Source organism: Brevundimonas sp. (assembly GCF_016742135.1).
In the GTDB taxonomy this organism is placed as follows: Bacteria; Pseudomonadota; Alphaproteobacteria; order Caulobacterales; family Caulobacteraceae; genus Brevundimonas.
Window position 1 is genome coordinate 165,385 of the sequence record NZ_JACVCG010000001.1, and the last position, 56,981, is coordinate 222,365.

The following is a 56,981-nucleotide window of genomic DNA, read 5'->3' on the forward strand; positions in this document are numbered from 1 at the left end:
AGATCGTGCGCTCGGTCGTCAATCTGGGGCGCGACCTGTCGCTGGAGGTCGTGGCCGAGGGCGTCGAAAACGCCGAGCTGGCGGCCCTTCTGCTCCAGGACCACTGTCACTACGGCCAGGGCTTCGGCTATGCCCCGGCACTGCCTGCCCAGGAAGCCGAGGTCTATCTGAACGAATCCCTGTCGGACGGGGCCGCCCCGATCCGCGCCCGCTCGGCATGATCTAGGTTTTCCGGGCGCGCTTGCGATTGCGCCGCCGCAGCAGCCGGTCTGAAATCGCTTCGGCATGCTTGAGGGTGAAGGCGAGGGCGGCCGGGCTGCCCCGCCTGGCCCCCACGCTGTCGGCGACCACCGCCCCGCGTTCGCCAAGGGGCACGGGCGGGCCGACGGTGGTGTCGATCGCCGTCTGATGCTCGATTTCGGCGTTCAGCTCGGCCCCCATCAAAATGATCTGCACCGTCAGCCAGGTCCACATCAGGAAACCCATCATGGCCGCTAGGGGGCCATAGCTGTCGGTCCGCACGAAATTCTGCAGATACCAGCTGAACACCGCCGACAGACCCAGGCTGAGCGTGGCCGCGACAACGGCACCCGGGGTCAGCCAGCGCCAGTGGGCTCGCGCGCGGCAGGGTCCATGGCGATAGATGAGCGTCAGCGCCCCGATATAGAGGGCGTACAGCACAAGCCACCGAAAGGGAGCCAGGTGCTGCAGATCGTTCATCAGCCCAAGGGGCCCGAGCAGGATCGGCACCCCGACCACGAGGGCCGCCGACAGCAGCACGGCGCTCAACCCGGCGATGGTGAAGGCCATGCACAGAAGGTTGTATTGAAACACATTTCTGCGCTCAACCTCGTGATAGGCGATGTTGAGACCATAGAACAGCGTCTTGATGCCGTTGTTGGCGACCCACAATGACAGCGCCAGTGTCCCGATCAGCGTCAGGGTCAGGCGCGGTCGGGAGTCCTCGGCCAGCCTCTGCATCTCGCCGCCGATGAACCCCGCGACATTGGCGGGCAGGACCGAGTACAGAAACTGAAGCCGGGCCCAGGCGTCCTCCGGGTTGGCGAACAGGCCGTAGACCGTCACGAGCATGGCCAGGGTGGGGAACAGGGCCAGCAGAACGAAGAAGGTCACACCGCCGGACACGAACCCGACCCGGTCGCCGAAATAACTGGCCCCGGTTCGCCACAGGATGTCGGTCCAGCCCTTGCGGGGGATCTGATAGGGGTATTGCGCGATGCGCCCCCGCCCCGGTTCGCGGATCTCGTAGTCTTCCGGCGAGGGGGGCTCCGGTGCTGCCGGCTCGGGCCGATAGCGGCGCATATCGAGGCCGACCTTGTGCCCCTTGCGGTGCAACAGATGCGCCGCACCCGCTCCGGCGGCCAAACCCCCGAACAGGGCGGCTGCCAGCCCGACCAGGGGGCCGCCGAGGCCGGACGGTTTCGACGAGGGTGACGCCATGGACGCCTAACGGCCACGCTGGCGCGCCGTTCCGCTTGAATTTTCGGGCCGTGCCCCCCAATCAACGCCCATGTCCGACACACCCACCCTGCTCACGACCTGGAAGGCGGCCCAGAGCCGATTGAAGGCGGGCCGCATCGACAGTCCATCGATCGATTCGCGCCTGTTGCTGGAGGCTGCCTGTAATGTCAGCCGCCTCGACATTCTGACGGACCCCTACCGGGTCGTGACAACGGAACAAGCCGCCGCCTATGAGGCCATGATCGAGCGCCGGCTGAAGCGCGAGCCCGTCTCGCGCATCCTCGGCCGCAAGGGATTCTGGAAGATCATGCTCAGCGTGACACCCGATGTGCTGAGCCCGCGTCCGGACACCGAGACGCTGCTGGATGTGGGCCTTGCGGCCTTTGCCCCACATCAGGCGTTCCAGATCGCGGACCTCGGGACCGGCTCGGGTGCCATACTTCTGGCCTTCCTGGCGGAGCGTGCGGGGGCGACCGGCGTCGGCACCGATATTTCCAGCGAGGCGCTGGCGGTTGCCCGCGAGAATGCCGCCAGCCTCGGACTTGAAGGTCGCGCGGCCTTCCTCCGGACGGAGTGGGCGACCGGTTTCGAGGATCACAGTTTTGATCTGGTGGTGTCCAATCCCCCCTATATTCCGACCGCCGACATCGCCGGTCTCGACCCGGAGGTGCGCGACCATGATCCGCATCTTGCGCTGGACGGGGGACCGGACGGCCTTGAGGCCTACCGTCAGCTGGTGCCCGAGATCCGCCGCGTCATGAAGCCCGGAGGGATCTTCGCCGTTGAAATCGGCTGGGACCAGGGCGAGGCGGTCAAGGCCCTGTTCGTGGAGGGCGGGTTCGAGGATGTGAAGGTCGTGCTGGATCTGGCCAATCGCAGCCGCGTGGTGACCAATGGACCCGATCCCCGGCTCCAGGCCCCGGACAAATCCTTGCTGTCCTGACGGGGATGACCTAGCGGGTTCAAAAAGACCTCTTGGAATGCGGGGCAAGGCGCGCTAAGTCTTGCCCTGTTTCCCATCCATCGCATCTCCGTGCGCCCTTACGGGCCAACTGACAGGCGAATGGCACGCGCGACGACCCGATCCCTGACAGGGCTTGGGTGGACCGCTCGGGTGACAACGGCTCCGATGACATTGATGGCGGGATTATTCCCGAACCACGGACACGAAACAGAACCCGGCCTCGACAGTCCGCTGTGTCGGCCACCCTCCCGGAACGGTAGAGTCTATGAGAGATTTCAAGGGCATGAAGCGCCAGCGCGGCCGCAACAGGAAGCCCGGTGGCAACAACACCAACAGCGCCAACCCGAACCGCTCGTGGGACTCGCAGGGGCCGGAGAACATCAAGGTCCGGGGCAATGCCCAGACGGTCTATGAGCGCTATATGCAGCTGGCGCGCGATGCCGCCTCGGCCGGCGACCGCGTCCTGGCCGAGAACTATCTGCAGCACGCAGAACACTATTTCCGCGTCCTGAGGGCGCTGCAGCCGCAAAGGCCGGTGTCGGAAATCGCCCAGAGGGAACTGTCCAACCAGGGCTTTGATATCGATTTCGAGGACGAGAGCGGCGCCCAGGCGGCGGCCTTCCTCGCGGCCCAGCAGGCACAGCAGGCCCAGCAGAACAACCAGTCCAACGGTGGCAATCCGTCGGGGCCGCAACCGCAGGGGCAGCAGGCCCAGACGAATGACCGTGATCGTGACCGTGACAGGGATCGGGAACGGGATCGCGACCGGGACCGCGACGGCGGCAACGACGGCGAGCCCCGCAGCGAGGGCGAGGGGGGTAGCCGCCGCGAAACCCGTCGTGAACGCTGGGAACGCCGCAAGGATGAGCAACGCGGTCGCAGAGCCTCTCAGGACAGCGATTCTGACGTTTCCGAATCCCGGTCCGACGCTGACCAGCAGGGTTCGGGCGACATCCCGGTGGGCCCGACCGAAGACCCTGCGGAGACTGTGGCTCGCCCTGCGCGCAAGCCGCGTCGCCCGCGCGAGGATGCCCCCGTTCGCGACGCGTCCGACGCCGATGCCCTGCCGGGCTTTCTGACCCGTCCGACGCCGCGCGCCGCCGAAGCGCCGCCAGCTCCGGATTCGGAGGAGGCCGCGCCGCGCCGCCGGGCTCCCCGCAAGAAGGCTCCGGCCGAGACCGTCGACAGCGGCGAATAACCCCTCCGGTCTTGACCTCCGCCGCTCGCCCGGGCCCACTGGACCGGTCCTGACGAGAAGGAGATGCCATGTCGTATGCCCGCCACGTCCGCACGGTTGGACTGACCGCGCTTGCGGCGCTGACCCTGTCAGCCTGTGCGTCGGCGGGAGGGGGGTATGTCCCGCCGCCCCCGCCTCCCCCGCCGGATGGCTCCGGCCCGGTCCTGCGGGACTGGCGTGGCATCATCACCTCCTATGATCGTGACCGGTACGGCCGGGTCGATGCGGCTTGGCGCCTGGCGCTGGAGCAGGCCCGACGGCAGGGGGGATCGGGCGATCTCGGCGCGCTCGGTGCCCTGCTTGATCCGGACGCGGCCGTGGGTGGCGTCATCCCGCCCGAGGGCAGTTATCGCTGCCGGACGGTCAAGCTGGGCTCGCAGGGCGGAGAAGCGGGTCTTGGCTATGTGGTCTATGGCTGGTTCGACTGTCGGATCGAGCGCACCGCCGCGGGTCTCAAATTCTCCAAGCTGACAGGCTCGCAGCGGCCGTCCGGCCTGCTGTTCCCGGAAAACGACCGCGAAATGGTGATGCTGGGCTCCATGGCCCTTGGATCAGAGCCGCCGGCCAACTCCTATGGCCAGAATTCCGACCGGGACATGGTGGCGGTGCTGGAGCGGATCGGTACACGCCGCTGGCGCCTGGTGATCCCCTGGCCCCAGTATGAATCGAACCTCGACCTGATCGAACTGGTGCCGAACTGACCGGATCCGCTTGACCCGAGGGCCGCGTCCGCCCAGCCTCGGGGCCCATCAGTCGGAGGATCAGGACATGCGCGGTACAGGTTTCAGCATCATGGTGGTGGCGGCCATCGCCCTGGTTGGCGTGGCCCTGCTGATCGGAATGCCGACCTACAACGTCTATGCCAAGACCATGGCGGGCAAGGCGGCCTATGAGGAAGCGGTCCAGAACCGGCGCATCCGAGTGCTGGAGGCCCAGGCCCTGCTGGATGCCGCCGAACTGACGGCCCAGGCCGAGGTGGCGCGCGCACGGGGCACCAATGAGGCCAATCGCATCATGGCAGAAAGCCTAGGCGGTCCCGACAACTATCTCCGCTGGGCCTATATCAACATGCTTCAGGAAACCGCGGGCAGGGGCGACCGCCAGGTCATCTACCTGCCGACCGAGGCGGGTATCCCGATCCTGGAAGCGGGTCGTCGTCCGCCCGCCAACTGACCCGGAGCTTCGTCAGGCCGGTTCGACCGGGGCCCCGACCTCGTCCTCGACAATCCGTGCCACGGCCATGTCGGCCGTGACATTGCCAACGGTGCGGAAGATGTCGGGGATCACCTCGACCGCCAGCAACAGGGGCAGGATCTCCAGCGGCACGCCCATGGCGATGCAGATCGGCGCGATCGAGACAAAGAAGCTGATCTGGCCCGGCAGGCCGACCGAGCCGATGCTGACGAGTACCGCGGTCAGGCCGGCGGCTACCAGCTGACCGGCGGTCGGCTCGATCCCGAACAGGTGGGCGCAATAGATGACGACGCCCAGATTTGCGACCGGGCTGGTGATGCGGAAGACGGCCACAGCCAGAGGCAGCACCAGCCCGGCCGTGGGGCGTGACACGCCGAGGGCATCGACCGCGCGCTCGACCATGACCGGCAGACTGGCCAGCGACGACTGGGTCGAAAAGGCGACGACCTGGGCCGGGGCGGCAGCCCGTGCAAAGCCTGCCAGGCTGACCTTTCCGAACGCCACCACAAGCGGGTAGCAAAGCAGGGTGATGCCGATGGTGGCCAGCGATACGATGGCGACATAATGGGCCAGCGTTCCGGCGGCCCCGACGCCCGCCGTCAGGCCCACGCCCAGCGCCAGGGCGAAGACGCCGATGGGAGCTGCCATCAGCACCCAGCGCACGATGACGATCATGGTCTCGGCCACGGCTTCGAAGAAGGTCACCAGCGGCAGGCGCAACCGGTCGGGCAGGCGCGTGGCGGCAAAGCCGAAGAAGACGGCAAACACCACCAGCCCCAGAATGGCGTCCTCGGCGGCCGCCCGGATCGGATTGGCCGGGGCCAAGGTCTTGAGGAACTCCCCGAACGGGGCACCCGGTCCCACGCCTTCAGGGCTGGGCGGGGCCCCGGCAATCAGGCGGGCGCCGCCCTCGGGGTCGATCGGCCAGATGGCATGCAGCCCATAGGCCGCGCCGATGGCATAGACGGTCGCCGCGGCGATGAGGATGGCAAACACCATCAGCGCCCGTCCGGCCAGCAGGCCCGCCCGGCCCGGACCGTGGGCGGCCCCGGCGATGGAGGCGATGCCCGTGACCAGCAGCGAGAAGACCAGCGGCACGATGGTCATCCTCAGGGCGTTCAGCCACAGCTGACCCAGAGAGCCGATGAAGCTGGCCGTCTCGGCCCCGCCCGGCAGACCCCGTGACTGGGCGATGGCCCCGACAATCAAACCCAGTGCCAGCGCCGCCAGCACCTGGAGGCTCAGCGAGGGAAGAAAACGACGGCCCTGGGTGAGGGTCATGGGTTCGGCCTCTCAGTCTCGCCCCCGATGAGGCCGGTCGGACGATATAGGGATACCGGCGGCATTTCGCCAAGCGCCCGCGGAACGTCACGGCTGGGTCCGACCGCCGGAAGGAGCGGCTGTCGGGAGAAGATCGCTAAAGCGGCCCCCGGAAGATGAACCATGCGCCGCCTGCGATCAGGGCAAAGCCGATGAAATGGTTCACCGTCAGCTTTTCACCCAGCCATGTCACCGAGAAGACCGCGAACACCAGCAGGGTGATGACCTCCTGAATCGTCTTGAGCTCAGCGGCTGTATAGACCTGATAGCCGATGCGGTTGGCCGGCACGGCGAACCAGTATTCGAAGAAGGCGATGCCCCAGCTCAGGATCACCATCGCCCACAGGGGCTTGGTATCGAACTTGAGGTGACCGTACCAGGCAAAGGTCATGAAGACATTCGACACCACCAGCAGCAGGATGGGGGCCAGATGCGGAACGCTCATGTCGGCGGCTCAATCGAGGGATGATTCGGCCGCGAGGGCCGCCTGAATCCTTAGCGCCTGAACCGTCTCTCGCACATCGTGGACGCGGAGAATGGATGCCCCCCGCCGCGCGGCTTCCAGTGCCAGGGCGAGCGACCCGCCCAGCCGGTCCATCGGATCGGTCGCCGAGGGATCAATGGCCTGAATCATCCGCTTGCGACTGGCGCCAAACAGAACCGGGAAACCCGTGTCGATCAGGGCATCCAGCCGCCGGATCAGCGCCAGATTGTGCGCCAGTGTCTTGCCGAAGCCGATGCCGGGATCCAGCCAGATGCGCTCGCGCGGCACACCGGCGGCCATGGCAACCTCGGCTCGGTGAACGAGCGCGTCGCGGACCTCGGTCACCACGTCGCCATAGCGGGGATCGGCCTGCATGGTGCGGGGCTCGCCCTGCATGTGCATCAGCACGACGTCGCAACCGAGGTCGGCGGCAATGGCTGGACTGTCGGGCGAGGCGCCCAGCGCGCTCACGTCATTCCACATGATCGCCCCGGCCCCGACCGCCGCGCGGGCCACGACGGGCTTGAGCGTGTCGATGCTGATGGGGCCGTCCCATCGGGCGCGAAGGCCGACGATGACCGGCAGGACCCGTTCCAGTTCCTCTGCTGCGGCAACCGGTTCGGCGCCGGGGCGGGTGCTCTCCCCGCCGACATCCAGAATAGCCGCACCCTGGTCAACCAGGTGCATCCCGTGAGCGATGGCCGCCTCAACCGTGGCCAGTCGCCCGCCATCCGAGAAGCTGTCGGGCGTGACATTGACGATGCCCATGACGCGAGGGCCGGTCATACGCCCCCGCCGATCAGGCCGCTGAGGGCCTCAAGATAGGCGGCGAACGCCCGTCGCCCGTCCTTGGTGATCGTGACTTCGGTCAGCGGCTTGTTGTCTCGAAAGCTCTTGTCGATGGACACATAGCCCGCCTCGGCCAGCTTCTTCAGGTGGACCGACAGATTGCCCTGGGTCGCCTCCAGCGCGGTCTTCAGTTCGGTAAAGTCGGCCGTCTCGACATCGGCGAGATAGACCATGATCCCCAGCCGCATGCGACCGTGGATGACCTCGTCAATCTGTCCAAGACCGGCCAGACCCATGATGATTCAGGGCTCGACCGGCGCGGTGCGGGCGTCGCGGAACAGGATCCACCCGGGCAGGGCGAACAGCAGGAAGAGGGCGACCGTGCAGACGCAGAGATAGAGCACGGGTTCGCGCACCAGCACGCCCAGCGCGACCGCCGTAACCCAGCCGCCCAGCGCCGTAGCCAGCATCCAGCGTTTGCGCTTCAGCGTCCAGGCCATGAACCAGGCGGCGGCCTGCAGAGCGAAAACGATGGCGGCATAATACAGCCAGATGGCGAAATCCTGATCCCGGTAAGCGCCAACACCGAAGACGATGATCACCGCCAGATTGGCCATGCCGGTGGCGTTGAAGGCGGCGTTCAGGGTGCGGCTGGCCATCGGGCCGCGTCTGGTCCCCCCGGTGCTGCGGTCCTTGAGGATGACCCAGGTGAGCACCGACAGAAAGCTGACGCTGATGCCGACGACAAAGGCGAGGTTGGCGAGGTCTGGCCACCGGATCAGGCCGGTCGCCTGCCCGAGGTGAAACAGGCATTGCAGGCCATACAGCAGGCCCCCCGCCAGATAGCATATGGCCAGGGTCATCGGGGGGCGTCCGCCGCGTTCGATGATCGAACGCATGAAGGCGAGATCGTCCTCGGCGGAACGCAGTCGGGGCTTGGCGGGCATGGTCAGTCTCCGGAGCCGGCTCGTCCGTGGGTGGACGAGCCGGGGGGGCTTGGCAAGATGTTATTCGGCGAGTGCCGGGGCCGGTCGGGCCTGACGCTTCCAGGGGATGCGCCGCCCGTTCAGCCAGCCCCCGAGGAAGCTGTGACGCACCAGCAGTTCATAGGTGACCAGACAGATGGCCAGGACGCCCAGTGAAACGGCACCCAGCTTGATCCACCAGGCGATCGACCAGTCCTGGACCCAGACCTGGGCCAGCATCACCAGCGGCAGGTGAACGACGTAGACCCAGTAGGACGAGTCCGACAGGTAGCGGCGCACGCTCCCGGGTGCGGACAGAAACTTCAGGCAGAGGCCCATGGCCGCCAGTGCCGATGCATGGATCGCGATGGCGATGATGATGGCAGTGACGGCCTTTTCGACGGTCGGTTCCGCCATCGGGGTCAGGTTCGGGCCACCCGCCATCATATAGCCGGCGGTGCCACTCCCGACCGCGAGGAGCAGGAAGGCCGGTGACCAGCCGGCGATCCGCGCCAGCAGGTCGCGGCGGCGGTCCAGCAGGAAACCGAGCCCAAAGGTCGTGCCGAAGCCGACAAGGGCGGAGGGGTTGGGTACAAGGCCCTCATCGGGCGTGGGTACGGCGAAGAAGGCAATCCAGTCAGGATCGCTCCAGAAGGCGAAGGCCAGCGGCAGCGCGAGGAGCAAGGGAGTCCAGGGACCAATCAGGGCTCCGGTCAAGCGATCCGTCACCCGCGCCCAGCCGCCATTGCGGTCCAGCAGGGCAGGGGGTGCACGCAGGATGAGCACGGCGGCGTAAAAGATCAGCAAGACCCACAGGAACCACAGATGGGTGAGGGGAAAGTTGGTCCAGTCATATGTAGGCGGCGGTGGGGGCTCGGTACCGGGCGTGATCAGCCCGCTGGCATGGGCATTCCAGACCAGGGCGACGATGATCCCGGCCATGACCGGCACCCAGAAGACGACCAAGGGGCTTCCGATGCGGATGAGGCGGTCCTTCACAAACCCGAGCCATCCCTGGCGGCCGAGCAGCATGTGGGCGAACAGGCCGGCGATCAGGAAGAAGGCCGTCATGCGGAACAGGTGAATGGCAAAGAAGAGCCAGGCGGCCCCGATCGACGTGCTCACATCGTGCACAATCCAGGTCTGCGCCGGAAAGAAGGACAGGCTGGCGTGCAGCACAATGCCGAGCAGCAGCGCGAACCCGCGCAGGGCGTCCAGCCCATGCAGGCGCTGGTCGGCGGGGTGGGACGGGGTCAGGGACATGGGTCAGCCTCCAGTGAAAGTGGCTGAATCGCACAGACAAGTTTAAAATGCAAACAAGTTCATTCAAACGATACCCCCTCCGTTGGCGAAGGGGGTATGTCGAGGATCAGTTGGCTGCGGTAACGGGTTTGCGGCCCGGACGACGGCGGCGCTTCAGCTTCGCCACCGGAGGCGGCGAGCCTGCGCCACCCTGTTCGGTGGCCATGGGGTTGTACGACGATCGCTCGGGGCGGGGAGCGCGCTGGCCTTCGCCCTTGGGCCCGCCGCTGCGGCGGGAGTTGCCGCGCGGGCCGCCCCGGTTACGGCGGCCTTCACCCTCACCGTCCCGGGCCGGGCGACCCTCACGCTCGGGCAGGGTCGGCTTTTTGGCGACCCCGGCCGCGCTGATCGCGGCGTCGAGCGCGCCCAGTGCCTTGTCGTTGCGGCGGTCGATCGCCGGGATCTTCTGGCGGGTGACCTTTTCGATGTCCTTCAGCAGCTTCATCTCGTCACCGGCGACAAAGCTGATGGCGGTGCCGTCGGCGCCCGCGCGGGCCGTCCGGCCGATGCGGTGCACATAGGCTTCGGGCACATAGGGCAGCTCAAAGTTGACGACGTGCGAGACGCCGTCCACGTCGATACCGCGCGCGGCGATGTCGGTAGCCACCAGCACCCTCAGCTTGCCCTTCTTGAAGGCTTCGAGCGTGCGTTCGCGCTGGGGCTGGCTCTTGTTGCCATGGATGGCGCCGGCTTCGACACCGCCCGCTTCGAGATAGGCGGCCACCTTGTCCGCCCCGTGCTTGGTTTTGGTGAAGACCAGGCAGCGGGTATAGCCGGGGTCACTGAACATCTCGGTCAGCAGGGCGCGCTTGCGACCCTGTTCGATCCAGACGACCGATTGTTTGATGCGCTGCACGGTGGTGGCCTGCGGCGTCACCTGGACCCGCTTGGGATCCTTGAGCAGTTCAGCCGCCAGCTTGCCGATCTCCGACGGCATGGTCGCCGAGAAGAACAGGTTCTGGCGCTTGGCCGGAATGCGGCTGACGATCTGGCGGATCGGCTTGATGAAGCCGAGGTCCAGCATCTGGTCGGCCTCGTCCAGCACGAAGATTTCCGTTGCGCTCAGGTCGAGATTCTTCTGCTGGATATGGTCCAGCAGGCGGCCGGGCGCGGCCACCAGAATGTCCAGGCCCTGGCTGAGCGCGCGTTCCTGGCCCCCGTATTTCACGCCGCCGAAAATCACAGCAACGCGGAAGCCCAGATGCTTGCCATAGGTCTTGAAGCTCTCGGCGATCTGGGACGCCAGTTCGCGCGTCGGCGACAGCACCAGACAGCGGGTCGTGCGGGGCAGGGGGGCGACGCGGTTGGCCGCCAGCCGGTGCAGGATCGGCAGCGCGAAGGCCGCCGTCTTGCCGGTGCCCGTCTGGGCGATGCCCAGCAGGTCACGGCCGGTCATCACGTCAGGGATGGACTGGGCCTGGATCGGCGTGGGGGTGGTGTAGTTTTCAGAGGCCAGGGCCTGCAGCAGGGCGGGGTTCAACCCCATTTCGGCGAAGGTCTTCGGCAGGGTCTGGTTTTGAGTTGTTGCGTTCATGACGCGTGTATCTTTCGCATGCGGCGGGGGCTTCAGGCTTGCCACGCTCCGATAAAGGCCCAGGCCTTCCGGATCGCGCGACCACAGGGAAGCGCACCGCCAGTCCGGGCCGCGAGATTGCGAAACCGGGTGGAACGGGCGCTACCCCGCGTGTCCGGGCAGCGAATGAATCTTGAGGGCCGGCCGCTGCTACAGTCAGGTCTTCCAGTCTTCAGAAGACCCACACGCGCTGGAGCGCACCGGGGATCGCGATTGTGCGATGCAGCGCAAGTGGGCCTCCATTGCGGCCAAGTCAAGGCCGACCCTCGCTCTTTCCTGCGATCAGCCGCCGTTCAGGCGGGCGTAAACCGCCTCATAGCCGTCCCGTTCGGCAAAGCGCAGCGGTTTGACACGCTCCACCAGAATCTCACCGGCCGGGGTATTGCCCGAGCGGATCAGGTCCATGACTTCGGCGATATAGGCATCGAGCGGCATGGACGCGGGGTTCTCGGCATGGCCCGGCATCAGATCGGTAGCGACACCGGGCGGGGTCAGCTCCAGCACTTCGATGGCGGTATCCCTGAGCTGGCTGCGCAGGGCCTGGGTCCAGGAGTGTATGGCCGCCTTGGTGGCCGAATAGATCGGAGTCGCCGCCAGCGGCACAAAGGCCAGTCCCGACGACACGGTCATGATACTGGCCCGCGGCTGGCGCTTCAGGTGGCCGATCAGGCCGGCGGTCAGCCGGATCGGGCCGAGTAAATTGGTGTCGAGGGTGCGGTTGACGCGGTCGAGGTCCCAGGCGCCGGCGGTCAGGTCCTCGACCTCCATGATGCCGGCGTTGTGGATGATGGCATTGAGGGGCGGGTGGTCGCGGGTGACCTGCGCGGCAAAGGCGGCGATGGCGTCGGCATCGGTCATGTCCAGCACCGCCCAGTCCATGCCCGGGTTGGCCTCCGCGACCGAGCGCAGGGCGTGCTCGCGGCGTCCGGTGATGATGACCTTCGCCCCGTCGCGGTGCATGGCCTCGGCGAGGGCCCGGCCGATGCCGGCGCTGCCGCCGGTGATGAGAATGGTGTCGTTGGCGATATCCATGGGGGTCTCCTTTTCGCGACCTCCAAACTGGGCAATCCACGCACCTGTGGTAAGAAAGCACCGATAAGATTTGTACTTACCCGACGGAGAGTGATTGCCATGACGGCACCTGCGCCCGCCCGCATTAAGGACCCTGTCACCGACCTGCCCGCCGATCCGCGCGTCGAGGCCTTGGTCAAGGAGGTGATCGGCCGCGTGGCGGACAAGTGGACCCTGCTGATCCTCGAGGTCCTGGAAGAGCACGGTCCGACCCGTTTCACTCAGGTGGGGCGGCACGTCGGGGATATCAGCCAGAAGATGCTGACCCAGACCCTGCGCCAAATGGAACGCGACGGTCTGGTGACGCGCACGGTCCACCCGGTCATTCCGCCGCGTGTGGACTATGCCCTGACGGATCTGGGCCGGACGCTGGCCGAGGCCTTCTGCGGTGTCTGGGGCTGGGCCGAGGCCAATCTGGAGAACATCGAGGCGGCCCGCGCCGCATTCGACGCCAGAGCCCAGCGCTGATCCGCTGCGCCGCAAAATGTGCCTCGACTTACGCGGGGTCATCACGGAATGTTACAGGCGCCTGAGAACGTCGGAGACCTGCCCATGCCCGTCCGTGCCGATCTGACCATCGCGCCTGTCCTTGCGGCCTTCCTTGAGGACGAGGTCTTGCCGGGGCTGGGCATGGAGGGGGCCGGATTCTGGCAGGGCGTACGCGTCATTCTGAACTGGGCCGTCCCGGAGAACCGACACCTGCTGGCGATTCGCGATGACCTTCAGCGCCGCATCGACGCCTGGCATGTTGAACACAGGGGCCAGCCGTATGATGTGGCCGCCCAGCGTGACTTCCTGAGCAATATCGGCTGGCTGGTCGAGGCACCGGACCCCTTCACCATCGGCACCCACAATGTCGATGCCGAGATCGCCACCCGCGCCGGGCCGCAACTGGTGGTGCCGGTCCTGAACGCCCGCTTTGTGCTGAATGCCGCCAACGCCCGCTGGGGCAGTCTCTATGATGCCCTCTATGGTACGGACGCGCTCGGCGACCTGCCCCCACCGGGCGGCTATGACGGGGATCGGGGCGCCCGTGTCGTCGCACGGGCCAAGGCGTTTCTGGACGAGGCCCTGCCGCTGGTCGAAGGCTCTTGGTCCGACCTCAGCCACCCGCATCAGGGCATCGCCCTTCGGGACCCCCGCCAGTATGTGGGCCAGACCGCGCGCGGCCGCCTGTTCCGCCATAACGGCCTGCATATCGAGGTGGTGTTCGACCCGGACCACCCGATCGGACGCACCGACCCGGCGGGCATCGCCGATGTCGTGCTGGAATCGGCCCTGACCACCATCGTCGATCTGGAGGATTCGGTTGCCTGTGTGGATGCGGAGGACAAGGTTGCGGCCTACCGCAACTGGCTGGGCCTGATGAAGGGCGATCTGGCCGAGACCTTCGACAAGGGAGGCCGGTCGCAGACCCGCCGGCTCAATCCGGATATCAGCTATGTTACGCCCGATGGCACCGAGGGCGCCCTGCCGGGCCGGTCACTGCTGTTCGTGCGGAACGTCGGCCATCTGATGACGACGCCCGCTGTCCTGATGCCCGATGGATCGGAAGCGCCTGAGGGCATCCTGGATGCCATCCTCACCAGCCTGATCGGGCTCTACGATCTGCGCGGGCTGGGGGCGCATCGGAACAGCCGCGAGGGGTCCATCTACATCGTCAAACCGAAGATGCACGGTCCGGACGAATGCGCCTTCACCAACCGCCTGTTCGACGCGGTCGAGGACCTGCTGGGTCTGGAGCGCCATACGATCAAGGTCGGGGTGATGGACGAGGAACGCCGCACCTCCGCAAACCTGGCCGCATGCATCCACGCGGTGAAGGACCGGATCGTCTTCATCAACACGGGCTTCCTGGATCGCACCGGCGACGAGATTCACACCCTGATGCAAGCCGGGCCGGTGGTCCGCAAGGGCGAGATCAAGGCCAGCACCTGGATCGCCGCCTATGAACAGCGCAATGTCACCATCGGCCTGCAATGCGGCCTGTCAGGCCGGGCCCAGATCGGCAAGGGGATGTGGGCCGCGCCCGACCGCATGGCGCAGATGCTGGAGGAAAAGGCCGCCCATCCGAAGACCGGTGCCAACACCGCCTGGGTGCCGTCGCCGACGGCCGCGACCCTGCATGCGCTGCACTATCACCAGACCGACGTCTTCGCCGTCCGCGCGGCCTTGGGGGACGCTATCCCCCGTCCTATCGAGGACCTGCTGACCCCGCCGCTGGCCGAGGGCCGCAACTGGAGCGCCGAAGAGATTGAGCAGGAACTGGACAATAACGCCCAGGGCATCCTCGGCTACGTCGTCCGCTGGATCGATCAGGGGGTGGGGTGTTCGAAGGTGCCCGATATCCACGACATCGGCCTGATGGAGGATCGCGCGACGCTCAGGATCAGCAGCCAGCATATGGCCAACTGGCTGCTGCACGGCGTCTGCAATGCGGAGCAGGTGGACGCCGCCCTGCGCCGCATGGCGGCAAAGGTCGATGCCCAGAATGCGGGCGATCCCCTCTACCGCCCCATGGCACCGGCCTTCGACGACAGCCTCGCCTTTGCCGCAGCCCGCGCCCTGGTGTTCGAGGGCACCACCCAGCCCAACGGCTATACCGAGCCGCTGCTTCACCGCTTCCGCCAGCGGGCGAAGGCGGCGGCGGGGGCCTGACCGAAGACCCGCCGCAACCCTGTCAGAACCGTACGCTTGACAGCCGCCGGGCGCGGCACAATACTTAAGTCAATGCTACAGCATCAGGCGCAACCTCTTGACCTGGCGTTCCAGGCCCTGTCCGATCCCGGTCGGCGGGCCATGGTCGAACGCCTTGCGCGCGGTCCCGCCTCGGTCAGCGAGCTGGCCGCACCTCTGCCCATGACCCTGTCCGCTGTGGTCCAGCACCTGAAGGTTCTTCAGGACGCCGGCCTCGTGAAAAGCGAAAAGGTCGGGCGCGTGCGCACCTGCACGCTCGAGGTCGAAGCCATGACCCGCGTCGAGGCCTGGATCGCCGAGCACAAACGTTTCTGGGAACAGCGCTACGACCAGCTGGACGCCTATCTCGCCCAAACGTCTTCAGGGGAAAACCCATGAGCCTGACCCATGCGACCTTCACCATCGAGCGCGTTCTGAATGCCCCGCCCGAACGTGTATTTGCCGCCTATGCGACGCTGGAGGCCAAGATGGCCTGGTTCAAGGCCCCGGCGGAGATCGAGACCTTGCACCGCGATTTCGAATTCCGGGTCGGCGGATGCGAGCGGTTTCATGCCCGCTGGCCCAGCGGCCTGACCAGTGACTTTCAGGCCGTCTATCACGACATCGTCCCGAACGAGCGGATCATCCTCGTCTACGACCTGTTCCACAACGCGGACAAGCTCTCGGTCTCCCTCCAGACAATCGAGCTCCGGGCGGAGGGAGCTGGGACCCGCCTGCTGCACACGGAGCAGGGCGCCTATTTCTCGGGCGGCATCGAAGCGGCACAGGGCCGTGAGCACGGTACGGCCTGGCACGTCGATAACCTCGTCGCCGTGATCGAGGGGCGCGAGCCGAGGGCCTTCTCGTGAGCCTCGAACTCTTTGCGCACCCGTTCTCGTCCTACTGCCAGAAGGCGCTGATCGCCTTCTATGAGAACGATACCCCCTTCACACTGCGGATGGTTGAAGATCCGAAGGTGACCGAAGAGCTGGCCGCGCTCTGGCCGATGAAGCGCTTTCCGATCCTGCGGGACGGCGGTCGTGTCGTGCTCGAAACCTCGATCATCATCGAATACCTCCAGATCCACCATCCGGGTCCGGTAAAACTGATCCCTGACGACCTCGACCTCGCGCTCGAGGTGCGGATGCTGGACCGGGTCTTCGACAACTACGTCATGACGCCCCAGGGCAAATTCACCTTCAATGCCCTTCGCCCGGCAGAGGATCGCGATCCTTACGGCGTCGAGGAGGCGCGGAGGATGCTGGAGACCAGCTACGCCTGGCTGGACGCGCGTATGGCGGCCCGGACATGGGCGGTCGGGGACAGCTTCAGCCTGGCCGACTGTGCCGCCGCTCCGTCCCTATTCTACGCTGACTGGACCCACCCAATTCCTGACAGCCTGCGGCATCTCAAGGCTTACCGGGCGCGCCTGCTTGCCCGACCCTCCTTCGCACGCGCGCTCGAGGAAGCCCGCCCGTACCGACACTACTTCCCGCTCGGTGCCCCCGATCGGGATTAGGAAGTCTACAGCTCACTCCCCGTGCGCCACAGGCCGCGCGCGAGAGGTTCGATCATATACTGCAGCAGGGTCCGGCGGCGCAGGACGATGACCACCTCGACCGGTGAGCCCGAACGGATCGAGTCGGCACCCCGGCCCAGCTTGGCCAGCTCCTCAGGCGGGACGACGATCTCGGCGCGGAAATAGCGGGCGTTCGAGCCTTCCTCGGTGAAGCTGTCGGCCGAAAGCCGTTCGACCCGGCCACGCAGAACGGGCGGGTTCGACGTCCTCAGGCCCGGAAACTTCACCTCGGTCAGCAGGCCGACGCGCAGATTGTCGATGTCGTTCGGATTGATCCGGGCGACGATCACCTGCGAGGCATTGGATGGCACGATCTCCATCAGCGTCTGGCCGCCCTGGATGACGCCGCCGGGCGTGAAGATAGTCAGGCCGACGACCTGGCCCGATACCGGGGCCCGGACGCGGTTGCGCTCGATCTGGGCCCGTACTTCGGTCAGGCGGGGCTGGAGCTCGTTCAGTTGCACCTCGACCGCGCGCAGCTGTTCGGTGACGTCCTCGTCCATGTCGGTGCCGACGCCCGACATCTGCAGCCGGGCCTCGCCCATCGCCTCATTGGCGCGGGCGATCTCGGCACGCAGCGAACCGGCCTCGCCGTCCAGTGCCGCCGCCTGACGCTCCAGGGCCCTCACCCGGCTGATGGGGGCATAGCCCTGCTCGGCCAGACGGCGGACATCGGCCAGTTCGTCCTCGATCAATCGCTTCTGCTCGGCGTTGGCGGCCAGCTGGCGCTCATAGCCCGAGACCTGCTGCTGCAGCTGGCTGATGCGCTGGCCCAGAACGCCCCGCTCGGTCGAGCGCCCGGTCCGGCGGGCGATGAACTGTTGCCGCTGCAGGGCCATGGCCTCATCGGCCAGGGCCCGGTCTGCCTCCGCCATTTCGGCAAATTCGGGGGGCGGGGTGATCGCGCCCCGACCGTCCCGCTCGGCCTCCAGGCGGGCGCGCTGTGCCAGCAGGGCCACGACCTGTCCGGTCAGCCCCCGCTCGGTCGCGGCCAGTTCGCCCCCGGCGACCTCGATCAGGATCTGTCCGGCCTCGACCGTGTCGCCCTCGGCTACGTGCAGGGCGCTGACGACACCGCCGTCGCGATGCTGGACGGCCTGACGATTGCCCGAGACCGAGACCTGGCCACTGGCATAGGCACCCGCATCCAGCGGCGCGAATGCTGCCCAGCCGAGGAACAGCACGAAGAACAGGGCTATGATGGCACCGCCCACCAGCATCTCGCTGCGCGGAGAATCGTCCGGGCCCTCCGGCCCGGCGGCGACAGGCACCTCCGCGGGCGGGGCCGGTGCCGGGGCGGTGCGGCCCAGATCAGGGAAGTCCAGCTCGCTCATGCCGACTGGGCTCCGGGCGGCGGCACGACGGTGGGTTTCGCCCGTCCGGGGTTCAGCCGCATTATGACCTCGTCGCGCGGTCCCTCGATCTGGATCGCACCCTCGCGCAGCATCACCAGCCGGTCAGCCACGCCCAGCACTCCGGCCCTGTGGGCCACCATCAGCACCGAAGCTCCGCGCGCCGTCGCCCCCTTGATGGCCTGGGTCAGGGCCGCTTCGCCCTCCTGATCCAGATTGGCGTTCGGCTCGTCCAGCACCAGCAGAACCGGATCACGGTAGAGCGCCCGGGCCAGGGCGACGCGTTGCGACTGGCCCACCGACAGGCCCGCCCCGTTGTGGCCCAGGACGGTGTCATAGCCGTGCGGCAGGCGCAGGATCATCTCGTGGACGCCCGCTGCCTTGGCCGCGGCCACCGCCTCGCGGTCGATCTGTTCGGAGCCTATGCCGAGGGCGGAGCGGAACCGCGAAATATTGTCCTTCACCGACCCTGCGAACAGGCCCGGGACCTGGGGCAGATAGCCGATGTACTCGGCCAGGGTGTCCCCTTCGCGCGCCTCATAGTCGGCCCCGTCCAGTCGCACCGATCCCGAGGTCGGCGGAATGGCTCCGGCGACCACCCGGGCCAGGGTCGTCTTGCCGGATCCGCTGGGTCCGATCACGCCCAGCACCTGTCCCGGCTCAAGCGCCAGGGTAATGCCGCGCAGTTGCGGCGCTTCGCTGCCCGGCAGGCGGACGGTGACCTGCTCGAGCTCCAGCCGTCCCTCGGGTGTCGGCAAGGCGGTCGTGACCCGATCGACCCGTGCGGTCGAGGCAAACAGGTCGATCAGCGCCTTCCAGGATGCCTTGGCCTGCACCAGGGTGGGCCAGGCGCCGACCATCTGTTCGATGGGCTGTACCGCCCGCGTCAGGAGGACCGACGCCGCGATGATGGACCCGGCCGAAATATGCCCCTGGACCGTCAGCAATGCCGCCAGCCCCAGGGAGGCCGACTGCAGCATCAGCCGCAGGAATTTGATGATGCCGGTATAGCGTCCACCGGTGAACTGGGCCTCGACCTGCCGCGCGGTGGCGACCTGCCGCTGCTGCACCTGAAAGGCAATGCCGGCCTGCCGCATGCCGAGGGCGCGCACCACTTCCGACTGCCCGGCCATGCTCTCCTGGGCGGCATAGGCGACCTGGGAATCCTTCATCGCCTGGTTCAGGCGTGGGCGGCTGTCGCGCTCGTTCAACACCGCCAGGATCAGCAGGATGATGGACCCGACCAGCGTCAGCGCGCCCAGGGCCGGGTGCAACAGAAAGCAGCAGCCGATGTAGATCGGCGTCCAGGGTGCGTCGAACAGCGACAGCACCCCCTGACCCGACACGGCCGTGCGCACATGGTCGAACTCGCGCAGCACCTGGCTGCCGGGCGACTGAACCTGCAGGTCGACGACGCGTCCCAGCAGGCGCCCGACCAGCAGCCGGTCCAGCCTCAGGCCCGCCCGTACCAGCAGCCGCGTCCGCAGCCAGTCCAGCAGCGCCAGGGTGGCAAGGGCAAAGACGGCGATGGTACTGACCAGCAACAGGGTCTGCAGGCCCCCAGTCGGCACCACCCGATCATAGACCTGCAGCATGTAGATGGTCGGCGTCAGATACAGCAGGTTCACCAGCGCACTGAAGATCGCCGCCCAGACCAGGTGAGGGCGACAGGCCTTGACCGCATCAGCCAGCGGCTCGGTCCCGGGTTTGCGGGGGATCAGGTCGTTGAACACGCGAAACTCAAGGGTTCGGCCGACGTTCGACCGGTGAAGGCCTTAGTCTAGCCACTGAACGGTGACCGAGATAGGGCTCAGGGGGCGTATTGACGTCCCAAGACCGGAGAGCCTGAAGCGATGCACGGAATTCGACCGGGACTTTGCGGGCTGATCGCCCTTACACTGGCGGCCGGTGCCTGCACGGCCGCCGATACCGACGCAGCGGCCCCTTCAGGAAACACAGCCATGTCCAACGTCCCCTCCTCTGCCGCTCAGGACCCCGGCCCGCTGGGTCCGGACACCGTCAACGGGTTCTGGGCGCTCCAGGCCTCGGACCGTCCCGATCAGACGGGCTGTCGCATTGCCCTGCAGAAGATCGGACAGGACGGCGTGTACGGCGTCTATCTGGAAGGATGCGAAGGCACGATTCTGGCTCGTGCCACGGGATGGCGTGTCATGGATGACGCCGTTGCCCTGCTGGACGCCGGCGGCGAGCCGATCCTGCGCTTCCGCCGCGCCGGACCGGACCTTCTGGAAGCCAACACGGGGGGCGTCACCTATCGTCTTGAGCCCGCCGCCATGATGTGACGGTCGGGGCTAGTGCAGCCCCTCGCCGTGCTGGGTGACGTCCAGCCCCTCGATCTCCTGCTCGCGCGTGACTTTCAGACCCGTGGTGAACTTGCAGATCATCAGCACGACTGCGGTACCAATCGCGCTCCAGGCGATCACGGCCAGCAGACCCAGCGCCTGGTTGAGGATCGAAGCGCCCTCCGCCGCCGGATTGATCGCCGCGCTGGCGAGGACGCCGGTCAGCAGGGCGCCGACGATTCCGCCCATGCCGTGCACGCCGAATGCATCCAGGCTGTCGTCGTATTTCAGGGCGCGCTTCAACCAGACCGCGCCGAAATAGCAGGCCGGTCCCGAGATGGCGCCGATCAGGAAGGCGCCCTTCGGATCGACCAGGCCCGCCGCCGGTGTCACGCCCACCAGACCTCCGACGATGCCGGACAGCAGACCCAGAAGGGTGGGCTTTTTGTGGTCGATCCACTCCACAGCCATCCAGCCCAGCGCCGCAGCCGCCGCCGCCAGAATGGTATTCAGCGCGGCCACGGCGGCGATGCCGTCCGCCGCCCAGGCCGATCCGGCGTTGAAACCCAGCCAGCCTACGAACAGCAGCCCGGTCCCGATCGCCGTCAGCGACAGATTGTGCGGCGCCATATTGTCCCGCCCAAACCCGTGGCGAGGTCCCAGCACCAGGGCGCAGACCAGACCGGCCACGCCCGCATTGACGTGCACCACGGCCCCCCCGGCGAAATCCAGCACGCCCATGTTGCCCAGATAGCCGCCGCCCCAGACCTGGTGACAGATCGGGGCGTAGACGATCAGGTGCCACAGGCCGAAGAACAGCAGGGACGCCGAAAACTTCATCCGCTCTGCAAAGGCCCCGGCGATCAGTGCTGGCGTGATGATGGCGAAAGTCAGCTGGTAGGCGACCCAAAGGAACTCGGGCAGGGCGGGGGACACGCTGTGGGCCGTCGCGATCCCGACGCCATTCAGAAAGGCGGCGTCCAGCCCGCCGACCAGCCCATTGATCGCGTCTGGCCCTTGTCCGAACGACAGGCTGTATCCCGCGACGAACCACAGCACCGTCACGATCGCCAGCGCCGCCGTCGACTGGGCCACCGTCGCCAGCAGGTTCTTGCGACGCACCATCCCGCCATAGAACAGCGCCAGCCCCGGCAGGGTCATCAGCAGGACCAGGGCTGTCGAGGTCAGGATCCAGCCGGTGGCGGCGGAGTCGATCTGAAGGGCGGCCTGGTGGGCCAGAAGCGGGGAGGGGGTCATGGCAGGATCCGGGAGCTCAGGGAGGAGGCATAGAGGCCGTTTCGACTGAACCCGACCCCCGGAACCGGATAGGAGCCTATTGCGGCGCAATAGGCAATTTCTTTCGTGTGCGGTGCAATATACGAGTGATCGTGCGTTTCGAGAGCGAGTACCTGCGCCACACGCATATTCCAACCTGCATCCTTCGCGACCGCGCAAGCGACTGCGAAACCTTACGGATTCGCAATGTTGCCGCCCTTTGCGAGGCGGCGGTCACGGTTTAGGACTTCGCGGGAAAGCCTCTGTCTGGGGGCTGAACACAGGGGTGTATTCATGAAACCGTCCACGCTTCGCCGCTATCTTATCGCCGGGGTCTGCCTTCCCGCGATCCTCGCGACCGCCGCCCAGGCCCAGTCCACCGACCTGCGGCCCGACCCGCACGCCGTGGTGCCCGTCTCCGCGGCAGAGGCGGGCGCGGTGCTTCAGGATTCCGCCCTGCCGGCGCTTCCCGATGTCGACATTCCCTTCACCCGCTTCGTGCTGGACAACGGCCTGACCCTGATCGTGCACGAGGACCGCAAGGCCCCGATCGTTGCGGTCAACATCTGGTACCATGTCGGTTCGAAGAACGAGCCCCTGGGCCGGTCCGGCTTTGCTCACCTGTTCGAGCACCTGATGTTCAACGGCTCCGAGAATTTCAACTCGGACTTCTTCAAGGCCACCGAACTGCTGGGGGCCACAGACCAGAACGGCACCACCAACAAGGACCGCACCAACTACTTCCAGAACGTGCCCACCAGCGGCCTCGACGCCATGCTGTGGCTGGAAAGTGACCGCATGGGCCACCTGCTGGGAGCCGTTGATCAGGCCCGCCTCGATGAACAGCGCGGCGTCGTCCAGAACGAGAAGCGCCAGGGCGAGAACCAGCCCTATGGCCGGGTGTGGAACGCCATCACCTTCGCCACCTACCCCGCCGACCACCCCTATGGCCACACCGTCATCGGCGAGATGGCCGATCTGGAAGCCGCGTCGCTTGAGGACGTGCAGGACTGGTTCCGCAGCTACTACGGCCCGGCCAATGCCGTGATCGTGCTGGCGGGCGACATCAGCCCCGAGGAGGCCCTGGCCAAGGTCCAGCACTATTTCGGCGACATCCCGCCGGGACCCCCGGTCACCCAGCCGGCCCGCATGATCGCCCGCATGCAAGGCGAGCAGCGCGAGGTCATGTATGACCGCGTCGGTCAGCCGCGTCTCTACAAGGTCTGGAACGTGCCGCCGGCCGGCGAAGCCGACACCGACCACCTCGGGCTGCTGGCCCAGGTCCTGACCTCGGGCCGCAACTCGCGCCTCTACAAGCGGCTGGTGTTCGACGACCAGATCGCCACCAATGTCGGGGCCTTTGTCGCCGAAGGCGAGATCGGCAGCCAGTTCATCATTGTGGCCACGGCCAAGCCCGGCCAGAACCTGACCGAGATCGAAGCCATCATCGACGAGGAAGTGGCCCGCCTGCTGGCCAATGGGCCGACCGCCATTGAGCTGGAACGGGCCCGCACCTCGACCGGCTCGGGCTACGTCCGGGGTCTGGAACGCATCGGCGGTTTCGGGGGCAAGTCCGACCTGCTGGCTGCGGGAGAGGTCTATCACGACAACCCCGGCGCCTGGCGGGTCAGTTATCAGCGCGTGCTGGACGCGCGCCCGGCGGATCTGGTCGCTGCGGGTCGTGAATGGCTGATGGACGGCTCCTATTCGCTGGAGGTTCGGCCCTTCCCCGACTATGCGGCCGCCCCGACCGGCGCGGATCGGTCCCAAATGCCGGCCGTGAGCGAAATGCCCATGGCCAGCTTCCCCGACTTCGAACGGGCCACCCTGTCGAATGGCCTGCAGGTCATTCTGGCACCGCGTTCGGGCGTTCCGACCGTTAGCATGAACATGATCGTCAATGCCGGAGCGGCCGCCGAGTCGGCGGACAAGAACGGTCTGGCGGTCCTGACCCCCGCGGTCATGACCAATGGCACGGAGACCCTGAACGCGCTCGAGATCAGCGACCGCCAGCAGTTGCTGGGCGCGACCCTCGGAGCCGGATCGACGACCGACTACACCACGGTCAGCATGACTGCGATCGAGTCCCGTCTCGGGCCGTCGCTGGCCCTGTTCGCGGATGTGATCATGAACCCGGCCTTCCGTCCGGAAGACTTCCAGCGCGCCCAGACCCAGCAGGTCTCGGGCATCCAGCAGTCGAACCGTAACCCCGGCGCGATCGCCAACCGCGTGCTGGCCGATGCGCTCTACGGCGACGAAAGCCCCTATGGCCGGTCGAACTCCGGCACCGAGGCGACGGTTCAGGCCCTGACCCCGGCCGACGCCCGGGCCTTCCACGACACCTGGTTCCGTCCCGACAACGCCACCCTGGTGGTGGTCGGCGACACGAGCATGGCCGAGCTGGTTCCCCAGCTGGAGCGGGCCTTTGCGAACTGGAACCCGCCGGCCACGGCCCTGCCCCAACGGGCGGGTGTCGGCACCCCGCCTTCGTACAGCCAGCCCCAGGTGCTGATCGTGGACCGCCCCGGTCCGCAGTCGATCATCATGGCCGGCCGCCTGATCGCGCCGCTGGACCCGACGACCGAGCCCAACATCACCGCCCTCAACACGGCGCTGGGCGGAGCCTTCACCAGCCGCATCAACATGAACCTGCGGGAGGACAAGGGCTGGTCCTATGGAGCCGGTTCGGGCATCCGCACCACGCCGGGCGAGCGCCTGTTCCTGGTCTCGACCGGCGTCCAGGCTGACCGTACGGCCGACAGTCTTGTCGAGATCAACAACGAACTGTCGGGGATCGTCGGGGGCCGCCCGGTCACCGACGCCGAACTGGGACCGCACAAGGCCAACCTGATCCAGGGTATGGCCGGCGACTGGGAGACCAATGCCTCGGTGGCCGGTGACCTGGTTCAGATGGTCGTCTATGGCCTGCCGGACGACTATTACGACCAACGCACCGCCGGCCTGGCGGCGACCACCTCGGCCTCGGTCTCTGCGGCGGCCCGGGATGTGCTGGGCGACGGCCCGACCGTCTGGGTCATCGTCGGCGACCGGGCCTCGATCGAGCCCGGGATCCGCGCTCTGGGTCTGGGCGAGGTCCGCGTGGTCGACATCAACGGCAACCCGGTCGAATAGACCTGCGACCAGGTGAAGACTTCAGGGGGCGGCGTCCATCGGGCGCCGCCCTTTGTCATGGCGCCTCCCTCCGCCTAGAAGGGGCCGTCACGCCCGAGGAGTTCCCATGACCGCGCCGCTCAACCTCTGCCACTGGATCAACGGCAAGCGGGTCGAGGCGGACCGGCCGTCGGTGCGCACCAATCCCTCGGACACGAATGAGGTGGTGGCCCATCTGCCGCAGGCGGGCCCGGCCGAGGTGGAGGCCGCCGTCAGCGCGGCCCGCGACGCCTTCGACGGCTGGTCGGGCGCCTCGCCCGAGGTGCGGGCCGACATTCTGGAGCGCACCGCCGCCCTGCTGCTGGAGCGCCGCGAGACCCTGGGTCGGCTGCTGTCCCGCGAGGAGGGCAAGACCTTGGCCGAGGGCATCGGCGAAGTGGCCCGCGCCGGTCGGGTGTTCCGCTATTTCGCCGGCGAGGCCCTGCGCCTGCACGGTCAGACCCTGGCCTCGGTCCGGCCCGGGGTCGAGGCCGGGACGCGGCGCGAGGCGGTCGGTGTGTTCGGCCTGATCACGCCGTGGAACTTCCCCATCGCCATTCCGGCGTGGAAGGCGGCCCCGGCGCTGGCCTTCGGCAATACGGTGGTGATGAAGCCGGCCGGACCGACCCCCGCCATGGCCGAGGCGCTGGCGGCCGTCCTGCATGAGGCGGGCCTGCCCGACGGAGTCTTCAACCTGGTCATCGGACGCGGCGATGTCGGCCAGGCCATGGTGGACCACAAGGGGATCGACGGCATCTGCTTCACCGGTTCCCAGTCGGTGGGCGAGGGGGTGGCCCTGGGCTGCGCCCGGCGTCAGGCCCGGGTGCAGATGGAGATGGGCGGCAAGAACCCGCTGGTGATCCTGAACGACGCCGATCTGGACCGGGCGGTTGAGGTGGCGCTGGACGGCGCCTTCATGTCCACCGGACAGCGGTGCACGGCCTCGTCTCGCCTGATCGTCGAGGACGGCATCCACGACCGCTTCGTCGCGGCGCTGGCCGAGCGGGTCGCGGCCCTCAGGGTCGGCCATGCGCTGGACCCCGATACGAAAATCGGCCCGGCGGTGACCGAGGCCCAGCGGCAGGGCGACGAACGCTATGTCGGGATCGCCACGGCCGAGGGCGGGCGGATCGTGGCGGGCGGTGGCCGGCCCCAGGTTTCGACGCCGGGCTGGTACGTCCAGCCCACCCTGATCGCCGATACCACGCCCGGGATGCGGATCAATCAGGAGGAGGTGTTTGGCCCGGTCGCCTCGGTGATCCGCGTCGCCGACTTCGAGGCGGCGCTCGTGGTCGCCAACGGCACCGAGTTCGGCCTGTCCGCCGGGGTGGTGACGCAAAGCCTGAAGTCCGCCCGGGAGTTCCAGCGCCGCGCCCGGGCGGGCATGGTCATGGTCAATCTGGCCACCGCCGGCGTCGACTATCACCTGCCGTTCGGCGGCACGAAGAAGTCCAGCTACGGCCCCCGCGAACAGGGCTTTGCCGCCCAGGAATTCTACACCCAGGTCAAGACGACCTATACGTGGGTGTAGGGGCTCCATCCGCATATTGACCGTCTGAATGGTCTGGATGGTCTGAAATCCATTCCTCCCCCATCGGGGGAGGGGGACCATCCGAAGGATGGTGGAGGGGGCCAAGGTCTTCAGGCACACGGACCCTTCACGCACATTGCAGCTCTGCCCCCACCACCCCGGCGCTACGCTCGGCTCACGCTTGCGCCCCCGTCCGTGGGTGCGGCGGGCTGGAGGGCAGGCGGAGCGCCGGGCCTTCGCCCGGAGTGAATAGAGTTTACCGTTTCGACGAAGACAGACGCTCCGCGCGGGTGGTTTTCCGGGAGCTTGCGTCGGGTGGCGGTGTTATCGCCTTACCGCAGCGCCCCCGGCGGGCGGGGGTGTCCTGCGACACCTCCCGGGCGATCGAGTATCCCCCTCGACCCAGTGTTGACGGCGGGCCTTGCGCCCGGCTGCCGAAGCCTCCCTGAGACCCGGAAGCCGGACAGCGCCGCCTTCAACCCCACTCCGTCCGCTCCCGCCGCCACAAGGTCGCAGGCCTTACGAGCCCTCCGCGCGACAGGACGCGAGGAGTGTTGCACAGCTCGCGACCTGGTCGGGCAGAACGGTGCGAGACACGGAAGGGGCGTTGAAAGGACTGGGGAATTGCGGGGCAGGCTTCATAGCTGGATCCGCCAGCTCAGCATTCCTTCTCCCCTTGCGGGAGAAGGTGGGCCGCGAGAGCGGCTCGGATGAGGGGTCTCTCAGAGAGTTGACGGGGAGTCCGCTTCAACCTGCACGATGACGGCCGATGACAGCTCGACCCCTCATCCCCCCCTTCTCAGGGGGCACCTTCTCCCCAAAGGGGAGAAGGATCACGATACGGTCTGCCCGAACCGATCACCAGACCGAGTCGGAGGGTAGGGGGCGGGTACAAGGGCGCTGCCACCAAAGAAAAAGGGCCGGCGATTGCGCGCCGGCCCTCATAGGCTTGGGGAGGAAACCGCCTAGAAGCGGGTGGTGAGGCTGATCGAGCCGCTGGTGCCCAGGTCATAGGCATTGGCCGTGATGCGGTTGCCCAGTTCCTGGTACTCCAGGTATTCGGTGTCCAGCAGGTTACGGACCTCGATGCCCAGGCCCATGTCGCGTCCGCCCCACAGGAAGTCCTTGCGGTAGACGAAGTCCAGCATGACGCCGGGCTTCTGGATCAGGTCGGGCTCTCCCGGGCGACCGCGGGCCGAGCTGCGCTCCGACACCCAGGTTACGAGCACCGTCGCCTGCGACCGGGCCGCATCGTCTTCCCAGCCGAGCTGCAGATTGGCCAGATGTTCCGACTGTCCCTGCATGCGGCTGCCGTCGATGATGTAGTCCGAGGCCGGACGGGGCGCGCCCGAAGCCGAGAGCGGGAAGACCACATCGTCGGGCCCCACCTTCACCTCGGAGTCGGTGAAGGTGTAGTTGGCCTGGACCAGCCAGCGCTTGTTGGCCACGAAATCCCAGCTGTGGTCCGGCATTTCCCAGTACTTCCTGGCGTCGATCTCGAAGCCCATCAGGGTCGCCTTCGGCGCGTTGAGGTAGGTCTGCTGGAGCAGGTTGCCCTGTTCATTGATCGAGGATTCGATCGGGTTTTCGATGTCCTTGTAGAAGACGCCGCCGGTCACATACTGGCCCCGGGCGAAATACCACTCGACACGGGCGTCGAAGTTCAGCAGCTCGGTATCCACCAGATAGGGGTTGCCGAAGAACAGGCGATCGTTGTCCGGGTCCTGATACTGTTGCGGGGCCAGTTCGCGGAACTGGGGCCGGCCGATGGTCCTGGACGCGCCCAGACGCAGCTGCAGGTCCTCGGCGAAGTTCCAGGTCAGGGTCGCCGACGGCAGCCAGTAGGTGTTCTCCAGCTGGGTCGGCTGGAACACCAGGGCCCCGCCGAACAGGTCGCGCGGGGTGACGAACTGGGTGGCGTCCTCATAGCGGACGCCGGTCGAAACGCTGACCAGCGGAATGATCTCGGCCTCGACCTGGAGGTAGGCCGCCCGGGTTTCCAGACCGGCTTCATAGGCGGCGGCACCGCCCGAGGGCGTGATCTCCTGAAGCTCCAGCAGAGCCGGGCCCAGGTTGAAGTCCGAGAACAGATAGTCGACGCGGCTGTCCTGCACGTCCAGCGGCAGGCCGTTGGGCGCATAGAAGCGGAAATCCCGACGCTGGGCGTCACGGGTGTTGTCGCTCCAGGCGATGCCCCCGCGCACGGTCAGGTCGCGATAATCCGACAGGGCCGTGGTCCAGGCGAAGTCGGCCCCCCCGCTGACGATCTCGTCCTCCAGCTCCGAGAAGCTGGTCGAGTTGCGCTGGGCCTCGGTGTCGTGGCGATAGACGCCGTCCGGATCCAGTCGATAGCGGATGACCTTTTCATAGGGAGCGTCGCGCTCGGTCAGGGCGTAGGCCCCGCGCCAGCTCAACTCCAGATCACCGCCCATCAGCCAGTGGGTGCCGGCCAGCTGGCTGGTGAACAGGGTGCGCTCGAACCATTCCGTATAGTCGTCGCGTACCTCGCCCGTGCCCGGGGCGTCGAAGTCCACACCTTCCCGCGAGCGGGCTTCCTTGGTGACGTTGCGGACGTAGAGGTTGGTCCACTTCAGATGGTGGTCCTCGTTGCCGAGGCTGAGACCGCCCAGGAAGTTCAGGCCGATGTCGTTTTCGGTCGAGACATAGTCATAGCTGGTCTGGACAACCATTTGGTCGATGTCGAGGCGTCCGGCCTGTTGCAGGCCGGTTCGCGTACGCCAGCTGTTGTCATAGCCGGCGACGAAGACCAGGCCCAGTTCCAGACCCGCGCCGATGTCCCACGACCGACCCCCGGCGATGTCGAGACCGAAGTTGGGCTGCATATAGTCCTGGGTCTGCAGCAGGTTCAGCGGGGCATTGACGAAATCGCGACCGATCGCCTGGATCTCGGCCGAGGTGAAGTTGGCACCCGTGGCGACACGGTTGCCGGTGGCCAGCGCGCGGGCCAGCAGGCCGGGCACGTCGCGCGTGCCGTCGTCAAAGCCGGTGAAATCGGTGCGCGAGCCGAAGTAGATCAGGCCCTCGCGACCGGTCGTCTCGGTGTTGGCACCGATGCTGGTCGAGACGGTCAGGAAGGCCTCGCGCGGGGCGGTGATGGTCCGCAGGTCAATGACCCCGCCCCCGAACTCGCCCGGATAGTTGGCCGAATAGGTCTTCTGGACCGTCACGCCGTCCAGGACGGACGACGGGAACAGGTCCAGCGGCACCACGCGCTGCAGCGGCTCGGGGCTGGGCAGGGGGGAGCCGTTCAGCAGGGCCGAGGAATAACGCTCGCCCAGGCCGCGCACATAGATGAAGCGGCCTTCGACGATCGACAGGCCGGTCACCCGGGTGAGGGCGGCGGCGGCATTGTCATCGCCCGTGCGCTGCAGGTCTTCGCGCGTCACGAAGGCGGCGACCTCGGAGGTTTCGCGCAGGGGCTCGGGGATATAGCGGCCCAGGACGACGATCTCGTCGACCTGGGTTTCGGTTTGCGGGACGGGGTCCTGCTGCTGGGCCATGGCCACGCCGGGCGCGATCAGCGCCGTGCTGGCGAGCAACAGGCCGCTCAATGTCAGGGAAAGCGTCTTCATGATCAGCGCCTCGAATGGGAAATATCGGGAAACGACGAATCGGGGCGGCGACGCCATGGCCGCCGCCCCGACAGGCGCAGGTGTCAGCAGGTCGAGCCGGCCGCGATGCCGCAGGACCAGCCGGCGTACCAGGTGTCGCTCGAGTCACGGACAGCACCGATGTAGGTGGTGTTCACGAAGAACGGATCCAGACCGGCGACCGGGGTCGCGGGACGGGCGGCCTCATTGGCCCCATTGATCACGCCGTTGAGCGTCGAGGCACCCGAGGCGTTGTTGGCACCGGTGCTGAAGATGTTGGCCGTGGCCGTGTCCTGGTTGCCGTCCACGCGATACAGGGTGCCGCAGGACATGAAGACCGAGTTGAAGGTCGGCCCGTTGGTCACGGTCGCGGCATCGTCGATGTCGAAGCAGGTGCCCGAGGGCTTGGCGATGACCGAGTTGTACAGCTGCAGGGCGTGACCGGTGTTCAGCAGGACGGCGTCGCCGCCGCCGCCGTCGGTGCGGCCGATGACGGTCGCGTTCGAGACGATCGGTCGGGTGAACAGGGCCTGGTTGCCGGCCGAGCTCGATTCGAAGCCACGGTCACCGCGGGTCGGAGCCTGACGCACGATCAGGAACTGGACATTGCCGCGATAGCCGGTGTCGGTGTCGAAGCTGTCGTCGTCGTTTCCGGTCAGGATCACATACTTCATGTTGACCGTGCCGCCGAAAGGCTCGATGCCGTCGTCCGAGCTGTTGTGCACCTGGATGTATTCGAGGGTGGTGCCGTTGCCGACGCCGGCCAGGGTGATGCCGTTCAGCTCATTGCCCGGCAGGATCTGGAAGCCAGAGTGCATCAGGCGGAAGTAGCGCAGGCGGCCCGAGTTATCGGCGATGGTGTTGCCGCCGTAGAAGGCGTTCGTGCCTTCGACCTGGGCCTCGCAGGCGATGTTCGGCGGGGTGACGCCGGCCGGGCAGGCCGAGATGGGCGCACGGCCCAGGATGACCAGACCGCCCCATTGGCCGATCGAATCGACCCCGGTGTTGCCTTCGACCGACTGGCGGCTGGTGAAGATGACCGGGCTGGTCGCGGTGCCCTCGGCGAAGATCTGCGAGCCGCGGTTGACGACGATGTAGTCGAGGCCGCCCGAACCGAAGATGGTCACGCCCGGCTCGACCGTCAGAATGCCCTGCTGGGCGCCGGGGGTCGGGGCCGAGGGGTTGGCGCCGCGGTCCTGACCGACGTCGGTGCGGCCCGAAACCGAATAGATGGTGCCGGCGCGCTGGGCGACAACCAGATTGCCGAGGATCAGGCTGGGCAGCTGGCAGTTACGCAGGGTGGTGCCACCGGCCGCCGTGATGGTGCCGACGTTGGAGAAGCCGGTCGGGCAGTCCGCCGCCGCGCCGCCGGTGCCCCCGGTGCCGCCGCCGCCGGTGCCGCCACCGCCACCACCGCCGAAGTCACCTTCGCCCGGCGAGGCCACTTCGGCCGAACCACAGGAAGCCAGGGCCAGGGCGGCCGCGCTGGCGAGCAGGATCTTGGAAAGACGCATTGGGAAACCCCTCGAATGAATGTTCGGGTTACCCGCACCCCGGTCTGACGCACCCGGCAACCCCGGGACCAGTCGTCTAGGCGGTGTTTGCAATGTTAAGATGACGCAAATGTTATTCGTTGTGACGAATATTCAGATATCTGACAAATATAGTCAGTCCAGCAAATTATAATTCAAGTATAGGATTTATTTCATCTAATCCGAAGACGGACCAATCGTCACATTCAGGGACTGGTTGCCACGCCGTACGCTCAGGGTCGCTGGCGCGCCGCTGCCGACCGCCTGGCCCAGCTCCCACAGGCGTTCGTCCCGGGTCAGGGGCTCGCCGTCGACCGCGGTGATGACGTCACCCTCGCGCAGGCCGGCGGCCGACAGGGCGGGGATTTGCGCGCCCCGCCGCCAGACATAGCCCTCGACCTGGCCGCCGCTGGAAAGTGGCCGAAGCCCGGCGACAAGGGGATCGGCTTCGGGGGCCACGAGTCCCATCTCGGCGGCAGCGGTGGCGGCATCTCCGGACAGGCCGACGGTCGCACCCCCCGGAGGCGGAGGCGGTGCCGGTATGGAGATATCAGCGAACTCAAGGCGTATGGAACGGCCCGATCGGATCAGCAGCACATGGTCACGACCGACCGAGGCCAGCACCAGATCCGGCCCGACTGTGTCGCCGATGCCATAGGCCGCCTGGGTGCCGTCCGGGCCCTGCAGAATGGCCGTGCCCGACGCGCCCGTGCGGGTGCCGAACAGCAGCCAGCCCTCGGCGGTCAGGTCCAGCACGGCGGGAGCCTGACCCTGACGGAAGAAGGGGTCGAATCGGGCGAAGACGGCGGGGTCGCCGAGCGGTCGTACTGTATGAGGCGCACCGGGAGGCGCGCCGGTCGTCAGGAAGGCGGAGGCGCCGCCGCCGATCACAACGGCGGCAAGGCCCAGCCCCAGGGCGATCTCGACCCCGCGCCGGATCGGCAGGGCGTCTGGCAGGGGCGGGACGGTCCGGCGCATGTCCGGCCTCTAGCCGCCGGATGTGACAGGCTGCCGACATTCAGGCGCAGTCAGGACGACAGATCGAGGATCTGACCGGCCAGCGGCGGCAGGTGTCCGGCCCGGGCCTCGCCGCCGTTGACGCCTGTGATGATCTGTCCCGCAGCCGGGGCTACCCGGTCCAGTGCGGTCTCGCCGAGATTGAAGGCGCAGATCAGGTTCTGGCCGCCGTCGTCGCGACGGAACACCAGCCGGGGACCGGTCGCCTCCAGCACCGTCATCCGGCCGAGGCGCAGGGCCGGCCACTCGCGGCGCAGGGCGATCAGGCGACGGGTCAGGGCCAGCATGGACCCGGCGTCCGCCTCCTGAACCGTCACCGCCCGGCTGAGGTGCTGCGGGTCCATCGGCAGCCAGGGCTCGACCTCCGAGAAGCCGCCGAACGGAGCATCCGGCGTCCAGGGCATGGGGGTGCGGGCGCCGTCCCGGCCCAGCGTCAGGGGCCAGTTGGCGATGGCTTCGGGATCGACCAGCCGCTCGAACGGCACATCGCCCTGGGGCAGGCCCAACTCCTCGCCCTGATAGACGAAGACATTGCCGCGCAAGATCATCAGCAACAGCATGGCCAGCCGTGCGACCGCGTCCGGATCACGCCCCCCGGCCCACCGGCTGGCGACGCGCGGCGTGTCGTGGTTGGAAAAGGTCCAGCACGGCCAGCCCTCGCCCTCGGCCCCGGGCCAGCGGGCCGCAGTTTCGGCGACCAGCCCGGGCGTCAGGGCCCGCGCATACAGATAGTTGAAGCCATAGGCGCTGTGCAGGCGGTCACGGCCCCGGGTGAAGGCGTGCATCTCGGCCTCGGCCCCGGCCCCCACCACCTCGGCCACGAAGAACCGGTCGCCATAGGTCTCGGCAAGCGCGCGCAGCCGCTCGAGGAAGGCCGGGATCTCGGGCTGGGACTGGTTGTGCAGATGCAGCTGGAAATCGAACGGTCGGGTGCGCGGGCCGGGCCGGGGGTCGGGCGGATTGTCGGTCAGGGCCTCGTCGTGGATGGCGAAATTGATGGCATCCAGCCGGAAACCGTCCACGCCCCGGTCCAGCCAGAAGCGGGCGACGTCCAGCAGGGCCTCCTGCACCTCGGGATGGCGCACATTCAGCTGCGGCTGGCTGGCGAGGAAGTTGTGCATGTAATACTGGCCGCGCCGGGCATCCCAGGTCCAGGCTGCCCCGCCGAACACCGACTGCCAGTTGTTGGGGGGGGAGCCGTCCGGCTTCGCGTCAGCCCAGACGTACCAGTCGGCCCGGGCGTTGGTGCGGTCCTGACGGCTGGCGCGGAACCAGTCATGGGCGTCCGAGGTGTGGGCATAGACCTGGTCGATGATCAGCTTCAGCCCGCGCGCATGGACCTCGGCGACCAGTATGTCGAAGTCATCCAGCGTGCCGAACAGCGGATCGATGGCGCAGTAGTCCGAGACGTCATAGCCGAAGTCCTTCATCGGCGAGGCGAACACAGGCGACAGCCAGATGCCGTCGACGCCCAGGTCCGCAATATGATCCAGCCGCCGGATCAGACCCTGCAGGTCCCCGACGCCGTCGCCGTCGCTGTCCTGAAAGCTGCGCGGATAAACCTGGTACAGAACCGCGCCACGCCACCATTCCATTCCCGGTCTCCTGAAGATGAGCCCGACCATCGACCGAATTCCGGCGACGGGCAATCTGGAACACCCGAGGCCTTTTCGTGCGCCTGACAAACGGGCAGGGTCGGGGGATGACCGCCCTGCTGCCCCGCCTTCGCTTACTTGCCCTGGCCCTCATTCTGGTCGGGCTGGTCCCCGCCCTGCCGGCCCAGGCGGCCGTGACGGTCACCTTCTATGGGCATGAGGGCAATCGGGTCCAGAACGGCTGGCTGCTGTTTCCCCATGCCTTTGTGCATCTGCACGGGACGCTGGAGAGCAATGGCCTGCCGGTCGACTATGCCGTGGGATTCACCGCCCGCTCGCCGGGGCCCCAGCTGTTGCTGTTCAGCGACCGGGGGATATTGAACCGGCCCGAGCCCGCCTATATCGCCGACGGCATCGCCTATCTCAGCGTCGTCATCAGCGATGAGACCTATGAGGCCATCCGCAGCCGATTCGACTATTGGGCCAGCGCCGAGGGCGGCACCTATAATCTGAACAATCGCAACTGCATCGCCTTTGTCGGCGATATCGCGACCGTGGTGGGGCTTGCGACGCCCAGCGTCCGAACCCTCAGCCCCAACGGATTTCTGAAGGATATGGTCCGGATGAACCCGCCGGGGTCGCTGGCGGGCATCCAGCATCATGCCGGGCTGGGCTGATCCCCCTGGGTCATGTCCGGGGGCCGCGTTCCGGCCAATTCCTCGGCGGCGGTCATCAGGTGATAGAGGCTGCTGGCCGGGGCCGGCTCGTCGATAAAGGCACCGTCGGCGGTCAGCCGGTCATGGAACAGTCCGGGCCGGTCGGTGCGCAGATAGGGCATCAGACCGGCGACCGCCGCCTCGATCCGGCCTTCGGCGTGGCTGCGTTCGTCGGCCGAGGTCGGCCGGTCCCGGCGTTGGACCCAGGCCTTGATCCGCTCGGTCTGGGGCCACAGGCGGGCGGCCGTATCGGTGGGTTCGAGGTCAGGGCCGAGTCCGCCGAAGGCCACGCCGCGCGCGGCATCGACACCCTTCGTCTCGCCCAGGTCCACCAGTCGTCGACCGGCCGCCACGGCCCCGGCATGATCGCGCATATGACCCCAGCGGGTCAGCAGCCAGCCCCATTCAAACTGATGCCCGGGCTCGATCTGGGGCTCGGCCCCGTGCGGCAGGGCCCGCCAGTCGCCGTCGTAGTATTCGCGGACCGCACCCGTCCCGGGATCGACGAACCGGTCCAGCGCCAGTCGGGCGATCCGGTCGGCCATGTCGCGCCAGGGCCCCCCGTCTTGCGTCGGCAGGGCCGTGGCCCAGGCGAGCGCCGCTTCCAGCAGGTGCATGTGCGGATTGGCCTTGAGCGGCAGGGAGGGCGGGGAATCCTCCTCATATCCGGCGACCGGATGGCCTCGCAGGTCTTCCAGTGCCCGACGCATGGTGTCGGCGATGACGCGTATCCGCTCGGGATCCGCCGCCACCGGCAGGGCATGGGCGAGGCCGAACAGCACAAAGGCCTGATCATACAGGTCCGGCCGGTCGTCCAGCGGCTGTCCCTTCGCATCCAGCCGGTAGTGGGCGAGCCCGTCCGGTCTGAGGAAGGCGGGCAGGGCGTCGAGGCCGTGATTGACGATGTCCTCCGCCGGTCCCGTCCAGCCCAAAGCCGGGGCTCGCGAGAAGACATAGATCTGGCGCCCCAGCACCCGGGCGCGCCGAGGCAGGTCGGCGGGCGTGCCGTCGGCGTTCAGCTTTTCGAAGAAGCCTCCGTGGACGCGGTCCACACCCTGTGCGGCCCACAGGGGCAGGGCCCGGTCGCGCATCCACTCCAGAAAGGCGGTCGCCCCGGTCATCGGCGACACCCACGGGGTGGTCGAGGCCCCCGGGGGCAGGCGCTTACGCGACACATGGATGGCAACCAGACCGTTGAACGGGCGGGCATATAAACGTCTGGCTGAAAGCGGCGCAACCTCGATGGCCGGTGACTTCTGGCCCGGCGTGGTTTGGGCCATGCTGGCGTGCCGGGACGAATCGCCGACCCACGCCGAGGAAGGAACACCGCCGCCATGCAGCTGAACGGCAAACGCATCCTGGTGACCGGGGCGGACGGCTTCATCGGCTCGCATCTGGTCGAGCGGCTGGTGCGCGACGGGCACCGGGTGCGGGCCTTCGTCCAGTACAACAGCTTTGGCCACCGGGGCTGGCTGGACCAGTCGCCGGCGGACGTTCAGGACGCGCTGGATGTCTTCGCGGGCGATGTGCGCGATCCGTATGGCGTGCGGACCGCCATGACCGGCTGCGATGTGGTGCTGCATCTGGCCGCCCTGATCGCCATTCCCTACAGCTATCATTCGCCCGGCGCCTATGTGGACACCAATGTCACCGGCACGCTGAACATTGTGCAGGCGGCCCGCGATCTGGGGGTCGAGCGTGTGGTGCCCACCTCGACCAGCGAGGTCTATGGCACAGCGCGCTTTGTGCCGATGACCGAGGACCACCCGCTGCAGGGCCAGTCGCCCTATTCGGCGTCCAAGATCGGGGCGGACCAGATTGCGCTGAGCTTCCATGCCGCCTTCGGGACGCCCGTGTCGCTGGTGCGCCCCTTCAACACCTATGGCCCGCGCCAGTCAGCCCGCGCCGTCATTCCGACCGTCATCACCCAGCTGGCGGCAGGCGCACGACAGGTGAAGCTGGGCGCTCTGTCGCCCACGCGCGACTTCAGCCATGTGTCGGACACGGTGGCCGGCATCATCGCTGTGGCCGAATGCGATGCAGCGGTCGGCGGCGTGACCAATCTGGGCAGCGGCTTTGAGGTCTCGATCGGCGATACCGCCCGCCTGATTGCCGAGCGCATGGGCGCAGAGATCGAGATCGTCAGCGAGGCCGAGCGCCTGCGGCCCGAGGCCAGCGAGGTCGAGCGCCTGTTTGCCGATACCACGCGGGTTCAGACTCTGACGGGCTGGAAGCCCGCCTATGCCGGTCTGGAGGGCTTTGGCCGGGGCCTGGACAACACCATCGACTGGTTCCGCGACCCGGCCAATCTGGCCCGCTATCGGCCAGGCACCTACGCCCTCTGACGGGTCAGCGGCGGTCCAGCGGCCGCGCCGGGTTGCCGACCACGGTTTCGCCCGGGGCCACGTCCTTCGTCACCACAGCCCCCATGCCGATCACCGCGCCCTTGCCGATGCGAAGAGGTTTGTCGGGCGTGCCCTGCCTCAGGATGGCGCCCGTACCGACATAGACGTCATCTTCGATCACCGTATTGCCGTTGATGCAGACGCGCGGGGCCAGGGTCACGAAGTCGCCGATCACACAGTCGTGGGCGACGTAAGAATAGATATTGGCGTGGAACTGTCGCCCGATCCGCACATCGGCGGTCAGGGTGGTGTGGTCGCACAGGATGGCGCCCTCGCCGACGTCGCACGGACCGCGCCGCAGGGCCGTGGGGGCGATCAGCGACACCAGCGGCCGGCCCAGCGCCCGCATTTCTGCATCGACCCGGCGGCGGATGGCGGCCTCGGCGATGGCGACGACGATGCCGAAGTCCTCGAGCAGATCGGCCAGCGGGATCACCGGATGCCCATTCACCGTCGGCTCATACGCCTCCCCGTCCTTCGGCACGAAACAGACGGCGTCAGGCGAGCGGGCCCCCGCCGCGCGGGCCGTCTCCCACGCCAGCGGCGCGACTTCGCGGCTGAAACCGCCGGTTCCGCAGATGGCGATCTTCATGGGATGGCGCTCCCCTCCGGGAATCGGACAAGACTGCTACCCTGACACTCTAACCGACTCTGGCAAGGCAGGACTCTGGCAAGGCAGACTGTAGCAGGCGCATGGCGGAACGCGTGACGATCTGTGTGGTGAGCAGCGGCCGGGCCGACTATGGCCTGATCCGGCCGATTCTCGATGCCCTGCGCGCCGATCCGCGCACCGTGGGCCAACTGCTGCTGACCGGCACCCATGCCGATGATCGATTCGGGTCGGAGGCCGACGGCCGGCTGCGGGCCGATGCCCTGGTGCCCATGCCGCTGGACGGAGACGATGCCGCCGCTGCCGCCCGGGGTGCCGCCGCCGTGCTGGTGGGGGTGGTCGAGGCGCTGGAGCGGCTGAAGCCTGATGCCGTGCTGATCGTCGGCGATCGCTACGAGATTCTGGCCGTGGCCCAGGCCGCCATGCTGCTGCGCCTGCCGCTGATCCATCTGGGCGGGGGCGATGTCACAGAAGGCGCGATCGACGAGGGCATCCGCCACGCGGTTACCAAGCTGGCCCAGGTGCATCTGGTCACCCATGCCGGGGCCGCGCGTCGCCTGCGCCAGCTGGGTGAGGAGGACTGGCGCATCCACACGGTCGGCAATCCCTCGCTGGACAGTCTGGCCGGCGCCACAAGCCTGCCGGATACGGCGCTCGAGGGGCTGCTGGGTCGGCCGGTGGGGGCCGACAATCTGCTGGTCTGTTTCCACCCCGTGACCCTGTTGCCGGATGGCGGGCTGGCCGAGTTCGAAGCCATGCTCGCCGTGCTGGGTGAGCTGCCCGTCAGCACGCATCTGTGGGTTACCCGGCCCAATGCCGACCCGGGGCATGAGGGGCTGAACCGGCATCTGGACGATTGGGCCGCCGGGCGGGTCAATGTCTCGATCCACGCGGCCCTGGGGGCGGCCTATCTGCCGCTGATGGCGCGCTGCCGGGCGGTGGTGGGCAACTCCTCCAGCGGCCTGACCGAGACGCCCTCGCTGGGCATTCCGACCGTCAATATTGGCGTGCGGCAACAGGGGCGGCTGGCGGGCGAGACGGTGTTTCACTGCGCCGGAGAGGTGGAGGCCATCCGCGCGGCGCTGGCCCGGGCCATGGCGGCGGATCTGTCAGGTGCCACCAATCCTTATGGAGATGGAAAGACTGTGCCGCGCATCCTGTCGGTGCTGACTTCCCTGCCCGAGCGTGACGTCCTGATGCACAAGCGGTTTATCGATATCGAGGTCGGCGGTGGCTGACCGGGTTTTCATCATCGCCGAGGCGGGAGTGAACCACGACGGGTCGCTGGACGATGCCCTGACCATGATCGATGTGGCCGCCGAAGCCGGGGCCGATGCGGTCAAATTCCAGACCTTCCGCGCTGCGGCGGCCCTGACGGCTCGGGCGCTCAAGGCCGTGTATCAGGTGACCAATACGGGCGAGGGCGGCACCCAGCTGGACATGGTGCGACGGCTGGAGCTGAAGCCCGAGGACCATCCGGCGCTGGTCGAGCGCTGCCGGGCGCGCGGCATCGCCTTCATGTCGACGGCGTTCGATATGGACAGTCTGGCGCTGGTCGCGGGGTTGGGCATGCCGTGGATCAAGATTCCCTCCGGCGACCTGACCTGGGGCGAGATGCTGATCGCCGCTGCACGGGTGGGGCCGCCGCTGGCGGTCTCGACGGGCATGGCGACGCTGGACGAGGTCAGGCAGGCCCTGGCCCTGATCGCCTGGGGCCGGATGCGGGCGGACCTGCCGCCCGATCTGGAGACGGCGCTGGCGGCCTTTGACACCGGGGCCGCGCGGGCGGCGCTTCGGGGACAGGTGGTGCTGTTGCACTGCACGACCCAGTATCCGGCGCCGCTGTCGGCCGTGAACCTGCGCGCCATGGACACGCTGAGAGAGACCTTCGGCCTGCCGGTCGGCTATTCGGACCATACGCTGGGTATCACCGTGCCGGTCGCGGCCGTCGCACGCGGGGCGGTGATGATCGAAAAGCATTTCACCCTCAGTCGCGATCGTCAGGGCCCGGACCATGCCGCCTCCCTGGAGCCGGACGAGCTGGCCGCCATGGTGCGTGCCATCCGCGAGGTCGAGCAGGCCCTGGGCCGCGCGGAAAAGGCGCCTGCACCCGAGGAAATGGCCAACCGGATCGTCGCGCGCCGGTCGCTGGTCGCCACGCGCCCGGTCCGGGCCGGGGAGATGTGGGCCCCCGACATGCTGACGGCCAAGCGCCCGGCCGACGGCCTCGATCCCCATTCCGCCTTTGCCCTCTATGGCGGGGCGGCAACCCGCGACTATCAGCCGGATGAGGCGATCGAGCCATGAAGCACTGGCAACGCACCCTGGTCGGCCCGGACGCCCCCCTGCGGCAGGTGCTCAAGGCCATCGATTCGGCGGGCGTCGGCATTGCCCTGGTGGTCGATGACGGCGGCGTTCTGATCGGCACCCTGTCGGACGGCGATGTCCGCCGGGCCCTGATCAAGGGGGCGGACCTCGAGCAGGCCTGCCGCCCGTTCGTGCATACGACGCCGGTAGTGGCGCCGGACGATCTGGAGGAAGGCGCGGCCCTGACCATGCTGCGCGCCCGCAAGCTGCGCCAGCTGCCCCGGGTGGATGCAGCGGGCCGCGTGACGGGCCTGTCGACGGTCGGCGACCTGCTGGATGTGCCCGAGCGGCCCGAGGCGGTGGTCATCATGGCCGGCGGCCGGGGTGAGCGTCTGGCCGAGCTGACCCGCACCACGCCCAAGCCCATGCTGAACGTCGGGCCGCGCCCGATTCTGGAGACCATCGTCTCCAGCCTGGCGGTTCAGGGCTTTCGCCGGATCTTCCTGTCGGTCAACTACAAGGCCGAGCAGATCGAGGCCCATTTCGGCGATGGCAGCGACCGCGGGCTCGCCATCGGCTATCTGCGCGAGGATCGGCCGCTGGGCACCTGTGGGGCGCTGTCGCTGCTGCCGGCGGAGGTTGAGGGGCCGGTGCTGGTCACCAATGGCGATGTGCTGACCCGTGTCGACTATGGCCAGGTGATGGACGGCCATATCCGCGACGGGGCGTCTGCTACCGTGGTCGTGCGCGACTATGAGATGCAGGTGCCCTTCGGGGTGATTCGCGCCGCCGACGGCCGGATCAGCGGGATCGAGGAAAAGCCCAGCCAGGTCTTCAACATCAATGCCGGGGTCTATGTGCTGTCGCGGGCGGCGCTGGCGCTGATTCCCGCAAACAGGCCCTATGACATGCCGATGTTGATCCAGGCCCTGATCGACGCGGATCAGCCGGTCAGGCCGCACAGGGCCGAGGGCTATTGGCTGGATATCGGACGCCCGCCCGACTACGACCGCGCCAATGCCGAGTTCGGGGCCGTGTTCGGCGGCTGATCAGGCGCGGCGGCGCTGCTCACTGCGACGCAAGGGCCGGGCGGCGCCGTCCAGAACCGCGCAGCACAGGGCGAAGATGACGGCGATCGTCTCGGTGCGCATCGGATAGTCCGCCGCCGAATGGGCCGCGATGACCAGCAGCGCGACCGAGGCCGCTCGCTGGAGGTCGCGCTCAAGACCGGTCCCGGCCCGCCATGCGCTCCACGACCGGCGCGCCCACCAGACCCAGGTGGCGACGATCAGGGCGATTCCCATCCAGCCTGTTGTCAGCCACATCTGCAGATAGTCGTTGTGGGCGTGGTTGAAATAGGCGGCCCTGAGCGTGTCGACCGGCTCATAGGAGCGATAAACGGCGTCGAAAGAGCCGATGCCCGATCCCAGCGGCAGGAAGTCCTGGGCGGCCTGCGCCACGATGGGCCAATTCTCGAACCGGAGATCGGTCGCGGGGTCGGTGTCAAAGCGGTCCAGAATGGGGCCGAGCGCAAACAGGACAATGATTCCCAGAGCGACCGCAGCCGCGCCTGCAAGAGCGATCACCGGGGGAGTTGGTCGACCCCGCCCCGAGGCCACCCAGGCGGCCAGAAGCCCACCGATCAGGGCCGGGCCGGCGGCCAGGATGCCGAAGCGCGACCGGATGGCGGCGAGGGCCACAAGCACCAGGACGATGATCAGCATTCCGACCCAGGCCCGCAGCCCCGCATGAGGATCGCGGCTGTTGAGACCGCTGCCCGCCAGCGCGGCGGCAAAGGGCACCGCCAGCAGGCAGAGCGTGGCCATGTGGTTCCGGTTGGCAAAGAAGCCGACCAGCGAGCCGAAATTGGTCGTCTCCCAGAGATAGAAGGTCTGGCTGTCGAGCGTGATTTGTAACGCGCCCAGCACGATGCTGAGGACGACGAAGGCCAGAACCCCCCACACCAGTCGCATCACCGTCGCCCGATCCAGCGTCAATGCCGCCAGAAGCATGGCTACGGGGGGCAGGAGCGCCAGAAAGGCCTGCCACGTCTCATCGGGGGCGAGGGAAAGCGGCAGCCACCCCGGGGTAATTCCGGCGATCTCCAGGGCCAGCGCTGCCTGATCCCGGCCGGGCAGCGAAGACCAGAGATCAAAGGGGAGGGGGATCAGCTGAAAGAGAGGCAGCGCCGTTGCCAGGCCTGCGAGGATCAGCAGGAAGCGGTGCTCTTTCCAGACGCCCGTTCGAACAAGGCGTACGAGGGCCAGTCCGAGCACCGGCAGAGCCAGCAGTTCGATCGCTGCCAGCTGCAGGAGATGCTCACGGCTGGCACCGCCCATGAGCATAGAAAAAGCCAGCAGAACACTGGCCGCGACGGCCAAAGCATCCCACTGGCTGATTCGTTTTATAAACGACCCACTCACTCACACACTCGTATTCTGAGCGGGATCGAAACTCTTACGGGCTGGTCGGCTTGTCGTCGTCCGAGAACACCGTGATCACGCCGACGAGGACGGCGGTACCGATCAGGATGACGGGCAGCGGAATGCCACGGAATTCGTTGGTGTCTTCAGCAGCGGCGCCGACACGATCACCGACGCGGACAACCGCGCTGTTACTGTTAGCGGCGACCGCTTGACCTGCGATGAGCAGCAGGCCAACCGAGGCTGCGGCGATGGTCTTACGCATGCAAATCCCCTTTAATCAAAAGCAATGCGCGGGTTTCCCCGCTCCTGTGAGAATGTCTTTAGGTCGGACGGGTTGCACATGGCAAGTGAAAAAGCCCCGCCGAAGGTCTGAATGTCGACTCCAAGCCAAGCTGTTGCGCCATTGCATCCCTAAGGAATCCTTTCCAGCGCCAGTTGTGAAAACCATATGACGATGTCGGTACGGCGGCCGGTATTGATCGGCACCAGCCTGACGATCTGGGCGGTACAGCCCTGCACCGGGACGACGACCCGGGTCTGGAACGGAGCCCAGTCGGCCTGGGCGTCCATGTCGAGGTTAAACCGGATTTCTGAAATGATTTCAGAAGTTTCGAGGCATTGAACCTGCCAGGCAAAGCCCGAGCGACCGCGCCCCGTTTCCAGTCTCTGCTGTCCGGACAGCCGGTAGGTTCCCGGTTGCATCAGCACCAGCTGGCTGGCCAGTTCCTGGGCATTGCGAGCGTCGTGAATCACCCGAAGCGCCGTGAGTTCAGGCTTCCGGTCATCATTCAGCAGGTCAACCGAGATGCCGGGGCCGACTCCCCGCTGCCAGCCGAAGGGAAGGATGGCTTCCTGATCGGCGAACTCCCCATTGACGAGAATCGTCGCCGCAGGGGGCCTGCCCAGGGTGTCCCGGACGGTCTTCAGGCCGGGGATTCGGCGGCCCTGATAGAGGGCCTGGTACAGGGCCTGGAGTTCGGCATTGGTGAAGGGCGCACGGGTTTCCTCCAGCCCCAGCGCGAGTCCGGCAAGCAGCTGCAGTCCGTCGGGCCGGCGGTAAAGACTCTCGAGGTACTCGCTCCGCCAGGGCGGCGAATCGGCCAATTCCGACACAAGGTGGGCGCCGGCCCGGACGTCGCTTTCGGCGGCCGTTGAGAACAGGTTGAAGACCAGAGGCCTCAGGTCAGCCCTGCGCCGCACCAGGGTATCGGCATGGGCGAAGGCCGAGGCATAGTTCCCCTGTCTCAGCCGGCTTTCGATCAACCAGCTGTGGGCCGCACTGTCCCGCAGGCTCCAGTTGCCGGCCAGGGTCATCATCTCGTCGGCCTGACCGGTGCGCCCCGCCTCGGCCTCGGACATGGCGAGCACGCGCAGCGCAGCCACGTTGAAGGGGGCCCTGGCCAGCGACAGACGGGCCAGATAGCCGGCATCCTCCATCTCACCCGCGCGCATCTCATCCTCGGCCGCCCGGGACAGAACCTGTGCCGAGCCGGGTGCCAGGCGAATCGCATGTTCGCTGGGGGCCCGGGTGACCAGGGGGACGAGGGCGACCTGCCAGCCCAGCCAGATCAGGCCGACGGCCAGGCCCACGGGCCAGAGACCCGTGACCTTGCCCCCGGCTTTCTTTTCAGGGGACGGGGTCTCTGACATCACGCCTTGCGGCCGGGCTTCTTCTCGGCCTCGACCCCGTAGTGATAGTCGTACGCATAGTCGTAGCCGTCGTGGCGCGTGCGATGGGCCTGGAACTTGGTCAGAACCGCCCCCAGGACACGACCGCGGCCCATCGACAGGCGACGCAGGGCACCGCGTGCCTGACGACGGCCCGTGATCCGGGACTCCAGCACGAACAGGGTGCCCTCAACCGCCGACGACAGAACCGGGGCGTCGGCGAAGCCCAGCACCGGCGGGCCATCGATCACAACATGGTCGTAAACGGCAAAGGCCTGGTCCAGCAGCGCCTGCAGACGGGCACCGCCCCACAGTTCGGCCGGGTTCGGCGGAAGCGGGCCGCAAGGGATGAAGTCAAGGGTGGAATAGGGGGTCTTGCGCACCACCCCGGTGAGTTCCGTCGCGCCCGACAGGAAATTGCTCATGCCCTGGCTGTTCTCGATCTCCAGCACCCGGTGCATGGAGGGATTGCGCAGGTCGCCGTCGACCAGCAGCACGCGACGTCCGATCCGCGACAGGTTGAGCGCCGTGGCAAAGGCCGTGGTCGACTTGCCTTCTCCCGGTCGGGCACTGGTGACCAGCAACGAACGGGGCGCGCCCTGCGACGTCGAAAACTGCAGGGCCGTGCGCAGGGAGTAGTAGGCTTCGGAGAAGGGCGATCGGATGTCGCGCAGGGCTTCGCCCGGATCCTTGCCCCGATCCAGCATGGGAATGATTCCCAGGGCCGGAACGCCCAGCTTGCTTTCCACGTCGTCCGGCGAGGTCAGGCGATCATCCAGGGCCTCGATCAGGAAGGCCGCGATGATGCCGATCGTCAGGCCCATGGTCAGGGCAAGCAGCAGGTTGAGCGGCAGGTTGGGGCTGGACGGACCGCCCGGGGGATTGGCGCGATCGACCAGCGAAATGTTGTTCGTGGTCACACCGCCGGTCACGCCGATTTCCTTGTAGCGCTGCAGCAGGCCGTCATACAGCTGGCGGCTGGTGTCCAGCTCGCGCATGAGGATGTTGTACTGGACGCTGCGATCGCCCAGGTCGAGGACCTCCCCCTTCAGGGCATTGACCTGGTTCTGGAGAGAGCGCTCCTGATTGAGGGCGATCTGGTACTGGGCGCGAATGCCGTCGCGGATAGCGGTTGCGGCCGTGCGCATCTGGGCATCGAGTTCGTTGATGCGGGCCCGGAGTTCGACCAGTTCAGGATAGTCGTCCTGGAAGACGGCGGCCTTTTCCTGATACTGCGATTCCAGCTGGATCCGCTGCTGCATAAGGGACTGATAGGCTGTGCTGGCCAGGACTTCCGGAATGCTCGTCAGGGGCGAGTTCTGGGCCTGGCGCCAGCGCTCCTCGGCGGCGATGCGGTTGACCCGTGCCTCGCCAAGCGCCTCGTTCAAGGTCCCGAGGCTGGTGGAAACCAGCGATCGGCCCGCGCCCGTTTCGGCGTCTGAAAGCGTGATGATTTCCTGATCACCGGCATAGGCGACCAGCTGACGCTCCGTATCCTCGAGCCGCGCCTTGGTCTCGGCGATCTGCTCTTCCAGGAAGTCGCGCACATAAAGCGACGCGTCGAATTTGCGGGCGAGGTTCGCCTCGATGAAGTTTTCGGCGACGGCGTTGGCCATGCGGGCGGATACGGCGGCGCTGGGGCTGCTGAAGGTAATCCGCACCAGTCGCGAGCCGCGTTCCGGGGACACCCCGATACTGCCGCTGATCAGTCCTATGATCATCCGTCGGCGGCGATCCGCCTGCTGGGTGGCGGTTTCGCCTTCCCTCGCCGTGAATTCTCCGCCCATTTGCTCGATGAAGGCGTTGGAGGTCGCCAGACCCTCGCTGTCGATGATCCGCTCGACGAGGGAGCGGCTGCGCAACAGGCCGTACTGTGTGTTGAAGAACTCGTCCCCGAACGCCATTTCGCGCGGCATACCATCGTCAGACCGGAGAACGCGCGCGGTTTCGCGGTCGATCTGGATGGTTGCGGTCGCCGTATAGGTCGGGGGAGTCATAAGGGTGACCACGACAGCGATCACCACGGCCGCGATCACGGATCCCAGGATCAGCAGCCGGTGCTTGAGCGCCAGCGCCCAGTATCTGGCCAGGTCGATCTCGCCGCCCCGGTCCCCTTCCAGAAAGGTGCCATACCCGGGCGCGACGTCGCGCTCCGGGCCTTGCCCGCCGCCATTGCCCATGCTGCGGTCTCCGACCATGGTACAGTCCTAAATCACTAGCTTGACGAAAGAAGATCGCCCCTTTTGGGCTGATAGCGCATCGATCCCCGTCGGGCGAGACGCAAATGCCAACAAAGCGGCAAGAGGCCGTGTTGGCACCAGAATGACCGGCAAGGCTTTCCGAAATCCTCACGCGGGGTCATGTGCCTAGAAGGGCGTCAGGGCCTGTCCGGAGGCCTGTTTTTTTTCGATTTCGCCGACGGTGACCTGCAGGGCCCGGGCCCGGGATCCGGCCGACGGGTGTCCCCATTGGGCATAGCGTACTCCCGGGTCACGATCGGCCAGGGCCCGCCAGAACAGCGGCCCCCGGGCCGGGTCATAGCCCGCCCGCGCCATCAGATAGAGACCGACGCGATCGGCGTCCCTTTCCGCCCGCACCAGTTCCCAGGGGGCGTTGCCATAGTTGCCCAGGATGGATTGGGCAAAGCCGCGTTCGGCGAAGAATTCCCGGTGCTCAAGGACGTTGTGCGCCATCTCATGCCCGAGGATCACGGCCAGATCGTCATCCGTCTCGGCAAAGACAGCCATGGCCGAGGCCACAAAGACCCTGTGCCCGTCGGCCCGGGCATTCAGCTCGGTCGAAGGGTCGACCTGGAATACATAGGCACAGGCCCTGACCGGAGAAACGGTGACCGCGCGCTCAAGCCCGTTGCGCCTGACAACCAGACGGGCGTCTCCTGCGGCGACGGCATCGTCCAGTCGGGCGATGTTCGCGGCCAGTCCCTCGAAAGCGGCGGGTCTGTCCGGCGCGCCCTGGGCGAAAGGTCTGTCGTTGACCGAGATCAGCAGGTCGCCGGTCTGAAGCCCGGCCTTTTCGGCAGGGCTGTCGGGCGCGACAGCGGCTACACCCGGCAGGTCGCCTTCAAGACCCCAGCGCGCCCGCGCGGCGGGACGCAGGTAATCCGAATACTGACTTTCGGCGTGCAGGAGCAGGCCGGTCGCGGGGCCGGTGTGCGGGCAAAGGTCGGCATTGGCCAGCGCCAGTCGATACCCCACGGCATTGACCCGGGAATCCAGGGCGTTGAGCACGGACAGCCGCTGCTCGGGCGTATCCGCTGCAGCCGTGCCGCCATAGGCGGAGGCGGGTACCGTGCCGGTTCCGCAGGCCGCCAGAGGCAGGGTCAGGGCAAGGCAAAGGGCCAGGACCTCGATGCCGCAGCGGCCCACGCGGGACACGGCCCCGTAGCCTAGAAGAGGCGGAACAGCGTCAGCACCGGTGCCGCGCTGATCGCGGTCTGAAGACCCTCGTTCAGTACCGACGTGTCGACCACGATGACATCCTCGCCCAGGACGACCGGGTCCTCGGCCGCCCCGTTCCGGATGGCCCCCAGATCGAAGACAGCGACCATCCGCTGACCGTTGATCGTCCGGAAAATGGCCACGCTGGACAGATCGGCGCTGCGCGAGGGCCCCCGGGCCATGGCGACCGCCTGCATCAGGGTGGTGCGCCCCCGCATTTCATAGACACCCGGCTGGGTTACGGCGCCGTCGACGGTGATCTTCTGGCTGGCGGCCTGAATGACCGTCACGGTGACCTGCGGATCGCGAAGGTACCGGGCACCGAGCTGGGTGGTCAGGGAGGTGGAAAGCTCCGAGGCCGTCAGACCCGCCGCCTGGACCGTGCCGATCAGGGGCATCTGAATATTGCCCGAGGTGTCGACGCGAAGCTGATCGAACGACAGCTCCGGCACGCGGAAGACGGAGATCCTCAGGACGTCCGTCTCGCCAATGCGATAGTCTTCAGTAAGGGGCGTGGCCTGCCCGACCGGCAGATCATAGGAGTTCACCGCGGTCGCCGCCGTGACATTGGCGCTGGACCGACCTGACGATCCGCACGCCGCCAATGCGAAAACAGCGAACAGCAGGGCAATCAGGCGCAGGGCGGTATACATGGACACTCCTTGGAACTCTCCTCGCCGGTCCGGCCAGGCGCGACCCGGTACCCCTCACAGGGGCATTTCAGACAGCCTGATAGCCTCGAACGCGACTTCATTCCACCGATAACCGCTCAGCCCTGGAATTCCTCGCATTGTCGCTGGACTATGAGGAAATACCTAGGCAAAGGGCTCGCGGCAGGGTTGGACGGTCGATCAGGCGAAGTCAGGAAAGGTCAGGTCGGGGGACTTGCGCCACCTGTCCTGGTGCAGGAAGGCTGTCGAACGATTTGTGCGTGTGTGCGGGACTTGCTCCTTTTTGTGAGCGCTGGTGCCAGGTGTGGTCCTTATACGGATGACTGCTGGTGGTAATGCTCGTCATTATTGTTTGATGATCCGTCGATATTGGGCCCAGGAATGCGTACGCCGCTGACATTCTCGTGGACGGTCAAATACCTGATCCACATCGCGGCGCTGTTCGTGGGATTCGTGCTGGCCTATGAGCTGCGCCGGGCCCTGCCGATCCAATGGTGGTTCATTGATCCGGATGCGCTCCAGGTTCTGGGGTGGGCGGGCCTGTTCGCCCTGATCGGGGCAGGCGTCGAAGCCGTGTTCCAGGCTGAACGCGCGGCCTGGCGCTTTTCCTCGGCGCGGGATGTCGTGGCGCTGGCGCGCAACGTCAGCCTGACCATGGCCCTCTTCCTGATGGTCATCTTCTTCGTGGACCGCGGGCTGGAACTGCCGCGGTCGGTGTTGCCGCTGGCGTGGCTGCTGAGCCTGATGCTGCTGGTCGGCGCCCGTGTGGCCTGGCGCCTCCCGCGTGAGAGCGGCCTGTCGGAACATCTGCTCCCGGCGTGGTGGCGCAAGACCGCCTTGGGGAAAAAGCCGCTGTTGCTGGTTGGGGCCATGGCGGACGCGGATCGCCAGATCCGACACCTGATGGCCGATCCCGGCCAGCCGTATCAGCCGGTGGGCGTGGTCACTCCGCATGCTTCCGAAGTGGGCATGCGCCTGCACGGGGTACCGTTCGTCGCCCGACTGGATCAGTGGCGGGTCGGTCGCCTGCCGGCACCCCTCCGCAACGAAAAACTGTCGGCCATCCTGTTCCTCCAGGACCCGGTGAAAACCTTTGGCCTGACCCCGCACAGGATCGGGGAGATGAAAAAGGCCGGCTATACGCTCCTGCGGCCTCATGCCCTGACCGAGGTGGGGGAGCCGCGCCCCAATGCCGATCTGCTGACGGAAATCCCGCTCGAGGAATTCCTGCCCCGCCAGCCGATCGCCCTGCAGGCCGGACCGGTCGAGGAGTTGATCCGGGGCAAGCGCATCCTGGTCACGGGGGCGGGCGGCAGCATCGGCTCGGAAATCGCGCGCCAGATGGTGCAGCTGGGCTGTGGCCACCTGACCCTGCTGGATCATTCCGAATTCCTGCTGTTCGAAATTGACCGGGAATTGGGCGGCGTGACCACAGCCATGACCCGCCGCGCGGTCCTCGCCAATGTCCGTGACGAGGCCCGGATCCGCGAGGTGTTCGAGCAGGAACGCCCCGACATCGTCTTCCACGCCGCAGCCCTGAAACACGTTGCCCTGGTCGAGAACAATCCGGCCGAGGGAGTCCTCACCAATGTTCAGGGCACCTGGAATGTGATCCGGGCGGCGATCACGGCCCGGGCCGCCCAGTTCGTGCTGATCTCGACCGACAAGGCCGTTGATCCGTCCAATGTCATGGGGGCGACCAAGCGGATCGCGGAAACCCTGCTGGAGCTGGTGCCTGACAGCGAGACGCGCCTGTCCGCCGTGCGCTTTGGCAATGTGCTGGGCTCGGCCGGCTCGGTGGTGCCGATCTTCCGTGACCAGATCGCCCGGGGCGGGCCGGTGACCGTCACCCATCCCGATGTGAACCGCTATTTCATGACCATCCCCGAGGCCGTGCAACTGGTCCTGCACAGCACGGCGGTGAAGGCCGCCCGTGCGGATGAGGGGCCGTCGAAATTCCTGCTGGAAATGGGCGAACCCGTCCGCATCGCCGATCTGGCCCGCCAGATGATCGAACTGGCCGGCAAGAAGCCGGGCGTGGACATCAAGATCGAATTCACGGGCCTGAAGAAGGGCGAGAAGATCGCCGAGGTCCTGGCTGACGATGGCGAGGATCCGCGCCCATGCGTCGAGGGTATCCTGGAGGTCATGGGGCGCCGCAGTTCCGGACGCCTGGACACCGCACGTTTGCAAACCCTGATATCTGCGGCCTTGGGGGGACGCGGCCACGAGGTTACCATGCTGGTCGCAGAAACCATCGGGGACATCCGCAAGCCATGACGCGTCTGCCAGAGACGGTCCCCACAGGGGATGACCGCCCGTGAAGTTCAGGATCTTCGACGTCCAGAATCTGGCGGTCGCCTATGTCTGTCTGTGGGCGACCTCTCCGATGCTGGCCTATGGGCTGGGATTTCGCCTGCTGGCAGTTCTTGCGGTAGGCGGCTGGGCCTTGCTGGAGATGTTCCGTCCGGGGGGGATATTCACCCGCCCGACCCTGCCGGTCGTCCTGACCCTGTTCTTCGTCGGCTACACGGCGATCATGGAGCTGGCGCTGGGTGGCGAGGGCAGTATCGTTCAGCACCTCCAGATATGGATCATGCTGTTCTTCCTGATTTTCTACGAGAGCCGCAGGCACGACGTGCGCAGCATGGCACCGATTTTCTGGTTCATGCTCGCGACCTTTCCGATCTGGTTCTACACGACCTATGCGGGGTTCGATGCGTTCGGATCCCACGCTGCCCGACACCTGACCCGATCGTCGGATATGGCCCGCGAACTGACCTCCGACGGGGTGGGGGGCTATTCGCTGGTCTATGGCATCGTCGTGCTGTTGCCGGTCCTGGTGCTGATGCTGCTCAATACCCGCCGCTTCGTGCCGCTGGACGAGCCGCGGTTCCTGCGCCCCCTCAGCCGGATCCCGTTTATCATCCAGGCCCTGATCCTCGCCAATCTGGTTCTGGGCATTGCCGTGGTCGTGCGCGCCGGCTTCTCGATCGCCATCGTGCTGGCCGTGTTTTCCATCGCGATCTCGCTGGTCTTCAAACGCCGCAGTCCGTTGATGCTGATGATGACTCCGCTGATGCTGATGATTGCCTGGCTGGCCTATCAGATGGCGCTGATCCCCTTGCTGGAGGCGATCAGACCGCTGGCCGAGGGGACGTCCTACCACCGCAAGATTCTGGACGTGATCGAGAGCCTGCAGGACGAGCAGAGCCAGGGAACGCTGGACGATCGGGTATCCCGCTATCTGCGCAGTATCGACCTGTTCGTCCACAACCCGATTTTCGGCGTCATCACCGACCGGGACGTGGGCAAGCACTCCGAGTATCTCGACACCTTCGCCCGGTATGGCGTGCTGGTGGGTTCGATCTTCGTCTATCTCCTGACCTATCTGCCCGTCCGGATGATGCGGGGCATGCGCGACAATTTCGGACTGGCCTTTTCGGTCTTCGGAATCATGGTGCTGCTGCCCCTGCTGAACAACGTCTTCGCCAGCCTGGGCGTGATCCTGTTCATCATGGTTCCCGTGGCCTGCCAGCTGGTCGAGCGCGCCCGCCGACGGGTCCCGGCAGGACCGCGCAGGCGGCTGTCCCTCCGCTGGGGTCCCCAAGCCCCTGTCCCGGCCACCCGCACTGCCCCCCTGATCCGGTCCGGGGGTGGGCGTGCCTGACACCCTGATCCTCGTCGGCGGATACGGCCTTCCGGACCGGACCGCCTCGGCCACGCGCGCCATCGGGCTGGCGAAGCTGTTTCGCTCGATCGGCCTGAAGGTGATCATCCTGGGCAAGATCACGCCCGAGGTGCCGCCGATCGGGGGGCCGACCGAGATCGAGGTCGAGGGCATCCGCTGCGTCGATATCCGCCGGCCCATCCCGGGGCGGGACTATGCGCGCTATGACCTTTCGGGCGAGAGCGTCATGGCCTTCGTCGACAGCCTGCCCGCCGGATCGGTCCGGGCCGTCAGCGCCTATAACCACGCGGGGCAGGCCACCTGGTCGATCCTGCGCGGCTGCAAGGCGCGCGGCATACCCGCCATCCTCGACTGCACCGAATGGTATGGCTGGGAGGGCAAGAAGGTCCTGCGCAACCTCCAGCGCATCGCCTGGACCGAGTTTCGCCTGCGGGTCCTGACGCGCAAGGCCGGCAATCTCATCGCGGCGTCGCGCTGGTTCGCGGACACCCTGCCGGGGCTGAACCGGGTGCTGCTGCCGTTTGTCATTGATGCCTCGGACCCGAAGTGGCAGCCCGAGCCGCCCCGCCTCGCCCGGACCGACGGTCGCCGGCGGTTCCTCTATTCGGGCAGCCCCGGCCTGGGTATGGTCAAGGACCGGCTGCCGGTCGCCCTTGAGGGATTTGACGCCCTCCATACGACCGGTATTCCGTTCGAGTTCCGCATCGCGGGCATGACCCGCGACCAGTACCTGGCCGAGCGTCCGGGCGACGCGGCCCTCGTCGCCCGGCTGGGCGACAGCCTGCAGTTTCTGGGACGCATCCCCCATGCGGACTCGCTGGCCGAGCTCAGGGCCGCGGACTATGCCCTGTTCTTCCGCCGGAATGACCGCGTGGCCAATACGGGCTTTGCCACCAAATATGTCGAGGCGGCCAGTCTGGGCATTCCGGTGGTGACCAACCCGACCAGCGACATAGACCTCTATCTGACCGACGGTCGGAACGGCTTTCTGGCGCCGGACATTTCGGCCGGGTCGATTGCAGGGGGGCTGCGCCGCGCGGCGACCCTCGGGGATGCGGAGCTCCTGGCCATGAAGTCCGTTTGCGCGTCCTCCAACCCGTTCGACATCCCGCACTGGCAAGCCCCGGCCCGGGCCTTTCTCGATGCCTTGAGGCCGGTCCGATGAGCGCGCCGGTCCGGGTCCTGTGGATCGTCAACATCGTCCTGCCCGCCGTGGCGACCGAGCTGGGGCTGGGCAAGACGCCGTTCGGCGGCTGGCTGACGCTGATGACCGACCGGCTGGCGCAGCGCGACGACTTCCGCATCGGCGTGGCTATGCGGGCCCCGGTCAAGACCCTGACCCGGATCGAGAAGAACGGCATCGTCTATTACGCCATGCCGCAGTCTGGCGCGGACCCCTTTGACGTCGAAGACGCCACGGTCGCCGAAGTGCTGGAGGATTTCACCCCGGACCTGCTGCACGCCGAAGGGTCCGAGATGGCCTATACGCGGCGGTTCCTGAAGGCCTGGGCCGGGCCCAAGCTGTTGTCGTTGCAGGGTGTGATCAACGGCAATCGCAACTATGATCTGGGCCGCCTTCCCCTGCTGTCGATGCTCAATCCGCTACGGCCGAAGACGGCTCTGACGGCCGCGGCCCTGATGGCCAACTTTGCGATTCGGTTCCTGCCGCGGCTCAAGGCTGAGCGGGAGACGATCCAGCTGGCGGACCACATCATGGGCCGCACGACCTGGGACCGTGCCCAGGCCTGGGCGATCAATCCCGATGCCACCTATCACCATTGCAGCCGCATTCTGCGCGACGGCTTTTATGGGGCCGCCTGGGACCCGGCGCGGTGCGAGCGCCACAGCATCTTCGTGGGCAATGCCGCCCAGCCCCGCAAGGGCACGCACGTGGTGATCGAGGCGGTCAGGCTGTTGCGCCGGGCCTATCCGGATATCAGACTCTACGTTGCCGGGGAGAGCCCCCAGGCCGCGTCCTCCTTCAAGCGGCACATCGGCTACCCGGCCTATGTCTGCGACCTGATCGACCGGCATGGCCTCACGGACTGCGTGACCTTCACCGGATTACTGGACGAGCCCGCCATGGTCCGCCGCATGGAACAGTCGCACGTGTTCGTCATGTCCTCGATCATCGAAAACAGCCCGAACACCCTGGGCGAGGCGATGATGGTGGGCACGCCGTCAGTCAGTTCCTTCACCGGCGGGGTGCCGTCGATGGCGTCCGACGAGGTCGATGTGCTGATGTACCGGGCCGACGATCCGGCCATGCTGGCCATGCAGATCAAGCGCCTGTTCGATGACCCGGTGCTGTGTGATCGTCTGTCTGCCTCTGCACGCAAGAGAGCCCGGACGACGCATGATCCCGAGGCCAATGTCCAGGCGCTGGTCGCGGCCTATGACCGGATATCGGGATCATTAAAGGAGGTCTCCGCATGAGCCGCTCCTTCGCCCCGGTCGTGGTGTTCGCCTACAATCGGCCGGATCACCTGCGCCAGACCCTGGCGGCTCTCGCCGAAGCCGATCTGGCGCGGGACAGCCGCGTGCGGGTCTATGCCGACGGCCCCCGCAACGAGGCCGCCCGCGAGGGCGTGGCCGCCGTGCGCGCCGTGCTGGACGATCCGGCCTGGGGCGACCGGTTCGCCGCCTTCGAGGTCGTGGCGTCCGACGAGAACAAGGGCCTGGCCAAAGCCATCATCGGCGGCGTCACCGAGGTCGTCGAACAGGCCGGCCGGGTGATCGTGCTGGAGGACGACCTGATCGTCTCGCGCGACTTCCTTCGCTTCATGAACGATGCGCTCGACTTCTATGAGCCGGACCAGACGGTGGGGTCTATCTCGGGCTTCTGTCCGCTGAAGGCCCCGCCGCCCGGCTATACGGCCGACGTCATGCGGGTGCCGCGCAACTGCAGCACGGGCTGGGCCACCTGGGCGGATCGCTGGCGGGAAGTCGACTGGACGGCCGCCGATGCCCCGCGCCTGTATCGTGACCCCGTGTTCCGCAAGCGGTTCAATGCGGCGGGCTCGGATCGGGTGGATCGCCTGCGTCGTCAGATGCAGGGCACGGTCAGTTCGTGGTCGATCCGGTTCGGCCTGTGGCAGGCGGCGTCGGGCCGCGACACGATCTTTTCGAGCGTCAATCGACTGGTGAACAGTGGCTATGACGGCAGCGGCGTGAACACCAGGGCCGGCGAGGCGATCAACCCGACGTTCCGGGCCGAGGGCTCACCCTATGTGCTCAAGGCTGTAGACACGTCGCCGGCGGTTCTGGCCGGTTTCCACCGGGTCTATTCAGGCTCCCTGCTGGCGCGCTTCCGACGCTATCTGAGGAATCTGTAGGCGATGCCCGCCGCCTCGGGTCGCCGTGTCCTGTTCCACTATCCGATCCTGAACATGGGGGGGGCGGAGAAGTCGACCCTGCGCCTCATGAAGGCCCTGGCCGATCAGGGCTGGGCTGTCACCCTGGTCCTGACCACGGGCGGGGGCCAGCTGGAGGCGGATGTCGATCCGCGTGTCGAGATTGTCCGGCTGCGTCCGGGGGGGCATGGCGTCCGCTTTGCCGCGGCCCGGGGTGTCGCCGAGCGTCTGAAGGCGCTGCCGGACCTGCTGGCCTATGGCATGGGTCGCCTGATCGGCGCGATCCGGATGCTGCCCTTCCTTTGGCGGCGGTTCGATGCGGCGGCCGTCATGATCCACGGTCTGGATCCCTTGTTCGTGACGCGGGTGGTTCGCGCGAACCGAAAGTTCGTCTGGATCCGCAATGACCTGAAGGGCATCGACCCGGACGGCTGGATAGCGGCCCAGCTTCAGCGTTATGCGGCGTCCGTCGACCATTTCGTCAGTGTCTCGGGCGTGTCGCTGCAGTCGTTGCTGGAGGCCGTGCCGGGGGCGCGGGGCAAGGCCAGCGTCGTCTATAATGTGCTGGACGCGGAGGGTATGCGGGCCCTGGGCCAGGCCGCTGCCGACCCCTTTCCACCACGTTCGGCGCCGGAAGAAGTCCGCATCCTGACCGTCGGTCGCCTGTCCAACCGGGACAAGGCGATCTTCCGGCTGGTCGAGGTGGCGCGGGCCCTCAAGGACCGGGGGCTGGCCTTCCGCTGGTATCTGATCGGGGACGGGCCGGATCGCCGGGCGCTGGAGCAGCGCATCGCCGACGCCGATGTCGCCGACCGGGTCATTCTGATGGGGCAGTCCGGCAATCCCTTCCCGGCCTACAGGCACGCCGACCTGGTGGCCATGGTGTCGAACCATGAAGGGCTGTGCGGCGTCATCAATGAGGCCAAGGTCTCGGGCGCCGCCGTGCTGGCCGTCAAGGTCTCCGGGATCGACGAGCAGCTGACAGACGGCGACAACGGCTGGGTCATCGACAACGATCAGACGGCGATCATCGAAGCCCTGTCGGACCTGATCCGGTCACCGGAAAAGGTCGCGCGCGTCCGCAATGACCGCTATCCCGCCGCCATCCTCGATGATGCGCTCAAGCTGGATCAGATCGAGGCCCTCTTCCTGGGACACAGACCCTGAATGTGCGGATTTACCGTCGTCCTTAACCGGGCCGGACTGACCGGCCGCGACGAACAGGCCCTGAACGCCTGCATCGCCGGCATGACCTATCGCGGGCCGGATGAGCAGGGCGTCTGGCGCGACGACCATGTGGCCCTGGGGCACGTCCGCCTGTCGATCATCGGGGTGGCCAACGGCCTCCAGCCGATCTTCAGCGAGGACCAGTCGCTGGTGCTGGTCTGCAACGGCGAGATCTACAACCACCGGGAACTGCGGGCGCGTTTCGTGGCCGACGGGGCTGTCTTCCAGACCGCTTCGGACAGCGAGGTCCTGATCCACGCCTATCGGGCCTATGGGGATGATTTCCTCGCCCACATCGACGGCATGTTCGCCTTCGTGCTCTACGACCGCGCGCGCGGCATGGTCATCTGCGCCCGGGACCACGCGGGCAAGAAGCCCCTGTATTATGCCAAGACGGCCGACGGCATGGTCTTTTCGTCCGAGGTGAAGGCCGTCCGGCGCTTCCTC

General features: G+C 67.0%; 49 protein-coding genes (2 of these 49 only partly in view). 25 read left to right on the forward strand and 24 right to left on the reverse strand.

Annotation, left to right across the window (positions count from 1 at the left end; all coding sequences use genetic code 11):
* A protein-coding gene (locus IBJ06_RS00885; protein ID WP_292157263.1) for a bifunctional diguanylate cyclase/phosphodiesterase crosses the window boundary here: on the forward strand, positions 1–221 show its final stretch. It extends 1,408 nt beyond the left edge of the window; the window shows 221 of its 1,629 coding nt (coding positions 1,409–1,629); the start codon falls outside the window, past its left edge; its stop codon occupies positions 219–221.
* Between the two features lies 1 nt (position 222).
* Here IBJ06_RS00885 and IBJ06_RS00890 read toward each other — a convergent pair whose 3' ends face one another.
* Entirely contained in the window at positions 223–1,461 is a 1,239-nt protein-coding gene (locus IBJ06_RS00890; protein WP_292156630.1) for a YihY/virulence factor BrkB family protein, read from the reverse strand.
* A gap of 70 nt (positions 1,462–1,531) precedes the next feature.
* On the opposite strand from IBJ06_RS00890, the gene prmC reads away from it, so the two are divergent.
* From prmC to IBJ06_RS00910, 4 genes are all read left to right on the forward strand, one after another.
* Positions 1,532–2,425 (forward strand): peptide chain release factor N(5)-glutamine methyltransferase, encoded by an 894-nt coding sequence (gene prmC, locus IBJ06_RS00895; protein ID WP_292156631.1) that lies wholly within the window; start codon positions 1,532–1,534, stop codon positions 2,423–2,425.
* Between the two features lie 286 nt (positions 2,426–2,711).
* A complete protein-coding gene (locus IBJ06_RS00900) occupies positions 2,712–3,644 on the forward strand; it encodes a DUF4167 domain-containing protein (RefSeq protein ID WP_292156632.1) in 933 nt (310 codons plus the stop codon).
* 68 nt (positions 3,645–3,712) lie between these two features.
* A complete protein-coding gene (locus tag IBJ06_RS00905; RefSeq protein ID WP_292156633.1) occupies positions 3,713–4,384 on the forward strand; it encodes a DUF4893 domain-containing protein in 672 nt (223 codons plus the stop codon).
* A gap of 67 nt (positions 4,385–4,451) precedes the next feature.
* The gene (locus IBJ06_RS00910; RefSeq protein WP_292156634.1) at positions 4,452–4,856 is read left to right on the forward strand and encodes a hypothetical protein; all 405 of its coding nucleotides are present in this window, start codon (positions 4,452–4,454) and stop codon (positions 4,854–4,856) included.
* A gap of 12 nt (positions 4,857–4,868) precedes the next feature.
* Here IBJ06_RS00910 and IBJ06_RS00915 read toward each other — a convergent pair whose 3' ends face one another.
* The 8 genes from IBJ06_RS00915 to IBJ06_RS00950 form a co-directional block, all read right to left on the reverse strand.
* Positions 4,869–6,158, reverse strand: a complete 1,290-nt coding sequence (locus tag IBJ06_RS00915) for a dicarboxylate/amino acid:cation symporter (protein WP_292156635.1) — start codon at positions 6,156–6,158, stop codon at positions 4,869–4,871.
* Positions 6,159–6,294: 136 nt separating this feature from the next.
* Entirely contained in the window at positions 6,295–6,642 is a 348-nt protein-coding gene (locus IBJ06_RS00920) for a DMT family protein (RefSeq protein WP_292156636.1), read from the reverse strand.
* A 9-nt stretch (positions 6,643–6,651) separates the two neighbouring features.
* Positions 6,652–7,467: a dihydropteroate synthase gene (gene folP / locus IBJ06_RS00925; protein ID WP_292156637.1), complete on the reverse strand. Its 816-nt coding sequence runs from the start codon at positions 7,465–7,467 to the stop codon at positions 6,652–6,654.
* The gene (locus IBJ06_RS00930; protein ID WP_292156638.1) at positions 7,464–7,766 is read right to left on the reverse strand and encodes a transcriptional regulator; all 303 of its coding nucleotides are present in this window, start codon (positions 7,764–7,766) and stop codon (positions 7,464–7,466) included. The genes folP and IBJ06_RS00930 overlap by 4 nt, the downstream gene beginning before the upstream one ends.
* 6 nt (positions 7,767–7,772) lie before the next feature.
* The gene (locus tag IBJ06_RS00935) at positions 7,773–8,417 is read right to left on the reverse strand and encodes a hypothetical protein (RefSeq protein WP_292156639.1); all 645 of its coding nucleotides are present in this window, start codon (positions 8,415–8,417) and stop codon (positions 7,773–7,775) included.
* Between the two features lie 60 nt (positions 8,418–8,477).
* Positions 8,478–9,698, reverse strand: a complete 1,221-nt coding sequence (locus IBJ06_RS00940) for an acyltransferase family protein (protein ID WP_292156640.1) — start codon at positions 9,696–9,698, stop codon at positions 8,478–8,480.
* A gap of 106 nt (positions 9,699–9,804) precedes the next feature.
* Positions 9,805–11,271: a DEAD/DEAH box helicase gene (locus IBJ06_RS00945; RefSeq protein WP_292156641.1), complete on the reverse strand. Its 1,467-nt coding sequence runs from the start codon at positions 11,269–11,271 to the stop codon at positions 9,805–9,807.
* 321 nt (positions 11,272–11,592) lie between these two features.
* Entirely contained in the window at positions 11,593–12,342 is a 750-nt protein-coding gene (locus tag IBJ06_RS00950) for an SDR family NAD(P)-dependent oxidoreductase (RefSeq protein ID WP_292156642.1), read from the reverse strand.
* Between the two features lie 99 nt (positions 12,343–12,441).
* On the opposite strand from IBJ06_RS00950, the gene IBJ06_RS00955 reads away from it, so the two are divergent.
* From IBJ06_RS00955 to IBJ06_RS00975, 5 genes are all read left to right on the forward strand, one after another.
* A complete protein-coding gene (locus tag IBJ06_RS00955; protein WP_292156643.1) occupies positions 12,442–12,849 on the forward strand; it encodes a helix-turn-helix domain-containing protein in 408 nt (135 codons plus the stop codon).
* An 84-nt stretch (positions 12,850–12,933) separates the two neighbouring features.
* Positions 12,934–15,039, forward strand: coding sequence for a malate synthase G (locus tag IBJ06_RS00960; protein ID WP_292156644.1), 2,106 nt, complete (start codon positions 12,934–12,936; stop codon positions 15,037–15,039).
* A gap of 72 nt (positions 15,040–15,111) precedes the next feature.
* Positions 15,112–15,456: a metalloregulator ArsR/SmtB family transcription factor gene (locus IBJ06_RS00965; protein WP_292156645.1), complete on the forward strand. Its 345-nt coding sequence runs from the start codon at positions 15,112–15,114 to the stop codon at positions 15,454–15,456.
* Entirely contained in the window at positions 15,453–15,926 is a 474-nt protein-coding gene (locus IBJ06_RS00970; protein ID WP_292156646.1) for an SRPBCC domain-containing protein, read from the forward strand. The genes IBJ06_RS00965 and IBJ06_RS00970 overlap by 4 nt, the downstream gene beginning before the upstream one ends.
* A complete protein-coding gene (locus IBJ06_RS00975; protein ID WP_292156647.1) occupies positions 15,923–16,576 on the forward strand; it encodes a glutathione S-transferase family protein in 654 nt (217 codons plus the stop codon). The genes IBJ06_RS00970 and IBJ06_RS00975 overlap by 4 nt, the downstream gene beginning before the upstream one ends.
* A 5-nt stretch (positions 16,577–16,581) precedes the next feature.
* Here IBJ06_RS00975 and IBJ06_RS00980 read toward each other — a convergent pair whose 3' ends face one another.
* Positions 16,582–17,970 (reverse strand): HlyD family type I secretion periplasmic adaptor subunit, encoded by a 1,389-nt coding sequence (locus IBJ06_RS00980; RefSeq protein WP_292156648.1) that lies wholly within the window; start codon positions 17,968–17,970, stop codon positions 16,582–16,584.
* Entirely contained in the window at positions 17,967–19,721 is a 1,755-nt protein-coding gene (locus IBJ06_RS00985; protein ID WP_292156649.1) for a type I secretion system permease/ATPase, read from the reverse strand. Before IBJ06_RS00985 ends, IBJ06_RS00980 begins: the two co-directional genes overlap by 4 nt.
* Positions 19,722–19,949: 228 nt before the next feature.
* Between IBJ06_RS00985 and IBJ06_RS00990 the strand changes: the two genes are divergently transcribed.
* Positions 19,950–20,291 carry an AprI/Inh family metalloprotease inhibitor gene (locus IBJ06_RS00990; protein ID WP_292156650.1) on the forward strand — a complete coding sequence of 114 codons (342 nt, stop codon included), beginning with the start codon at positions 19,950–19,952 and terminating at the stop codon, positions 20,289–20,291.
* A 9-nt stretch (positions 20,292–20,300) separates the two neighbouring features.
* Here the strand turns inward: IBJ06_RS00990 and IBJ06_RS00995 are convergent, their stop codons facing one another.
* A complete protein-coding gene (locus tag IBJ06_RS00995) occupies positions 20,301–21,548 on the reverse strand; it encodes an ammonium transporter (RefSeq protein WP_292156651.1) in 1,248 nt (415 codons plus the stop codon).
* Between the two features lie 312 nt (positions 21,549–21,860).
* On the opposite strand from IBJ06_RS00995, the gene IBJ06_RS01000 reads away from it, so the two are divergent.
* Together IBJ06_RS01000 and IBJ06_RS01005 are read left to right on the forward strand one after the other, a co-directional pair.
* On the forward strand, positions 21,861–24,698 hold the full coding sequence (locus IBJ06_RS01000) for a pitrilysin family protein (protein WP_292156652.1): 2,838 nt from the start codon (positions 21,861–21,863) through the stop codon (positions 24,696–24,698).
* Between the two features lie 106 nt (positions 24,699–24,804).
* The gene (locus IBJ06_RS01005; protein WP_292156653.1) at positions 24,805–26,247 is read left to right on the forward strand and encodes an aldehyde dehydrogenase family protein; all 1,443 of its coding nucleotides are present in this window, start codon (positions 24,805–24,807) and stop codon (positions 26,245–26,247) included.
* Positions 26,248–27,212: 965 nt separating this feature from the next.
* Here IBJ06_RS01005 and IBJ06_RS01010 read toward each other — a convergent pair.
* From IBJ06_RS01010 to IBJ06_RS01025, 4 genes are all read right to left on the reverse strand, one after another.
* On the reverse strand, positions 27,213–29,840 hold the full coding sequence (locus tag IBJ06_RS01010) for a TonB-dependent receptor (RefSeq protein WP_292156654.1): 2,628 nt from the start codon (positions 29,838–29,840) through the stop codon (positions 27,213–27,215).
* An 83-nt stretch (positions 29,841–29,923) separates the two neighbouring features.
* The gene (locus IBJ06_RS01015; protein WP_292156655.1) at positions 29,924–31,372 is read right to left on the reverse strand and encodes a hypothetical protein; all 1,449 of its coding nucleotides are present in this window, start codon (positions 31,370–31,372) and stop codon (positions 29,924–29,926) included.
* A gap of 195 nt (positions 31,373–31,567) precedes the next feature.
* Positions 31,568–32,368: a type II secretion system protein N gene (locus tag IBJ06_RS01020; RefSeq protein WP_292156656.1), complete on the reverse strand. Its 801-nt coding sequence runs from the start codon at positions 32,366–32,368 to the stop codon at positions 31,568–31,570.
* 50 nt (positions 32,369–32,418) lie between these two features.
* Complete coding sequence (locus IBJ06_RS01025) at positions 32,419–34,002, reverse strand: alpha-amylase family glycosyl hydrolase (RefSeq protein WP_292156657.1); 1,584 nt, start codon at positions 34,000–34,002, stop codon at positions 32,419–32,421.
* 107 nt (positions 34,003–34,109) lie between these two features.
* Between IBJ06_RS01025 and IBJ06_RS01030 the strand changes: the two genes are divergently transcribed.
* Positions 34,110–34,679 carry a hypothetical protein gene (locus IBJ06_RS01030; RefSeq protein ID WP_292156658.1) on the forward strand — a complete coding sequence of 190 codons (570 nt, stop codon included), beginning with the start codon at positions 34,110–34,112 and terminating at the stop codon, positions 34,677–34,679.
* On the opposite strand, the gene IBJ06_RS01035 is transcribed toward IBJ06_RS01030, so the two are convergent.
* Complete coding sequence (locus IBJ06_RS01035) at positions 34,661–35,998, reverse strand: AGE family epimerase/isomerase (RefSeq protein WP_292156659.1); 1,338 nt, start codon at positions 35,996–35,998, stop codon at positions 34,661–34,663. The two genes, IBJ06_RS01030 and IBJ06_RS01035, sit on opposite strands and share 19 nt — an antisense overlap.
* Positions 35,999–36,052: 54 nt before the next feature.
* Here IBJ06_RS01035 and IBJ06_RS01040 point away from each other — a divergent pair, with 54 nt between their 5' ends.
* Complete coding sequence (locus IBJ06_RS01040) at positions 36,053–37,063, forward strand: NAD-dependent 4,6-dehydratase LegB (RefSeq protein WP_292156660.1); 1,011 nt, start codon at positions 36,053–36,055, stop codon at positions 37,061–37,063.
* Positions 37,064–37,067: 4 nt separating this feature from the next.
* Here IBJ06_RS01040 and IBJ06_RS01045 read toward each other — a convergent pair whose 3' ends face one another.
* Complete coding sequence (locus tag IBJ06_RS01045; RefSeq protein ID WP_292156661.1) at positions 37,068–37,715, reverse strand: NeuD/PglB/VioB family sugar acetyltransferase; 648 nt, start codon at positions 37,713–37,715, stop codon at positions 37,068–37,070.
* A gap of 101 nt (positions 37,716–37,816) precedes the next feature.
* Here IBJ06_RS01045 and neuC point away from each other — a divergent pair, with 101 nt between their 5' ends.
* The 3 genes from neuC to IBJ06_RS01060 are packed head-to-tail and all read left to right on the forward strand — an operon-like array spanning position 37,817 to position 41,089.
* Entirely contained in the window at positions 37,817–38,971 is a 1,155-nt protein-coding gene (gene neuC, locus IBJ06_RS01050) for a UDP-N-acetylglucosamine 2-epimerase (protein WP_292156662.1), read from the forward strand.
* Positions 38,964–40,040 (forward strand): N-acetylneuraminate synthase, encoded by a 1,077-nt coding sequence (gene neuB, locus IBJ06_RS01055; RefSeq protein WP_292156663.1) that lies wholly within the window; start codon positions 38,964–38,966, stop codon positions 40,038–40,040. The genes neuC and neuB overlap by 8 nt, the downstream gene beginning before the upstream one ends.
* Positions 40,037–41,089: a nucleotidyltransferase family protein gene (locus IBJ06_RS01060; protein ID WP_292156664.1), complete on the forward strand. Its 1,053-nt coding sequence runs from the start codon at positions 40,037–40,039 to the stop codon at positions 41,087–41,089. The genes neuB and IBJ06_RS01060 overlap by 4 nt, the downstream gene beginning before the upstream one ends.
* Here the strand turns inward: IBJ06_RS01060 and IBJ06_RS01065 are convergent, their stop codons facing one another.
* The 6 genes from IBJ06_RS01065 to IBJ06_RS01090 form a co-directional block, all read right to left on the reverse strand.
* Positions 41,090–42,385 (reverse strand): O-antigen ligase family protein, encoded by a 1,296-nt coding sequence (locus tag IBJ06_RS01065; RefSeq protein WP_292156665.1) that lies wholly within the window; start codon positions 42,383–42,385, stop codon positions 41,090–41,092.
* Between the two features lie 112 nt (positions 42,386–42,497).
* Entirely contained in the window at positions 42,498–42,728 is a 231-nt protein-coding gene (locus IBJ06_RS01070; RefSeq protein WP_292156666.1) for a hypothetical protein, read from the reverse strand.
* Positions 42,729–42,877: 149 nt separating this feature from the next.
* The gene (locus tag IBJ06_RS01075; protein ID WP_292156667.1) at positions 42,878–44,116 is read right to left on the reverse strand and encodes a hypothetical protein; all 1,239 of its coding nucleotides are present in this window, start codon (positions 44,114–44,116) and stop codon (positions 42,878–42,880) included.
* Entirely contained in the window at positions 44,116–46,332 is a 2,217-nt protein-coding gene (locus IBJ06_RS01080; RefSeq protein WP_292156668.1) for a polysaccharide biosynthesis tyrosine autokinase, read from the reverse strand. The genes IBJ06_RS01075 and IBJ06_RS01080 overlap by 1 nt, the downstream gene beginning before the upstream one ends.
* Before the next feature lie 168 nt (positions 46,333–46,500).
* On the reverse strand, positions 46,501–47,529 hold the full coding sequence (locus IBJ06_RS01085) for a M48 family metallopeptidase (RefSeq protein ID WP_292156669.1): 1,029 nt from the start codon (positions 47,527–47,529) through the stop codon (positions 46,501–46,503).
* 11 nt (positions 47,530–47,540) lie between these two features.
* Positions 47,541–48,245: a polysaccharide biosynthesis/export family protein gene (locus IBJ06_RS01090; RefSeq protein WP_292156670.1), complete on the reverse strand. Its 705-nt coding sequence runs from the start codon at positions 48,243–48,245 to the stop codon at positions 47,541–47,543.
* A 399-nt stretch (positions 48,246–48,644) separates the two neighbouring features.
* Here IBJ06_RS01090 and IBJ06_RS01095 point away from each other — a divergent pair, with 399 nt between their 5' ends.
* The 7 genes in view from IBJ06_RS01095 to asnB are tightly spaced (at most 40 nt apart) and all read left to right on the forward strand, a layout consistent with a single transcriptional unit that may run on beyond the window.
* Complete coding sequence (locus IBJ06_RS01095) at positions 48,645–50,543, forward strand: polysaccharide biosynthesis protein (RefSeq protein WP_292156671.1); 1,899 nt, start codon at positions 48,645–48,647, stop codon at positions 50,541–50,543.
* A 40-nt stretch (positions 50,544–50,583) separates the two neighbouring features.
* On the forward strand, positions 50,584–51,933 hold the full coding sequence (locus IBJ06_RS01100; protein ID WP_292156672.1) for a hypothetical protein: 1,350 nt from the start codon (positions 50,584–50,586) through the stop codon (positions 51,931–51,933).
* A complete protein-coding gene (locus IBJ06_RS01105) occupies positions 51,926–53,119 on the forward strand; it encodes a glycosyltransferase (protein WP_292156673.1) in 1,194 nt (397 codons plus the stop codon). The genes IBJ06_RS01100 and IBJ06_RS01105 overlap by 8 nt, the downstream gene beginning before the upstream one ends.
* Positions 53,116–54,390: a glycosyltransferase gene (locus IBJ06_RS01110; protein WP_292156674.1), complete on the forward strand. Its 1,275-nt coding sequence runs from the start codon at positions 53,116–53,118 to the stop codon at positions 54,388–54,390. Before IBJ06_RS01105 ends, IBJ06_RS01110 begins: the two co-directional genes overlap by 4 nt.
* Entirely contained in the window at positions 54,387–55,289 is a 903-nt protein-coding gene (locus tag IBJ06_RS01115) for a glycosyltransferase (protein WP_292156675.1), read from the forward strand. The genes IBJ06_RS01110 and IBJ06_RS01115 overlap by 4 nt, the downstream gene beginning before the upstream one ends.
* 3 nt (positions 55,290–55,292) lie before the next feature.
* The gene (locus IBJ06_RS01120; RefSeq protein ID WP_292156676.1) at positions 55,293–56,474 is read left to right on the forward strand and encodes a glycosyltransferase; all 1,182 of its coding nucleotides are present in this window, start codon (positions 55,293–55,295) and stop codon (positions 56,472–56,474) included.
* On the forward strand, positions 56,475–56,981 hold the beginning of the coding sequence (gene asnB / locus IBJ06_RS01125) for an asparagine synthase (glutamine-hydrolyzing) (RefSeq protein ID WP_292156677.1). Its footprint extends 1,260 nt past the window's final position; the window shows 507 of its 1,767 coding nt (coding positions 1–507); its start codon is at positions 56,475–56,477; its stop codon lies beyond the right edge, outside the window.

What these genes read in the sequence shown, in the direction of transcription:
- IBJ06_RS00890 (WP_292156630.1), bottom strand. Translation starts at nt 1,461, where the DNA reads ATGGCGTCACCCTCGTCGAAACCGTCCGGCCTCGGCGGCCCCCTGGTC.
- prmC (WP_292156631.1), top strand. Translation starts at nt 1,532, where the DNA reads ATGTCCGACACACCCACCCTGCTCACGACCTGGAAGGCGGCCCAGAGC.
- IBJ06_RS00900 (WP_292156632.1), top strand. Translation starts at nt 2,712, where the DNA reads ATGAGAGATTTCAAGGGCATGAAGCGCCAGCGCGGCCGCAACAGGAAG.
- IBJ06_RS00905 (WP_292156633.1), top strand. Translation starts at nt 3,713, where the DNA reads ATGTCGTATGCCCGCCACGTCCGCACGGTTGGACTGACCGCGCTTGCG.
- IBJ06_RS00910 (WP_292156634.1), top strand. Translation starts at nt 4,452, where the DNA reads ATGCGCGGTACAGGTTTCAGCATCATGGTGGTGGCGGCCATCGCCCTG.
- IBJ06_RS00915 (WP_292156635.1), bottom strand. Translation starts at nt 6,158, where the DNA reads ATGACCCTCACCCAGGGCCGTCGTTTTCTTCCCTCGCTGAGCCTCCAG.
- IBJ06_RS00920 (WP_292156636.1), bottom strand. Translation starts at nt 6,642, where the DNA reads ATGAGCGTTCCGCATCTGGCCCCCATCCTGCTGCTGGTGGTGTCGAAT.
- folP (WP_292156637.1), bottom strand. Translation starts at nt 7,467, where the DNA reads ATGACCGGCCCTCGCGTCATGGGCATCGTCAATGTCACGCCCGACAGC.
- IBJ06_RS00930 (WP_292156638.1), bottom strand. Translation starts at nt 7,766, where the DNA reads ATGGGTCTGGCCGGTCTTGGACAGATTGACGAGGTCATCCACGGTCGC.
- IBJ06_RS00935 (WP_292156639.1), bottom strand. Translation starts at nt 8,417, where the DNA reads ATGCCCGCCAAGCCCCGACTGCGTTCCGCCGAGGACGATCTCGCCTTC.
- IBJ06_RS00940 (WP_292156640.1), bottom strand. Translation starts at nt 9,698, where the DNA reads ATGTCCCTGACCCCGTCCCACCCCGCCGACCAGCGCCTGCATGGGCTG.
- IBJ06_RS00945 (WP_292156641.1), bottom strand. Translation starts at nt 11,271, where the DNA reads ATGAACGCAACAACTCAAAACCAGACCCTGCCGAAGACCTTCGCCGAA.
- IBJ06_RS00950 (WP_292156642.1), bottom strand. Translation starts at nt 12,342, where the DNA reads ATGGATATCGCCAACGACACCATTCTCATCACCGGCGGCAGCGCCGGC.
- IBJ06_RS00955 (WP_292156643.1), top strand. Translation starts at nt 12,442, where the DNA reads ATGACGGCACCTGCGCCCGCCCGCATTAAGGACCCTGTCACCGACCTG.
- IBJ06_RS00960 (WP_292156644.1), top strand. Translation starts at nt 12,934, where the DNA reads ATGCCCGTCCGTGCCGATCTGACCATCGCGCCTGTCCTTGCGGCCTTC.
- IBJ06_RS00965 (WP_292156645.1), top strand. Translation starts at nt 15,112, where the DNA reads ATGCTACAGCATCAGGCGCAACCTCTTGACCTGGCGTTCCAGGCCCTG.
- IBJ06_RS00970 (WP_292156646.1), top strand. Translation starts at nt 15,453, where the DNA reads ATGAGCCTGACCCATGCGACCTTCACCATCGAGCGCGTTCTGAATGCC.
- IBJ06_RS00980 (WP_292156648.1), bottom strand. Translation starts at nt 17,970, where the DNA reads ATGAGCGAGCTGGACTTCCCTGATCTGGGCCGCACCGCCCCGGCACCG.
- IBJ06_RS00990 (WP_292156650.1), top strand. Translation starts at nt 19,950, where the DNA reads ATGTCCAACGTCCCCTCCTCTGCCGCTCAGGACCCCGGCCCGCTGGGT.
- IBJ06_RS00995 (WP_292156651.1), bottom strand. Translation starts at nt 21,548, where the DNA reads ATGACCCCCTCCCCGCTTCTGGCCCACCAGGCCGCCCTTCAGATCGAC.
- IBJ06_RS01000 (WP_292156652.1), top strand. Translation starts at nt 21,861, where the DNA reads ATGAAACCGTCCACGCTTCGCCGCTATCTTATCGCCGGGGTCTGCCTT.
- IBJ06_RS01005 (WP_292156653.1), top strand. Translation starts at nt 24,805, where the DNA reads ATGACCGCGCCGCTCAACCTCTGCCACTGGATCAACGGCAAGCGGGTC.
- IBJ06_RS01010 (WP_292156654.1), bottom strand. Translation starts at nt 29,840, where the DNA reads ATGAAGACGCTTTCCCTGACATTGAGCGGCCTGTTGCTCGCCAGCACG.
- IBJ06_RS01015 (WP_292156655.1), bottom strand. Translation starts at nt 31,372, where the DNA reads ATGCGTCTTTCCAAGATCCTGCTCGCCAGCGCGGCCGCCCTGGCCCTG.
- IBJ06_RS01020 (WP_292156656.1), bottom strand. Translation starts at nt 32,368, where the DNA reads ATGCGCCGGACCGTCCCGCCCCTGCCAGACGCCCTGCCGATCCGGCGC.
- IBJ06_RS01025 (WP_292156657.1), bottom strand. Translation starts at nt 34,002, where the DNA reads ATGGAATGGTGGCGTGGCGCGGTTCTGTACCAGGTTTATCCGCGCAGC.
- IBJ06_RS01030 (WP_292156658.1), top strand. Translation starts at nt 34,110, where the DNA reads ATGACCGCCCTGCTGCCCCGCCTTCGCTTACTTGCCCTGGCCCTCATT.
- IBJ06_RS01035 (WP_292156659.1), bottom strand. Translation starts at nt 35,998, where the DNA reads ATGGCCCAAACCACGCCGGGCCAGAAGTCACCGGCCATCGAGGTTGCG.
- IBJ06_RS01040 (WP_292156660.1), top strand. Translation starts at nt 36,053, where the DNA reads ATGCAGCTGAACGGCAAACGCATCCTGGTGACCGGGGCGGACGGCTTC.
- IBJ06_RS01045 (WP_292156661.1), bottom strand. Translation starts at nt 37,715, where the DNA reads ATGAAGATCGCCATCTGCGGAACCGGCGGTTTCAGCCGCGAAGTCGCG.
- neuC (WP_292156662.1), top strand. Translation starts at nt 37,817, where the DNA reads ATGGCGGAACGCGTGACGATCTGTGTGGTGAGCAGCGGCCGGGCCGAC.
- IBJ06_RS01060 (WP_292156664.1), top strand. Translation starts at nt 40,037, where the DNA reads ATGAAGCACTGGCAACGCACCCTGGTCGGCCCGGACGCCCCCCTGCGG.
- IBJ06_RS01065 (WP_292156665.1), bottom strand. Translation starts at nt 42,385, where the DNA reads ATGCTCATGGGCGGTGCCAGCCGTGAGCATCTCCTGCAGCTGGCAGCG.
- IBJ06_RS01070 (WP_292156666.1), bottom strand. Translation starts at nt 42,728, where the DNA reads ATGCGTAAGACCATCGCCGCAGCCTCGGTTGGCCTGCTGCTCATCGCA.
- IBJ06_RS01075 (WP_292156667.1), bottom strand. Translation starts at nt 44,116, where the DNA reads ATGTCAGAGACCCCGTCCCCTGAAAAGAAAGCCGGGGGCAAGGTCACG.
- IBJ06_RS01080 (WP_292156668.1), bottom strand. Translation starts at nt 46,332, where the DNA reads ATGGTCGGAGACCGCAGCATGGGCAATGGCGGCGGGCAAGGCCCGGAG.
- IBJ06_RS01090 (WP_292156670.1), bottom strand. Translation starts at nt 48,245, where the DNA reads ATGTATACCGCCCTGCGCCTGATTGCCCTGCTGTTCGCTGTTTTCGCA.
- IBJ06_RS01095 (WP_292156671.1), top strand. Translation starts at nt 48,645, where the DNA reads ATGCGTACGCCGCTGACATTCTCGTGGACGGTCAAATACCTGATCCAC.
- IBJ06_RS01110 (WP_292156674.1), top strand. Translation starts at nt 53,116, where the DNA reads ATGAGCGCGCCGGTCCGGGTCCTGTGGATCGTCAACATCGTCCTGCCC.
- IBJ06_RS01115 (WP_292156675.1), top strand. Translation starts at nt 54,387, where the DNA reads ATGAGCCGCTCCTTCGCCCCGGTCGTGGTGTTCGCCTACAATCGGCCG.
- IBJ06_RS01120 (WP_292156676.1), top strand. Translation starts at nt 55,293, where the DNA reads ATGCCCGCCGCCTCGGGTCGCCGTGTCCTGTTCCACTATCCGATCCTG.